At 66.0% G+C, this 53,379-nt stretch carries 46 protein-coding genes, 22 tRNA genes and 2 pseudogenes; 50 read left to right on the top strand and 20 right to left on the bottom strand.

Translation table 11 applies throughout. The features are described from left to right. The 30 genes and pseudogenes from AC1DYI_RS02605 to AC1DYI_RS02460 form a co-directional block, all read left to right on the top strand. Positions 1-475: pseudogene (locus tag AC1DYI_RS02605) on the top strand (sigma 54-dependent transcriptional regulator); the annotation flags it as partial. Positions 476-614: 139 nt separating this feature from the next. Beyond that, positions 615-800, top strand: a complete 186-nt coding sequence (locus AC1DYI_RS02600; RefSeq protein ID WP_477202501.1) for a hypothetical protein — start codon at positions 615-617, stop codon at positions 798-800. A gap of 222 nt (positions 801-1,022) precedes the next feature. Then, a tRNA-Gly gene (locus tag AC1DYI_RS02595) sits at positions 1,023-1,098 on the top strand. Between the two features lie 259 nt (positions 1,099-1,357). After that, positions 1,358-1,433, top strand: a tRNA-Ala gene (locus AC1DYI_RS02590). Positions 1,434-1,437: 4 nt separating this feature from the next. Then, a tRNA-Asp gene (locus AC1DYI_RS02585) sits at positions 1,438-1,580 on the top strand. Positions 1,581-1,587: 7 nt separating this feature from the next. Continuing rightward, positions 1,588-1,665, top strand: a tRNA-Arg gene (locus tag AC1DYI_RS02580). A 34-nt stretch (positions 1,666-1,699) separates the two neighbouring features. Beyond that, positions 1,700-1,933: a hypothetical protein gene (locus tag AC1DYI_RS02575; protein ID WP_477202500.1), complete on the top strand. Its 234-nt coding sequence runs from the start codon at positions 1,700-1,702 to the stop codon at positions 1,931-1,933. Positions 1,934-1,950: 17 nt separating this feature from the next. Further along, a tRNA-Tyr gene (locus tag AC1DYI_RS02570) sits at positions 1,951-2,092 on the top strand. Between the two features lie 6 nt (positions 2,093-2,098). Further along, positions 2,099-2,173 (top strand) — tRNA-Gly (locus AC1DYI_RS02565). Between the two features lie 14 nt (positions 2,174-2,187). Then, a tRNA-Trp gene (locus tag AC1DYI_RS02560) sits at positions 2,188-2,263 on the top strand. Between the two features lie 9 nt (positions 2,264-2,272). Next, positions 2,273-2,358, top strand: a tRNA-Cys gene (locus AC1DYI_RS02555). 8 nt (positions 2,359-2,366) lie between these two features. After that, positions 2,367-2,443 (top strand) — tRNA-Asn (locus tag AC1DYI_RS02550). 12 nt (positions 2,444-2,455) lie between these two features. Next, positions 2,456-2,530, top strand: a tRNA-Ile gene (locus tag AC1DYI_RS02545). A 9-nt stretch (positions 2,531-2,539) separates the two neighbouring features. Continuing rightward, positions 2,540-2,615, top strand: a tRNA-Pro gene (locus AC1DYI_RS02540). 27 nt (positions 2,616-2,642) lie between these two features. Further along, positions 2,643-2,713: transfer RNA gene (locus AC1DYI_RS02535), tRNA-His, on the top strand. Between the two features lie 24 nt (positions 2,714-2,737). Continuing rightward, positions 2,738-2,822, top strand: a tRNA-Leu gene (locus AC1DYI_RS02530). 16 nt (positions 2,823-2,838) lie between these two features. Then, positions 2,839-2,928 (top strand) — tRNA-Ser (locus AC1DYI_RS02525). Positions 2,929-2,948: 20 nt separating this feature from the next. Continuing rightward, a tRNA-Phe gene (locus AC1DYI_RS02520) sits at positions 2,949-3,023 on the top strand. Positions 3,024-3,038: 15 nt separating this feature from the next. After that, positions 3,039-3,116: transfer RNA gene (locus AC1DYI_RS02515), tRNA-Arg, on the top strand. A 318-nt stretch (positions 3,117-3,434) separates the two neighbouring features. Continuing rightward, positions 3,435-3,509 (top strand) — tRNA-Met (locus tag AC1DYI_RS02510). Positions 3,510-3,545: 36 nt separating this feature from the next. Then, positions 3,546-3,620: transfer RNA gene (locus AC1DYI_RS02505), tRNA-Glu, on the top strand. Between the two features lie 5 nt (positions 3,621-3,625). Then, a tRNA-Lys gene (locus tag AC1DYI_RS02500) sits at positions 3,626-3,762 on the top strand. 12 nt (positions 3,763-3,774) lie between these two features. Next, positions 3,775-3,850: transfer RNA gene (locus tag AC1DYI_RS02495), tRNA-Gln, on the top strand. 6 nt (positions 3,851-3,856) lie between these two features. Next, positions 3,857-3,931, top strand: a tRNA-Val gene (locus tag AC1DYI_RS02490). 51 nt (positions 3,932-3,982) lie between these two features. After that, positions 3,983-5,185 carry an RtcB family protein gene (locus AC1DYI_RS02485; protein ID WP_477202499.1) on the top strand — a complete coding sequence of 401 codons (1,203 nt, stop codon included), beginning with the start codon at positions 3,983-3,985 and terminating at the stop codon, positions 5,183-5,185. 58 nt (positions 5,186-5,243) lie between these two features. After that, a complete protein-coding gene (locus tag AC1DYI_RS02480) occupies positions 5,244-5,819 on the top strand; it encodes an HNH endonuclease (protein WP_477202498.1) in 576 nt (191 codons plus the stop codon). A 194-nt stretch (positions 5,820-6,013) separates the two neighbouring features. Continuing rightward, positions 6,014-6,079: transfer RNA gene (locus AC1DYI_RS02475), tRNA-Asp, on the top strand. Between the two features lie 282 nt (positions 6,080-6,361). Next, complete coding sequence (locus AC1DYI_RS02470) at positions 6,362-7,498, top strand: slipin family protein (protein ID WP_477202504.1); 1,137 nt, start codon at positions 6,362-6,364, stop codon at positions 7,496-7,498. 93 nt (positions 7,499-7,591) lie between these two features. Then, entirely contained in the window at positions 7,592-8,398 is an 807-nt protein-coding gene (locus AC1DYI_RS02465) for a nucleotidyltransferase domain-containing protein (protein WP_477202497.1), read from the top strand. Between the two features lie 212 nt (positions 8,399-8,610). After that, positions 8,611-9,897 carry a right-handed parallel beta-helix repeat-containing protein gene (locus AC1DYI_RS02460; protein WP_477202496.1) on the top strand — a complete coding sequence of 429 codons (1,287 nt, stop codon included), beginning with the start codon at positions 8,611-8,613 and terminating at the stop codon, positions 9,895-9,897. A 36-nt stretch (positions 9,898-9,933) separates the two neighbouring features. Here the strand turns inward: AC1DYI_RS02460 and AC1DYI_RS02455 are convergent, their stop codons facing one another. Together AC1DYI_RS02455 and AC1DYI_RS02450 are read right to left on the bottom strand one after the other, a co-directional pair. Further along, positions 9,934-10,731 (bottom strand): sulfite exporter TauE/SafE family protein, encoded by a 798-nt coding sequence (locus tag AC1DYI_RS02455; RefSeq protein ID WP_477202495.1) that lies wholly within the window; start codon positions 10,729-10,731, stop codon positions 9,934-9,936. Positions 10,732-10,778: 47 nt separating this feature from the next. Next, on the bottom strand, positions 10,779-13,091 hold the full coding sequence (locus AC1DYI_RS02450; RefSeq protein ID WP_477202494.1) for an aminotransferase class V-fold PLP-dependent enzyme: 2,313 nt from the start codon (positions 13,089-13,091) through the stop codon (positions 10,779-10,781). A gap of 134 nt (positions 13,092-13,225) precedes the next feature. Here AC1DYI_RS02450 and AC1DYI_RS02445 point away from each other — a divergent pair, with 134 nt between their 5' ends. The 3 genes from AC1DYI_RS02445 (at position 13,226) to AC1DYI_RS02435 (ending at position 16,172) form a co-directional block, all read left to right on the top strand. Next, positions 13,226-13,687, top strand: coding sequence for an Lrp/AsnC family transcriptional regulator (locus AC1DYI_RS02445; RefSeq protein ID WP_477202503.1), 462 nt, complete (start codon positions 13,226-13,228; stop codon positions 13,685-13,687). A 10-nt stretch (positions 13,688-13,697) separates the two neighbouring features. Further along, the gene (locus tag AC1DYI_RS02440) at positions 13,698-15,347 is read left to right on the top strand and encodes a hypothetical protein (RefSeq protein ID WP_477202493.1); all 1,650 of its coding nucleotides are present in this window, start codon (positions 13,698-13,700) and stop codon (positions 15,345-15,347) included. A 195-nt stretch (positions 15,348-15,542) separates the two neighbouring features. Then, positions 15,543-16,172, top strand: a complete 630-nt coding sequence (locus tag AC1DYI_RS02435; protein ID WP_477202492.1) for an FMN-binding negative transcriptional regulator — start codon at positions 15,543-15,545, stop codon at positions 16,170-16,172. Positions 16,173-16,331: 159 nt separating this feature from the next. On the opposite strand, the gene AC1DYI_RS02430 is transcribed toward AC1DYI_RS02435, so the two are convergent. Then, the gene (locus AC1DYI_RS02430) at positions 16,332-16,661 is read right to left on the bottom strand and encodes a hypothetical protein (protein ID WP_477202491.1); all 330 of its coding nucleotides are present in this window, start codon (positions 16,659-16,661) and stop codon (positions 16,332-16,334) included. 176 nt (positions 16,662-16,837) lie between these two features. On the opposite strand from AC1DYI_RS02430, the gene AC1DYI_RS02425 reads away from it, so the two are divergent. Continuing rightward, on the top strand, positions 16,838-17,230 hold the full coding sequence (locus AC1DYI_RS02425) for a GFA family protein (RefSeq protein WP_477202490.1): 393 nt from the start codon (positions 16,838-16,840) through the stop codon (positions 17,228-17,230). A gap of 25 nt (positions 17,231-17,255) precedes the next feature. Here AC1DYI_RS02425 and AC1DYI_RS02420 read toward each other — a convergent pair whose 3' ends face one another. Beyond that, positions 17,256-18,152, bottom strand: a complete 897-nt coding sequence (locus AC1DYI_RS02420) for a LysR family transcriptional regulator (RefSeq protein ID WP_477202489.1) — start codon at positions 18,150-18,152, stop codon at positions 17,256-17,258. Between the two features lie 96 nt (positions 18,153-18,248). On the opposite strand from AC1DYI_RS02420, the gene AC1DYI_RS02415 reads away from it, so the two are divergent. After that, on the top strand, positions 18,249-19,232 hold the full coding sequence (locus tag AC1DYI_RS02415; protein ID WP_477202488.1) for a zinc-binding dehydrogenase: 984 nt from the start codon (positions 18,249-18,251) through the stop codon (positions 19,230-19,232). 101 nt (positions 19,233-19,333) lie between these two features. Here AC1DYI_RS02415 and AC1DYI_RS02410 read toward each other — a convergent pair whose 3' ends face one another. Together AC1DYI_RS02410 and glmS are read right to left on the bottom strand one after the other, a co-directional pair. Beyond that, positions 19,334-21,304, bottom strand: coding sequence for a PhoX family protein (locus AC1DYI_RS02410; protein ID WP_477202487.1), 1,971 nt, complete (start codon positions 21,302-21,304; stop codon positions 19,334-19,336). Between the two features lie 607 nt (positions 21,305-21,911). After that, on the bottom strand, positions 21,912-23,747 hold the full coding sequence (gene glmS, locus AC1DYI_RS02405) for a glutamine--fructose-6-phosphate transaminase (isomerizing) (protein WP_477202486.1): 1,836 nt from the start codon (positions 23,745-23,747) through the stop codon (positions 21,912-21,914). 137 nt (positions 23,748-23,884) lie between these two features. Here glmS and AC1DYI_RS02400 point away from each other — a divergent pair, with 137 nt between their 5' ends. After that, positions 23,885-24,370: an Lrp/AsnC family transcriptional regulator gene (locus AC1DYI_RS02400; protein ID WP_477202485.1), complete on the top strand. Its 486-nt coding sequence runs from the start codon at positions 23,885-23,887 to the stop codon at positions 24,368-24,370. Between the two features lie 22 nt (positions 24,371-24,392). On the opposite strand, the gene AC1DYI_RS02395 is transcribed toward AC1DYI_RS02400, so the two are convergent. The 4 genes from AC1DYI_RS02395 to AC1DYI_RS02380 form a co-directional block, all read right to left on the bottom strand. Then, positions 24,393-25,160 (bottom strand): ATPase, encoded by a 768-nt coding sequence (locus AC1DYI_RS02395; RefSeq protein WP_477202484.1) that lies wholly within the window; start codon positions 25,158-25,160, stop codon positions 24,393-24,395. Beyond that, positions 25,150-25,398 carry a hypothetical protein gene (locus tag AC1DYI_RS02390; protein WP_477202483.1) on the bottom strand — a complete coding sequence of 83 codons (249 nt, stop codon included), beginning with the start codon at positions 25,396-25,398 and terminating at the stop codon, positions 25,150-25,152. The genes AC1DYI_RS02395 and AC1DYI_RS02390 overlap by 11 nt, the downstream gene beginning before the upstream one ends. A gap of 98 nt (positions 25,399-25,496) precedes the next feature. Beyond that, entirely contained in the window at positions 25,497-27,608 is a 2,112-nt protein-coding gene (locus AC1DYI_RS02385) for a sensor histidine kinase (protein ID WP_477202482.1), read from the bottom strand. Next, positions 27,608-28,300, bottom strand: coding sequence for a response regulator transcription factor (locus tag AC1DYI_RS02380; RefSeq protein ID WP_477202481.1), 693 nt, complete (start codon positions 28,298-28,300; stop codon positions 27,608-27,610). The genes AC1DYI_RS02385 and AC1DYI_RS02380 overlap by 1 nt, the downstream gene beginning before the upstream one ends. A gap of 308 nt (positions 28,301-28,608) precedes the next feature. On the opposite strand from AC1DYI_RS02380, the gene AC1DYI_RS02375 reads away from it, so the two are divergent. Both AC1DYI_RS02375 and AC1DYI_RS02370 read left to right on the top strand, forming a co-directional pair. Next, entirely contained in the window at positions 28,609-29,820 is a 1,212-nt protein-coding gene (locus AC1DYI_RS02375) for a prohibitin family protein (protein WP_477202502.1), read from the top strand. 7 nt (positions 29,821-29,827) lie between these two features. Further along, a complete protein-coding gene (locus tag AC1DYI_RS02370; protein ID WP_477202480.1) occupies positions 29,828-31,288 on the top strand; it encodes an SH3 domain-containing protein in 1,461 nt (486 codons plus the stop codon). A gap of 65 nt (positions 31,289-31,353) precedes the next feature. Here the strand turns inward: AC1DYI_RS02370 and cfa are convergent, their stop codons facing one another. From cfa to AC1DYI_RS02340, 6 genes and pseudogenes are all read right to left on the bottom strand, one after another. Continuing rightward, positions 31,354-32,565, bottom strand: a complete 1,212-nt coding sequence (gene cfa / locus AC1DYI_RS02365) for a cyclopropane fatty acyl phospholipid synthase (protein ID WP_477202479.1) — start codon at positions 32,563-32,565, stop codon at positions 31,354-31,356. A 303-nt stretch (positions 32,566-32,868) separates the two neighbouring features. Then, entirely contained in the window at positions 32,869-34,062 is a 1,194-nt protein-coding gene (locus AC1DYI_RS02360; protein ID WP_477202478.1) for a class I SAM-dependent rRNA methyltransferase, read from the bottom strand. 42 nt (positions 34,063-34,104) lie between these two features. Further along, on the bottom strand, positions 34,105-35,145 hold the full coding sequence (locus AC1DYI_RS02355) for an alpha/beta fold hydrolase (RefSeq protein WP_477202477.1): 1,041 nt from the start codon (positions 35,143-35,145) through the stop codon (positions 34,105-34,107). Between the two features lie 5 nt (positions 35,146-35,150). Then, a pseudogene (locus AC1DYI_RS02350) lies at positions 35,151-36,092 on the bottom strand (thioredoxin family protein); the annotation flags it as partial. Positions 36,093-36,234: 142 nt separating this feature from the next. Beyond that, positions 36,235-36,990, bottom strand: a complete 756-nt coding sequence (locus tag AC1DYI_RS02345; RefSeq protein ID WP_477202476.1) for an alpha/beta fold hydrolase — start codon at positions 36,988-36,990, stop codon at positions 36,235-36,237. A 34-nt stretch (positions 36,991-37,024) separates the two neighbouring features. Next, entirely contained in the window at positions 37,025-37,444 is a 420-nt protein-coding gene (locus AC1DYI_RS02340; RefSeq protein ID WP_477202475.1) for an organic hydroperoxide resistance protein, read from the bottom strand. Positions 37,445-37,572: 128 nt separating this feature from the next. On the opposite strand from AC1DYI_RS02340, the gene AC1DYI_RS02335 reads away from it, so the two are divergent. From AC1DYI_RS02335 to AC1DYI_RS02280, 12 genes are all read left to right on the top strand, one after another. After that, positions 37,573-38,031, top strand: coding sequence for a MarR family winged helix-turn-helix transcriptional regulator (locus tag AC1DYI_RS02335; RefSeq protein ID WP_477202474.1), 459 nt, complete (start codon positions 37,573-37,575; stop codon positions 38,029-38,031). 31 nt (positions 38,032-38,062) lie between these two features. After that, positions 38,063-38,893, top strand: a complete 831-nt coding sequence (locus AC1DYI_RS02330; RefSeq protein WP_477202473.1) for a tetratricopeptide repeat protein — start codon at positions 38,063-38,065, stop codon at positions 38,891-38,893. Between the two features lie 328 nt (positions 38,894-39,221). Next, complete coding sequence (locus tag AC1DYI_RS02325; RefSeq protein ID WP_477202472.1) at positions 39,222-40,538, top strand: ABC transporter substrate-binding protein; 1,317 nt, start codon at positions 39,222-39,224, stop codon at positions 40,536-40,538. A gap of 131 nt (positions 40,539-40,669) precedes the next feature. After that, complete coding sequence (locus tag AC1DYI_RS02320) at positions 40,670-41,527, top strand: carbohydrate ABC transporter permease (RefSeq protein WP_477202471.1); 858 nt, start codon at positions 40,670-40,672, stop codon at positions 41,525-41,527. A gap of 5 nt (positions 41,528-41,532) precedes the next feature. Then, positions 41,533-42,363, top strand: a complete 831-nt coding sequence (locus tag AC1DYI_RS02315) for a carbohydrate ABC transporter permease (protein WP_477202470.1) — start codon at positions 41,533-41,535, stop codon at positions 42,361-42,363. Positions 42,364-42,380: 17 nt separating this feature from the next. Then, a complete protein-coding gene (locus AC1DYI_RS02310; protein ID WP_477202469.1) occupies positions 42,381-43,445 on the top strand; it encodes an ABC transporter ATP-binding protein in 1,065 nt (354 codons plus the stop codon). Between the two features lie 32 nt (positions 43,446-43,477). Then, positions 43,478-44,863, top strand: coding sequence for a D-arabinitol 4-dehydrogenase (gene dalD / locus AC1DYI_RS02305; RefSeq protein WP_477202468.1), 1,386 nt, complete (start codon positions 43,478-43,480; stop codon positions 44,861-44,863). An 87-nt stretch (positions 44,864-44,950) separates the two neighbouring features. Next, positions 44,951-45,895, top strand: a complete 945-nt coding sequence (locus tag AC1DYI_RS02300; RefSeq protein WP_477202467.1) for a helix-turn-helix domain-containing protein — start codon at positions 44,951-44,953, stop codon at positions 45,893-45,895. Positions 45,896-46,310: 415 nt separating this feature from the next. Then, entirely contained in the window at positions 46,311-47,216 is a 906-nt protein-coding gene (locus AC1DYI_RS02295; RefSeq protein ID WP_477202466.1) for a porin, read from the top strand. Positions 47,217-47,312: 96 nt separating this feature from the next. Next, on the top strand, positions 47,313-48,617 hold the full coding sequence (locus tag AC1DYI_RS02290) for an ABC transporter substrate-binding protein (RefSeq protein ID WP_477202465.1): 1,305 nt from the start codon (positions 47,313-47,315) through the stop codon (positions 48,615-48,617). A 157-nt stretch (positions 48,618-48,774) separates the two neighbouring features. Continuing rightward, the gene (locus AC1DYI_RS02285) at positions 48,775-49,560 is read left to right on the top strand and encodes an L-iditol 2-dehydrogenase (protein ID WP_477202464.1); all 786 of its coding nucleotides are present in this window, start codon (positions 48,775-48,777) and stop codon (positions 49,558-49,560) included. Between the two features lie 42 nt (positions 49,561-49,602). After that, positions 49,603-50,553, top strand: coding sequence for an AraC family transcriptional regulator (locus AC1DYI_RS02280; RefSeq protein WP_477202463.1), 951 nt, complete (start codon positions 49,603-49,605; stop codon positions 50,551-50,553). 10 nt (positions 50,554-50,563) lie between these two features. Here the strand turns inward: AC1DYI_RS02280 and AC1DYI_RS02275 are convergent, their stop codons facing one another. The 4 genes from AC1DYI_RS02275 to AC1DYI_RS02260 form a co-directional block, all read right to left on the bottom strand. Continuing rightward, positions 50,564-51,451 carry a hypothetical protein gene (locus tag AC1DYI_RS02275; RefSeq protein WP_477202462.1) on the bottom strand — a complete coding sequence of 296 codons (888 nt, stop codon included), beginning with the start codon at positions 51,449-51,451 and terminating at the stop codon, positions 50,564-50,566. Positions 51,452-51,471: 20 nt separating this feature from the next. Beyond that, a complete protein-coding gene (locus tag AC1DYI_RS02270) occupies positions 51,472-52,353 on the bottom strand; it encodes an ABC transporter ATP-binding protein (RefSeq protein WP_477202461.1) in 882 nt (293 codons plus the stop codon). Between the two features lie 11 nt (positions 52,354-52,364). Beyond that, positions 52,365-52,715 (bottom strand): GntR family transcriptional regulator, encoded by a 351-nt coding sequence (locus tag AC1DYI_RS02265; protein WP_374567529.1) that lies wholly within the window; start codon positions 52,713-52,715, stop codon positions 52,365-52,367. A 212-nt stretch (positions 52,716-52,927) separates the two neighbouring features. After that, positions 52,928-53,379: outer membrane protein assembly factor BamB family protein (locus AC1DYI_RS02260; protein ID WP_477202460.1), on the bottom strand; the 452-nt coding region annotated here is incomplete at its 5' end.

Below are 53,379 nucleotides of genomic sequence, written 5' to 3'. Positions count from 1 at the left end.
CGCGGCTGCCGAGTCAGGGCGCGCAGTGCGCTTCAGTGCCGAGGCCAAGGCGCAGTACCTGCGCTTTGCGCAGTCGAGCGAGGCCACGTGGCCCGGCAACTTTCGCGACCTGTCGGCCAGTGTGACGCGGCTGGCCACATTGGCTGACGGCGGGCGCATCTCTAGCGCGCTGGTCGAGGCCGAGCTGCAACGGCTGCGCTGGCATTGGCAACACGCCGGCTCGAGCGGCGCGCCCGATGGCGTTCAACTGCAGACGCTGATTGGCGAAGAGGCGCTCGACGCGCTGGACCTGTTCGATCGCCTGCAGCTCGAAGCCGTGGTCGGCGTGTGCCGCGAATCGAAAACGCTGTCCGATGCCGGGCGCAAACTCTTTCACCGCTCGCGCACCCAGCGCAGCGTCGTCAACGACGCGGACCGCCTGCGCAAGTACCTGCAGAAGCACGGGTTGAGCTGGGACGCGGTGCGCACGAACTGATGAATCGTCAGCGTCGATACAACATTTCGTTGTTCGAGCGCTTGACGCTGTAGTGAAGAGTCTTTACAGTTCGAACTTCGTTGCAGCCACACCGGCCGCAACCCACCAAATACAAACCCACATTTCCAGAGCTTTCATCGTGACATTCCTCGGCCACATCACCCACCACGCACTGACCCTGTCGGGCCAGTGTGCGTTCGTGCGTGTCGGTTTTGGCAAGTCGGTCGTCGCGATGAAGCAGCAGCAAGCCAACCCAAGTCTGCGAGCCATTAATGGGTCGTTGGGTTATGAGGATTGGTTGCCACCGGGCGAGGGAGGCGCGTAGGCGCACACCTTCAAATCTCGAATTCATGTCGAGGCCCGGATTCCACAAGGATCCGGGCCTTTTTGTTTGTCTTTTCATTTCCGGGCTGGTCGTTGGACCTTCCTCTTGTGCCCCACCGGGGCGCACCGAAGCGCATCGCAAGTCGACGAGCCTCGGACTGCTCTTTAACAAGTTGCCGCGAGACGCACGTGCCTATTGGTGCACGGTGCGTCTTGCATCCAAGCGGATRTAGCTCAGYKGGCAGAGCGCGACCACGCCATGGTCGAGGCCTCGGGTTCGAACCCCGGTATCCGCTCCAAACAAATCTCATGGCGGGTGTGCTTCGGCACAACGGCTGAGCGACGCCTCTTGAAGCGAAGAGGTGGCCGGGATGTGCGCTGCGGGGACGCCCGCATCGTGCAGCGAGACAGCGCTTTGGCGGACGACCGCCCTCGCGCTGGAGCACAACCGCGATGAGATTCTCAGGATCAAAGAACCTTCGTCGAGCTCACGCTTCGAAGGTGGAAATCGGCCGCAACGATTGGGCGGCACCGGAACCCGTCACCGGAAACCTCAATGGGGGTGTAGCTCAACTGGAAGAGCAGCTGTTTTGCACGCAGCAGGTTGCGGGTTCGATGCCTGTCACCTCCACCATTTCGCTCCGTTAACTCAGTGGCCAGAGTGCCGGCCTGTCTAGTCGGAAGCCGCGGGTTGCTCGCGCTACGCGCTCGGCCTTCGGCCCGTCGCAAAGCGACGTCCTGCTGGGCAAGCCCAGCAGAGCGAATCCCGCACGGGGCGCCAATTTCATGTCTCCTTAGCTCAGTGGATTCAGAGCACTGGTCTACGAAACCAGGGGTCGCACGTTCGAATCGTGCAGGAGGCACCAATTCTTCAACCTGCAGCACACCAAGGAGGTCAACATGCTGTCGCTGAATGACATGGTCAAGGACAACAAGCAAGTCACCTTCTTGCGCTTCAAGGAAGGTGCGCTGTGGTACCGCACCGAGGACGGGTTTGATTTCCCCGTGCCGGTGGCGGACGTTGGCAATGCAACGATGCTGGCGCGAGACAAGGCGCTGCTCTTCATGAGCCACATCCGCAGGCAGATCGACTTGCTGAATCGGGCTCGCATCGAGAGCCGCATACTGGTGTAAGTCGATGTCAATACATTGGGTGTGTGGCAGAGCGGTTGATTGCACCTGGCTGTAAACCAGACCCTCTATAGGCGCGGTGGTTCGCTCAACGCGCAGCGTTGAACGCGGCGACAGCCGCGGGCCGAAGGCCGAGCGCAGCGAGCAATCCATCCACACCCACTAATTGCGGGCGTAGCTCAGCGGTAGAGCTTCTGTCTTCCAAGCAGCATGTCGCGCGTTCGATTCGCGCCGCCCGCTCCAACTTTTTATCTCACGAGTGCGTAGCTCAATTGGCAGAGCATCGGATTCCAAATCCGACGGTTCGCGGTTCGACTCCGTGCGTGCTCGCCACCCGTTCATCTCGGAATAGCCAAGCGGTCGAAGGCGGTGGATTGCAAATCCGCTGGCGCAAGCCCTCGCTGGTTCAACTCCAGCTTCCGAGTCCAATTTCCAATTCCCGATAGCTCAGTTGGTAGTAGCGCCTGGCTGTTAACCAGGAGGTCCGCAGTTCGAGGCTGCGTCGGGGAGCCAACTTTCAAACAACCTCGCGTAGCTCAGTGGTAGAGCACCGTCTTGATAAGGCGGGGGTCGGTGGATCATTCCCACCCGCGGGGACCAAGTCATTGTCTCGGTGTAGCGCAGCAGGCAGCGCGCATGTTTCGGGAGCATGAGGTCGCAGGTTCGAAACCTGCCGCCGAGACCAATCCCTTCACCAAAGGTGCGCTCAGGTGTGGCCGTAGCTCAATGGCAGAGCCGTGGGTTGTGGGTCCGCTGATGTCGGTTCGACTCCGACCGGTCACCCCTGAGCGCATCGATTCAATCAACCCCCTCGTGGCGGAAATGGCAGACGCAACGGTCTCAGAAGCCGTGGCCGAGAGGCATGCCCGTTCGACCCGGGCCGAGGGGACCAATTCAACCAACCACACGGAGAGCTGCCCGATCGGTAAGGGGTCGGCTTGCTAAGCCGAAGCCGGTGTGAAAACGCTGAACAGGTTCGATTCCTGTGCTCTCCGCCACCCATCGCAAGACCTTTTACGCCGCGGTAGCTCAGTCGGTAGAGCGCCGGTTTGAAGCACTGGGAGCGGGGGTTCGAGGCCCTCCTGCGGCACCAATGAAACAACCAAATGTCTCCTTAGCTCAGCTGGATCAGAGCATCGGCTTCCGAAGCCGAGGGCCGCACGTTCGAATCGTGCAGGAGACGCCAGTTCACTACAGCCAACGTTCACTCATGACGAAGGAGAACATCATGAAGAAGCACACCACCAAGAAACGCGACCGCCATCAATCGTTCTGCTTTTGAGGTCACCAGCAAGCGTCGAAACGGATTCCCATCCGAGACCCGCGTCAAGCGAGGTCAACGTGTCGTGCATGGTGACAAGGAACTGCTCGAGAAACTCGGGCGCGACGATCCTTGTCCCTGCGGCTCCACGCTCAGCTTTCAAGCGCTGCTGCCTGAGCAGCGGCTGCTTTTGACGGGTCACTGCGCGATGACTACTTCCGCGAGTAGTCCCGCCGTCAATCTGGTCCGATAGCTCAGTGGAAGAGCAGAGCCCTCATAAGGCTCAGGTCGGTGGATCGTGCCCACCTCGGACTACCAATCGATGCGAAGCCTTGTACTTCGCTCCTTCTCAACGTCTCGTTCGTCTAACGGTCAGGACACGACGCTTTCAATGTCGGAATACGGGTTCGATCCCCGTACGAGATACCAACCACGCGGGTGTAGCTCAATGGTAGAGCCGCCGGCTTTTAACCGGCAGGCCAGGGCTGCTCGGGCTCACGCCCTCGGCCTTCGGCCCGCGCCAGAGGCGCGTCCAACGCTTCGCGTTGAGCGATCCCCTGCGCCCGCACCAATCAACAACAACCGGGGTGTAGTCGAGTGGCCTCAGACAGCTGGCTTTGAACCAGTGAATGCAGGTTCGAATCCTGCCGCCCCTGCCATCCACCAGCCCCCTAGCTCAGAGGCAGAGCAGCGCCCTTACAAGGCGACGGTCGGGATTTCGAAATTCCCGGGGGCTACCAGATCCCTTGCGTCCCGAACGCACCATTCGAACAACAACAAGGAGAACAGCCATGGAGCTGATGAAGAACGTCCAGGGATGGACCGAGGGCGTCGAGGTTGACCACCAGGCGCTTTCTCAAATCCGAAACATCGCTGGCTTGCCGATCGTCGCAGGCCACGTGGCCATCATGCCGGACGTGCACCTGGGCAAGGGCGCGACCGTGGGGTCGGTGATCCCGACCCGCGGCGCAATCATCCCGGCGGCTGTCGGCGTCGACATCGGCTGCGGCATGTGCGCGGTGCGAACCGACATGACGGCGAACGACCTGCCGGCCAGCCTGGCCGCGGTGCGTTCGGCGATCGAGGCGCTGGTGCCGGTGGGCTTTGCGGCCCACGACAAGGAAGTGAACCCGACGCACGAAGCAGCGCACGGCAAGGTGCTGAAGCAGCGCATGGACGCACTGTTCGTTCGTTTTGAGAAGCTTTCGATCCTGCAAGTGCTCGGCTCGCTCGACGCACGTCGCATCTGGAAGCAGATCGGCACGCTGGGCGGCGGCAACCACTTCATCGAGCTGTGCCTGGACGAGGCCGGCGCGGTGTGGGTGATGCTGCACTCGGGCTCTCGCAACATCGGCAAGACGATCGGCGAAGCGGCTGTGGGCATGGCGCGCGAGGCCTGCGTAAAAGCGGGTGTCGGGCTGCCTGACCGCGACCTGGCCTGGTTGAACGAAGGCACGCCCGAGTTCCACCAGTACGTCGAGGCTCTGCAGTGGGCGCAGGACTACGCGGCGCTGAACCGCGACCTGATGTTGTTCCGCGTGATGCGAGCCCTGCGCGAAACGTTGGGCCGCGAGATCGGCTCGACCAAGGAAGCGATCAACTGCCACCACAACTACGCGACCGTTGAAGAACACTTCGGCGCGAAGGTGTGGATCACCCGCAAGGGGGCGGTGAGCGCACGCGAAGGGCAGCTCGGGATCATCCCCGGCTCGATGGGCGCCAAGAGCTATATCGTCCGCGGAAAGGGCAACCCATTGGCGTATTGCTCGTGCTCGCACGGTGCCGGTCGCCGCCACTCGCGTGGTGCGGCCAAGCGCTTGTTCGACCTGGACGCGCTGGCGGCGCAGACCGCCGGCGTCGAGTGCCGCAAGGACGAAGGTGTGCTGGACGAGATACCCGGTGCCTACAAGGACATCGACGCGGTGATGGCCGCGCAAGCGGACCTGGTGAGCGTGGAACACACGCTCAAGCAGGTCATGTGTGTGAAAGGCTGACGGGGTCGCTGGTGCGCTCCTTCAGCCTCTACAAGGATTGAAGGAGAGGAGAACACCGATGCACCTGCCCACTCTGCAGCACGTGCTGCAACTGGACATTCAAGGCACGCCGCAGCGTTGGATCACGCTCGAGCACGCCGCTCTGCATTACGCGACCGACACGGTGGCGTGGACCGATGGCGACAGGCCGCTGACCACGCTGCGCGGCGGCATGAACGCGGCCACCGGCCGCCAATCGCTGATCGAAGTGCACCCGATCATCGCGCTGCGTGGTGCGCCGCGCATCAACCTGTTCGACGTGACGCCGTCGTTCGCGAAGCTGAAGCTGTTTCGCCGCGACCGGTTCACCTGCGCGTACTGCGGTCAACACTTTCACGAACGGGATCTGCAATGCGAACACATCGTGCCCGAATCACGTGGGGGCGGCTGGACCTGGATGAACCTGGTCACTGCGTGCGGCGCGTGCAATGGTCGCAAGGCCAACCGCACGCCGGACGAAGCCGGCATGCCGCTGATGTACCTGCCGTACGTGCCGAGCCGCTTCGAGGATTTTTTGCTCGAAGGCAGGCATATCCGTGCCGACGTGCATGACTGGCTGGCCTCGCGCCTGCCGAAAGGATCGCGCCTGAGCTGAGCTCGGGCGCCAACGAGTCTGCCGTGAAAGGCAAACGCTCACAGGTTGGGGGTACCACCCCGCCGGTGTGTGGTGGCCGGGCCCGATATTGAAGGGCCCGTCGCTGCCGCACATGCCGCGTTGCTGGAATCGGCCGATACCGGTGATGAGGTTGACTCATCCACCCGGGTTCAACTCCCGGATCACCGACCACTGGATAGCTCAGTCGGGTAGAGCAGCGCATTGTCAATGCGTAGGTCGCAGGTTCGACTCCTGTTCCACAAAAGCTGGCCTGAAAAACCAGTGTCCAAAACGGTCGCAAGACCACGCCGAACGTGGGCCCCGCGTCGATCGCCGAAAGGCGAAAGGTGCGGGGTTCATCAGCGCGGCCGCCCGAGCGTCGGGCAAGCGGGGCTTCGCGCCCACGGTCCACCACCTTCGGCTGACAGAGGAGGCAGACGAAGGTGGTACGCCGTGGTGTCCGGGCCTTGGCATCCGGCGTCCACGGCCGTGCTGTAACGGCACCTATTCCACATTGAATGAAAAGAGGAGGGGCACCGATGATGTACACGCGTGTCACTGTGAAGAAGAACGAGCGCGGCCTGCTGCTGCGCAATGGCGATTTCGAGCGCGTGCTGCATCCCGGTGAGCACCGCTTCTCCAGCTGGAAGGACCAGCTGCGCATCGAGACCTTCGCGCTCGAACAACCGGCCTTCAGCCACGGCCTGGCCGACTACCTGATGGCCAAGGAGCCCGAGGTGGTCGAGGCCGAATTCATTCGCGTCGAACTGGGCGAGCACCAGGTCGGCCTGCGCACCGACAACGGTGTGCTGGTCGAGGTGCTGCCGCCGGCCACGCGGCGCCTGTACTGGAAGAACGGCCTGGTCGACGTGAAGGTCGGGGTGATCGACATCGGCGCGTCGGCCGAGGTGCCGGCAGCACTCGCTGCGCGTCTGGTGCAGACGCAGCTGCGCTCGCGCGCGGTCGCGGGCCTGGCAGGTGTACTGCAGGTGCAGGTGCCCGAACACGGTGCCGGCATCCTGTGGATCGACGGTCACATCGAGCGGCTGCTGGTACCGGGCTCTTACGCATTCTGGAAGTTCAACCGCAACGTGTCGGTCGAGCTCATCGACCTGCGGCTGCAGGCGCTCGAAGTCACGGGCCAGGAGATCCTGACCCGCGACAAGGTCGCGCTGCGGCTGAACCTGTCGGCCACCTGGCGCTTCACCGATGTGCTGCGGGCCTACACCCAGCTGCAAAAGCCCGCGGACCACCTGTACCGCGAGCTGCAGTTCGGCCTGCGCGCTGCGGTGGGCACCCGCTCGCTCGACGAGCTGCTGGAGAACAAGACCGTGATCGACGAGGTTGTCACCGCCCACGTGGCCGACAAGCTCGCTGCCTTCGGCATGGTGCTGGACGGCGTCGGCGTGAAGGACATCGTGCTGCCAGGCGAGATGAAGACCATCCTGGCCCAGGTGGTCGAGGCCGAGAAGTCGGCCGAGGCCAACGTGATCCGCCGCCGCGAGGAAACCGCGGCGACGCGCTCACTGCTCAACACCGCGAAGGTGATGGAGGGCAACCCCGTCGCGCTGCGCATGAAGGAGCTGGAGACGCTGGAACGCGTGGCCGAACGGATCGACAAGATCTCGGTCTTCGGTGGCCTGGACCAGGTGCTCAACGGCTTGGTCAAGCTGCGCTGACAACAGCGCAGCCGCAACCCTTCAAGCATTTACAGGGCGCCTTCGGGCGCCCTTTTTTTTGGCGACTCAGACAATCATTCGAAGGAGGAATCCATGAACACCTTGATGCCCGATAACGCGTCGCACCCGATCGATCCGACGATCCGCACCGAGATCCTGCGCAAGCTCGCCACGGTCGAAACCGAGCATGATGTACGCGTGCTGTATGCCTGCGAGTCGGGCAGCCGCGGCTGGGGCTTTGCGTCGCCCGACTCGGACTACGACGTGCGCTTCATCTTCGTGCGGCCGGTGCGCGAGTACCTGCGCATCACGCCGGTGCGTGACGTGATCGAAGAAGTGCCCGGCCCGGTGTTCGACGTCAACGGCTGGGATCTGCGCAAGGCGCTGCAGCTGCTGGCCAAGGGCAACGCGACGCTGATCGAGTGGCTCAGCTCGCCGGTGGTCTACCGGCAGGACGACGTCTTCGTGCAGCGCTTGCGTGAAGCGGCGGCCGCGGTGTACCAACCGGTCCGCTCGTTCCACCACTACGCAGCGATGGGCCGCGGCAACTTCCGCGAGTACCTGCAGGGCGACCAGGTGCGGGCGAAGAAGTACCTCTACGTGTTGCGGCCACTGCTGGGCGCGAAGTGGGTGCTCAACCGTGACGACGCACCGCCGATGGCCTTCGAGCAATTGGTACAGGCGCTGGTGACCGACGCGGCTGTGCAGCGCGACATCGACGAGCTGCTGGCACTGAAGCGCCGCAGCGGCGAGCAGGAATGGCTGCCGGCGCGGCCGGTGCTCAACGCCTACCTCGAGCAGCTGATGGCCGAGCTGGCCGAAGCCCGGCCGGCGATCGGCCAGCCCGACATGCAGGCGCTGGACGACCTGCTGGCCGACACAGTGCTGTCGGGCTGTTGAGAAAGCCGCAAAAGAAGGGGAGCCAGGGCTAGCCTGGCTCCCCCGAATGCCTGATGGCAACTGCCGGCAAATGATACTGTAATTTCATACAGTCTTTGGCACTGACGGATCCGCTACCGGGGGTTACCGATGCGCCATCCGGCCCATTGGCACGTCATTGGTTCGCCGGAAGAATAGCCGCTTTCGCCCGCCCGCCACAGCAAGGGATGCCGATGCCTGACCTCCACTTGAACCTTGCGCGCCGCCGTACGACTTGGCTGCTCGGCACCGTGATGTGCCTAACGTTCGCGTTGAGTGCACCGGCGAATGCGGGTGCCGCACCGGCCCCCGTCTTGCAGCTGAGCGGCTGCAGCCGCGACGAAGTGCAGCAGGCTCTGACGACAGCACCCGACGGTGCCACCGTGGTCATCGGCGCTGGCGTCTGCCAATGGGGCAGCCAACCCAGCGTCAAGCGCGCGGCCGGCATCACGCTGCGCGGCGCCGGGCGAGACAAGACCGTGATCTGGCGCGACGCCAAAGTGCCGGACAGCCTGGGTGCGGATGCGTTCCTGTTCGAGTTCGACTGCGCCAACGGCAAGACAGTCGACATCTCGGGCCTGACGCTGCGTGGCAACGACATGTTCTTCGCCAACGACGATGAGAAGGCGACGGACTACGACAGCGGCCTGGCGCTGCGTCACGGCTGCCAAGGCTTCCGCATTCACGACGCGCGCTTCTCGCAGTTCTCGTACTACGGCGTCCTCGTCAGCGGAACGAAGGCGCGTGGCGTGATCGACAGCAACCGCTTCTTCAACAACTGGAAGTGCCAGAACCCGAACGTCAACTGCCTCGGCTACAGCGTCGGCGTACTGGGTGACCACGACTGGCCGGCGTGGTCACTCGGCAGCGCGCAAGCCGTGTTCATCGAAGACAACCACTTCGAAGATGGCCGCCATGAGGTGGCGTCGAACTACGGTTCACGCTACGTGTTCCGTCACAACACCGTGCTGCGTACCGGCAACCCGTCGGATGTGAAAGCACCCTACCGATGGCAGTCGCCGGTGGATGCACACGGCCCGCAAACGGAAGGGGACACCGGGTCGCGCGGCTGGGAGGTCTACGACAACAAGTTCGTTCTCGGCGCCGGCAAGACGGGTGTGCCGCCTGATGGCGACAACTACCAGACCGGTGGTATCCGCGGCGGCGACGGCGTGTTCTTCTGCAACCACCACGACGCGGGCGACAGCAGCTACCACTGGTACGTGCCGATCCAGACCTACGAGAACGACAAGTGCGTGGCCGGCCAGGTCTACCCCTACCAGACGACCCGCGGCTACTACTGGGCCAACAGCGGCGACCTGGTGTCCGGCTTCCCGCACAAGGTCGACATCCGCGCCGCCTGCGTGGTGGCCGGCAAGCATGTGTTCTTCGCGCCGCCGGACGACTATGTGCCCTACACCTACCCGCACCCGCTGCGTGGGCTGCCGAGCCAGCCGCCGACCGCTTGCAAGACTCGCTAGCGCCTTGCGCGCGTTGAGCCCAGGCAGGCGCCGGGCTTATGCGCTCATCGCCACCACGCCACGAACCAGCAGCATCAACGCCACCACGGCGCTCAACACCGCAAAGCAGCGCTGCAATGTGGGCCCACTGAAGCGGCCGGCCAGGCGGCGACCTGCCAGCAGCGCCACCATCGCCCCCACGGCGAACGGCCAGGCGATGGGCCAGGGCATGCTGCCGTGCAGCGTGGCCGACGCGACACCCGAAATCGACACCAATGCGATCACCGCCAGCGAGGTGCTGACGACGCTATCGGCCGCGAGGTCGGAGTAGCGTGTCAGCGCCGGCACGATGACAAAGCCACCGCCGACGCCGAGCAGCCCGCTCAGCATGCCGGACACCACGCCGGTGGACGCCATCACCATGCTGCAAGGCCGCGTCCAGATGAAGCGCCCGGTGCAGGGGTTGCGCACACACGGCGGCTGCGCCAGCCGCGTCACCTGGGCCGATTTGACCGCGCGGCTGCGCAGGTACATGCCCCAGGCCGACCAGCCCAGCACCACTGCGAATACCAGCGTCAACGGCCCGTTGGGCACCCGCTGCGCCAGCCAGACACCGAACGGAGCCAGCAGCATGCCAGCCCCGCCGATGACCATCGCCGCGCGGTAGCGGACCCGCCCTTCCCTCAAGCCGAGCGCCGCGCCGACGGCCGAAGCCAGGCCGACCGCGAGCAGCCCGACCGGCGCCGATTCGGCCAGGCCCAGGTGCAGTGAAAACACCAGCAGCGGCACCGCGAGGATGCCGCCACCGGCACCGGTCAACGCGAGCGTGAGACCGACGAGAGCACCCAAAGACATCGCGGCGATCAGCATCGCCGCCCAACCACGTCCAAACAACTCATCCGTTATATCGCCAGGTCAATATCGAGCATGCCCGGCATGGTCTTCGGCCACAACGCCAGGCCACCGGCCAGGCTCCAGGCCTGCGCGTGGCCCAGGCGCCGCAGCGCCTGCGCCGTCTGCGCGCTGCGGTTGCCGCTGCGGCAGAAGAACAGCACCGGCGTCTCGGCCGGCAGCGCCAGCCAGCTGGGCAGCGCATTGAGCAGGCGCGACATCGGCACCGCCTGGTAGCGCACGTTCGGCCCCAGGTCGGGCGTGGTGCTCAGGCGCTGCTCGTACGGCTCACGCACGTCCACGAGCACCAGACCGCCAGGGCCTTGCAGCAGGTCATGCAGCGCGGCCGGCTCCAGCTCATGCGGCGTGGCTTCGACAGCGGTCGCAACGCGCGCGCCGCAAGCCAGCGTCTGGTACTCGGTCAGGCCCAGATCTTGTTCGAGCGCGCTCTTCGCGGTGGCGAAGGCCGCCGCTTCCATTGCACCGCGCAGCACGCGCGACAGTAGCGGCTGCATGGCGCACTCGGTGCTCAAGGTGGTGGCCACGCGCTTCTCGTAGTCGTGCCTGGGGGCCAACAAGCCGTGCGGCCCGACGGCCTCTTCGAGCCGGCGCAGCGAGGGGCCGAAGGCCAGCGGCGCACTTTGCGCAAAGTCGCTGCGGCCCAAAGCGCCTGGCATCACCGTGTCGCCGACGAAGGCCATGCGCATGCCTTGCGCGTCGCGCAGCAAATAGGCGGTCGAGTCTTCGGTGTGGCCTGGCAAGGCCAACCGGGTCAGGCTCAGCGCGCCGAGTGAAATGTGCTCGGTGCCGCGCGGCCAGCCCAGCGGGTCGAGCGAGGTCGCACCGCCGCCTTCGAGCAGGTCACGCGCCGCGGTACGCAACTCGGGCGCCGACGAGGTGTGGTCGCCATGGCTGTGGGTGTCCAGCACCGCAGCCAAGGTGTGGCCCTGGCAGCGGATGTGCTGCACCAGACGCTCGGTCAGCTCGGGCAGCGGATCGATCACGACACAGCGCCGGCTCTGCGCGTCGGCCACCAGGTAACAACACGCGGCATCGACGACGAAGCGCGTCACGCCCTCGGCCGGCAGCGCACGGCCCGGTGTCGAACCCAGACAGCARTCGCGCAGGCTTTCGCCACAAGCGCGGATGCGGGCGCAGGCCTCGTCGATGAAGTCGGCATCCGTCGCAGGGCCGAACGACAGGCGCACGGCGGAGGCCGTCTGCCAAGCCGGCAGGCCCATCGCTTCGAGCACGTAGCTCGGCTTGGCTTGCGCGGCACTGCAGGCCGAGCCGCCGCTGACACGCACGTCGGCGGCATCGAAGAGGTCGAGCAGCAACTTCGAGCTCAGGCCCGGCACCGAAAAGTTCAGCGTCGTCGGCAGACACAGGTCGAGCGGCGCGTTGAAGACCAAGCCCGGGAAAGCGTCCTGCAAGGCGTTGACCAGCCGAGTGCGGAAGTCCGTCAGCGTGGCGTGGTTCTTGAAGCCATTGCCCACTTGCAAAGACGCCAGCACCGCACCGAGCGCGGCAATGCCGGACATGTTCTCGGTGCCCGAGCGCTGCGCGCCTTCTTGCCCACCGCCGGCCAGCAGCGGCGTGAACGGGGCGCCCTCGCGCACATAGAGCATGCCGATGCCCTTGGGCGCATAAAGCTTGTGGCCCGAGAACGGCGCGTAATCGATCCGGCGTTGCACCAGATGCAGCGGCAACTTGCCCAGCGCCTGCACGCTGTCGACCATCCACAGTGCGCGGCCACCTTCCAGCGCGGCGGCGATGCCGTCCAGGTCGCTGATGACGCCGGTCTCGTTGTTGGCCGCCATCGTGCAGACCAGGCCGGCGCGCGGCGCATGGTCGCGCAGCCAGCCCAGGTCGTGCCGACCATCGGGGCCAACCGGGATCGCCACCACCTCCAGGCCCAGGCCGAGCAGCGCATTCCAGTGTTTCAGCGCCTCGGGCACTGCCTTGTGCTCGGTGGCGCCGTACAACAGCAGCTCCGGCGCGCCGGGCTCACCGCAGCGCTCACGCAAGGCACTGAGCGCCGACAACACGGCGGTCTGGATGCCTTCGGTCGCGCCGCTGACGAACAGCAGCTGCCCCGTGGGCGCGCCCAGCACGCGGCGGGCTCGGCCGCGCACCGCGTCCATCAGCGCGCGGGCTTTCAGGCCGGTGCTGTGGATGCTGCTGGGGTTGCCGTAGTCCTCGGCCATCGTGGCCAGCGCCGCGGCGCGGGCTTGGGCCAGTACGGGCGTGGTGGCGTTTGCGTCGAGATAGATTTCCATGGAAGGGTGTTCCTGCTTTCCTGACAGCTCAGGAATGAGGTTCATGGTATCCACCATCGTTCGAACTTTGCTACTCAGATTAGCATTCAACGTAGAACGAAATTCCTCTAGTCGCCTGTTTTGCCGGCCTCGGCGCAAACGGCTTGCTTTGCCCCTTTTGCCCTTGTGACCATATGAAACTGGACGCCATCGACATGAAGCTGCTGGCGCTGCTGCAGGACAACGCCGAACTGCAGATCAGCGAGCTCGCCGATCGGGTGGGCCTGTCGACCACGCCATGCTGGCGCCGGGTGCAGCGCCTGAAGGAGACCGGGGTGATCACCAAGCAGGTCTCGCTGGTCGACCGCAAGGCGGTCAACGTGGCGGTCACCGTGTTCGTCGGCATCCGCACCAGCCACCACAACCAGAAGTGGTTCGACAACTTCCGCGCGACTGTCGAGGCGATCCCGGAGGTGGTCGAGTTCTACCGCATGAGCGGCGAGGTCGACTACATGCTGCGCGTCGTCGTGCCCGACATCGCCGCCTACGACGCCGTCTACAAGCGGCTCACCGCCAGCATCGAGTTGGCCGACGTCAGCTCGAGCTTTGCGATGGAAGAGTTGAAGTACACGACCGCGCTGCCGTTGGGCTACGCCGCATAGGCGCTGCCCCATGCAAAGATGGCTTGCCTCCCTGGTGCTCTGCGCGGCCGCAGGGCTGGCCCCGCCCGTGCAGGCCACCCCGGTGTGCAACGCCGACAAGCTGGCGGTGCTGCGCTCGCCGCCGCAGCCTGGCGACGGTGCGGCGCTGATCGACTGCCACCTCACGCTCAAGCCCAACGACGTGATCACCCGGTCGCTCTACTTCAACCACGGCGCCGTGTCGAACGGCGTGAAGGTGGACTGCAAAGGCGCAACGCTGTCGTACACCAGCGTCAACGCCGACCTGCCACGCATCTACGTGCAGTCGTACCAATACCAGAAGCCTGACGGCACGACGGCCTGGGAGCGAACGCGCGACATCACGATCAAGAACTGCGTCGTCAAGGGCAACATCAATGTGACCGGCATGGGCGGCCAAGACTCACCGGCAGTGAAAGAGTCTTCGCGCACCGACCCGCACCACACAACCGTGCTCAGAAAGCGGGCGCCGACGAACATCACCTTCGACGCATTGACGATCGACCCGCCAGACAAGATTGCCGTCTACCTGTCGATGGGGGTGACGGGCGTGACGATCCGCGACTCGACCTTTCTCGGTACCTCGCCCTCGGCAGTGATCTACCTCGACGCCGAAGGCGGCCTGCACAAGATCCTGAACAACCGGTTCAAGACCGTGCCAGCGCGCGAGGTCATTGCGGTGGATGGTTCGTCGGAGAACCTGATCCAGGGCAACGTCTTCAGCACCAGCCCGCACGGCGGCATCTTCATCTACCGCAACTGCGGCGAAGGCGGCACCGCGCGGCACAACGAGCCGTCGAAGAACGACCTGCTCGACAACCAATTCCTTGACCCGACTGGCCCCGACGACAAGCAGCCGCATATCTGGGTCGCTTCACGCAACGGCAACCGCCCCTACTGCGACGACGACGCCGGCTTCCCTTATGGCAGCAGCGTGAACGACCGCGATGAGGCACACCGGACGGCGATCAAAGGCAACTATTTCAACGCCAAGGCGACAGCGGTCTCGATGGGCGATGGGCCGAACTACGTGATCGACAACGTGACCACGGTCGCCAGCGCCATCCCCAGCGCCGATGCATTCGGGAGCACCTTCGTCGGCAACCGGGCCGGTCAAGGGCCGGTCCCTTCCACCTCTTGCTTCTGGCGCGACAAGCAGCCGATGCTCCTGCGCGACGGCGAATCGCTCGATCTCGACTTGTCGAACCCGAAGGAAGTGAGCTGCGCCAAACACCGCCTGGTGTGTGACGGCGGCAGCTTGGAAAAGCGCGCGGGCCGCTGCGAGGGCAAGCACCTCAAGCAGCGCCACTTCAAATGCTCGGTCAAGGGCAGCAACGAAGGCTGCGAGAAGAAGCTGTCATGCGGCAGCCACAAGCGTCTGCAGGCGCTGAAAGCCCGCTGCAACCTGGAGTTCGGCTCCATCGACCGAGACGCGCTGGCCGACGCGCCGTGGAACTCGCTCGCGGTGGACCGCGCCTCCGACGTGGTCAGCGATGGGCACTGCGCAGTCGGCGCGTATGAGATCGCGTCGAGCAACACGCAACTGCTGGGGTTTCTGTCGAACCCGGCGAAGGCTCAGTGCCAAGAGCACGATGCCGACGGCGGCGAGTGCCAGATCGAGGGCGAGTACGTGTGCTACTGAGTGTCGAGGTAGAACTGCCTCGTGCGGCGCAGCCGCCCTTGAGCGAAGAGCAGATCCTGAACGACGAACTTACGTAGTCGATCGAGCCAGCGGTGAAGCTGGTTCCTATCATCCGGGCCTCTTCATCCGCGGCGAGCCTGCACCGACATTCGGCGTGGCGCTGCGCCCGAATCATCTCTGCGAGCAGCTCAGTTCATGAACACCCCGGAAATCTTCCGTCCGACATCCGACAGCGAAATCGACCGCATGGTCGCGGCTTACCCCCTGGCGCTCGTCATCAGCACCGTCGACGGCGACACGCAAGCGTCGCCCCTGCCTCTCGTTCTGCAACGCGATTCAGAAGGACGGGGCACGCTGATCGGCCACTTCTCGCGCTTCAACCCGCAGGTCGAGCTGGTCAAGCGCGAGCGCCGAGCCCTGGTCGCCTTCTCTGGCGCGCAAGGCTACATCTCGTCGTCATGGTTGCGCGAGCGAAAGTACGCCCCCACCTGGAACTACCAGGCCGTCCACTTCAAGGTCGACATCGAGCTGGACGAACGCCCCGGCGCCGCACGCAAAGCGCTGGAGACGCTGATCCACCACGTCGACGCGCCCTACCCGAACCCATGGAGCGTCGAAGAAATGGGACCGCGCTTCGAGCAAATCGCCACCGCCATCGTCCCCTTCCGCGCCACCATCCTGGACACGCAGGTGCAGTTCAAGCTCGGGCAAGGGGACCCGGCCAGCGTGCTCGAGGACGGCATCGCAGGGCTGACGAGGTACGGAAACCTGGAGCTGGCCACGGCGATGATGCGGCACCATGCATTGGCGCAGACGGGGAAGTGATCGGCCTGGGGTGTGCTAGTCCATGGCCGGCCGTCAAGCCGTGACCTTGGGCCAGGCGCCGGCTTCGATCCACCTCTACTCATCACGCCACTTGGTGTCTCGCCAATCTGCTTGGTGAGCCCCTTACGTGCGATTCGGACAAGGTCCGCCGCACCCTTCTTAGACGGCCTTTGCCTCCATAGCCGATGCAGGAATGGCGCGAGTATTCAAGTCTTGGGAGGGCCAGCGGTCAAACGCGAAGCACTCCCCGTATTCGACCGCCTGATCGAACCAATCAAGCCATTCCGCGTCGTCCAGAAACTCCTCCCGCTCGACGAACGATGGCTGTCGAGTGATAGTGATCACTTCCCAATGGTTTTCTTCGAATTGGCGAGAAGCCACCGTGATGGCCTGAGATTCAAGCGAGGTTGCAACAAAGCAGTTGGCAACGACGTCTTGGATGACAGGGTGGTGTTCATTGATGGGCTTTGCCAACAGTCGATACTGCACGAAATGCACTTGCAAACAGCGCAGCGCGCTGCCTATTTTTGGGAAAGCCTACGATTCTGCCCGCAGGCCTCGTAGAACGGCGACGATGCGTCTACCGACATAGGCAACCGGTGAAATAGATCACCGCTCCACCACGAGCGAGCGAACCTCTTGCATGTGAATTGAGGAGACACCGCATGGACCGATTCACCGGCGGCTGCCTGTGCGGCAGTGTCCGACTCATGGCGACGGGGCGCCCCTACCGGGTCGGCCTTTGCCACTGTCTCGACTGCCGCAAGCATCACGGCGCGCTCTTTCACGCCTCCGCAATCTTTCCGCAGGAGGCGGTGACGATCGATGGCGAAACACGCGATTACGCCGGACGGTTTTTCTGCCCCCGCTGCGGCTCGTCGGTCTTCTCACGCAGCGCAGACGAGATCGAAGTGAACCTGGGATCGTTGGATGCGCCTGACCAACTGAAGCCTACCTACGAACTGTGGACGATTCGCCGCGAGGCCTGGTTGCCGCCATTTCCGCTCGCCAAACGGTATGAGCGCGATCGTGAAGGCACGGGTCGCAATGAGGAGTAGGTTGCACGAACGGCGCCCGCTTCGCTCACTCGCCGACAGCAGCCACGAGCGAGTCCCATAACCGCGCGGCGACGGGCCCCACGTGGCGGCCACGCAGACGTGCGGCGACGATGTCGAGCCGCGATCGCTTGAAGTGCCGCCCCTCGATGGACAGCAGGCGGCCACTGCGCAACTCCTTGTCGACGAGGTGCAGCGGCATGTGGCCCCAACCCATGCCGCGCAAGATCAGCTCTTTCTTGGTCTGCTGGTCGGCGACTGTCCAGCTGCGCGCACCCTCGATGACGTGGTAGTCGCGGCTGGGCTCGCGCGCCGAGTCGCGCAGGATGCACTGCACCTGGTCCTGCATCACCGCAGGCGTCAAGCTGCGCGTGATCGGGACGGGCAGGAAGCCCGGCGCGACGACCGGCACGAGGGTGACGGACAGCAGCTTCACCCACTCCAGGCGCGGGTCCGCCGAGTCGACATGGTGCAGCACGAGATCGGCCTCGCCGGCGAACAGGCGTTCGCAAGGGCCGCCGAGCGATTCGAAGTGCAGGTGCAGCCGTGTCGTCGTGCATTGGTCGAAGAAGCGCTTCAGCTGCCGCAACACCGGGGCGGTGGGCGTGAGATCGCCGATGACGACACGCAGATCGGTCTCCTCGCCCGCGCTCAACTGACCCGCCAGCGCGTGCAGCGCGCCCGCCTCGGCAAGCACCGCCTTCGCCCGCGCATGGAAGGCCTTGCCCGGCTCGGTGAGGACGACGCGGTAGCCCGATCGGTCAAGCAGCGCGACGCCTGTTCGCGACTCGAGTTGGTGGATCGCCGCGAAGACGGCGGAGTGCGTGCGGTGCAACTTCGTGGCCGCGGCCTGGAAACCGCCCTCGCTCACGACGGCGTCGAGGCACGCCAGTGACTGCAATGAGAGGCCAGCGAGGTTTGTCATCATCTTGAACAAAGTCTGGCGAAATCTTTCGATTTGATTATCAGCGGTGGCCTCCTAACGTCCAGCCCTTCCCACAACTTTGAATGAAGGACGGACATGCGAGCCATCGTGAGACGGCAATACGGCGGACCGGAACAGCTGGAGATCCGCGAGGTCCCGACGCCACGCCCGGCGCCGGGCCAGGTGCTGGTGCGCGTGCGGGCGTTCGGGCTGAACCGCGCCGAGCAGTACTTTCGCACCGGGGCCTGGGGCGAGGTGGCGGCGATCTCGGGCATCGAGTGCGTGGGCGAGGTGATCGAAGATCCGGCGCGCCGCCTCGAGCCGGGTCAGCGCGTGATTGCGCTGATGGGCGGCCTCGGCCGCAGCCTGCCCGGGAGCTATGCCGAGGCGGTTTGTGTGCCGGCGGCTAACGTTGTAGCCGTGAGCACCTCCTTGGGCTGGGAACGGCTGGCCGCCTTGCCCGAGTCCTACGCGACAGCGTGGAGTTGCCTGCACGACAACCTGCGGCTCGAGCCCGGCCAGCGCCTGGCGGTGCGCGGTGCGAACTCGGCGCTCGGCCAGGCAGCGCTCGACCTGGCGCGTCACCACGGGGCAGAGGTGATGGCCACGGTGCGCGACCTCGCGCGCGCCGACACGCCGCGGGCGCTGGGCGCGCGCCTCGTCCTCGAAGAGGGGCCTTCGCTGCATGCGCATCTGCTCGAGGTCGCGCCGTCGGGCGTCGACGCAGTGCTGGACCTGGTCGGCACGTCGACGGTGCTCGACTCGCTGCGCGCAGTGCGCCGCGGGGGACGCGTCTGCATCGCCGGCTTCCTGGGCGGCGGCGCGCCGATCGAGCGCTTCGACCCGATGGCGCAACTGCCCAGCGGGCGCCAGCTGAGTTTCTTCGCCAGCGCCTTCGTCTATGGGACGCCCGAGTACCCGCTGTCGGACGTGCCGTTCCAACAGCTGATCGAGCTGGCCGAAGCCGGGACGCTGCGCGCATCGCCGAGCCGCGTCTTCCGCTTCGAAGAAATTCGGGACGCCCACCGCGCCCTCGACGCCCAGGAGGGGCACGGGAAGATGGTCGTCGTGGTCGACTAGGTGAGCTCCCGCCCTAGTCGACGCTTACTTACGTGTCCAGAAGCCTCGTGCCTCACGGCGCCGGGCCGCAGGCGCGCCCCAGGGAAGTGAGGCGTTCGGGCTCAGGCTTCCAGCTTGATCTGCGTGTCCGTGGAGGTGACGTAGCCCACGGYGGCGCCAAAGCGGTCCTTGTAGTTGGCGCGGATCAACGGGTCCAGCGTCGGCTTGACCACATCGTGCAGCGGCGACTCCCAATCACCAGGGTGTTGGAAGTTGCTCATGATGTAGGTCCAGCCGTTGATGGAATCGACCGCCTGGAGCCCGGTGGACTCGGCACCGGACGGGCAGCTGAGGATGCGGCTCAGTTGCTTGGTGTCGACGTTGTAGGCCCACAGGAAGTTGTTGACGTGCATGCCGCTGTCCTCTCCGATGAACAGGGTGCGCATCTCTTCGGAGAACTTCAGGTTGTCCGGGTTGCCGAGCTTGTCCGGGTTGGCCAAGTTGCCCAGCGAGTCAGCGGTCACGAGGTCCTCGCCCAGCAGGATGAATTGCGAGCTGGCCGGCACCCATTCGCTGTCGATGGCATTGCCGTCGCTGTCCTTCACTGCTGCAGTCAGCGTGTGCTCCAGCACGCCGCCTGAGTAGACAGCCGCGGGGAACACCACGTTGTTGGCGGCAACGAAGCCCGAGCCCCCGCTCACCATCGAATCCTTGATCGCCGAGATGGCCGAGTAGGCCTTCTTGTCCTTGATGTTGACCGTCGTGCCTTCCATCTTGGTGAAAGCCGTGCTGGCGCCCTTGAGCGCGGCGTAGCGGTGCGTTTCCAGGTAGGCCGCAGCCTTCTCCTGGCCGGCCTTGACGCGCACCCACAGCGTCTTCTTGTTCAGGACGATCTGGGTGTAGCTCGGGTCCAGCGGGTCGACGTTGACCGAGTCCATGATGTCGGTCGCGACGATGCCACCATCCACCAAGGCCTTGACCTGCGCGCTGGTGGCCTGGCCCAGCTTGATCCAGCTGATGCTGGCACTCGACGTGGCATTCAACTCGGTGGTGTATTTGGCGACGTACAGCGTGCCGGCAGACAGGTCCCGCTCCTGGTCGGCGACGAACATGAACAGCGCGCCGTTGGTGGCGTCGTCGCCCATCAGCGCAGTGCGGTTGTCCGGCATCACCTGGATCAGCTCGTGCGAAATGCGGCCCAGGCAGTAGTGCTTCTTGATCGTGCCGGTGCCGTCGGTGTTGACGGTGACTTCGGGCAGGTGGCCGTAGTCATAGGGGTTGGCCGTCGCGGCGTCACCGAACAGGCTCTGGCTGTAGCCGGCCAGCACCGCCAGTGACTGGCCGTTGGCGCCCTGGTCGAAGGCATCCGGTTCGTATTCTTCCGACGAAAGGTGCGTGCCCCAGGGCGACAGGCTCGCGCCGCAGGTGATCCACAGGCCGTTCACGCCCGAGGTGTCGACGTTGTGGTACTTCACCAGGCTGAGCTTGCCGGTGTCCTTGTCCTGGTCCAGCGTCAGCACGGCGATCGGCGACGGCAGCATGCCGTACATCGAGGCGAGCGCCTGGTTGCGGCTGGTGTACTCGAACTGCACCACGGCAAAGACGGTGTTGCCCTTGACGCCGGCGACGTTCGCGCCGTCGACAGTGAGCAGCGACGTACCGTCCGGCGCGTCCGAGAAGAACTGGCGCTCCGAGCCGGGCACCGAGCTGTCGACGATCGGCTGGTTGTCGATGTCGTAGTAGCCGCCGGCGATCACCGTGCCGCCGGCACCGTTGGAGACGGCCGTGCCAGTGACGAAGAACGGCTGATAGCCGAGCGTGAAGGTCTGCGTGCTGTTGTCGTCGAAGGTCGCGACCAGACTTGAACCCATCGTGGTGGTCGCCATCGCGCCGGCGTTCGTCAGCGCCGGCGCAGCCATCGCGCTGAAGCTGACGCCGGTCAATTGGGCATCGGACTTGTCGTCATCGCCACCGAAGTCGCAAGCCGTCAGCAGGCCGGCGGAGGTCAAAGCGCCGCTGAGGGGCAACAGCGGCATGCCCGCGAACATCTTGACGAGGCTGCGGCGGGAAGTCTGGAACTTGGAAGAAGACATGAGGCTCTGGCGATGGCGGGAGGAAAGTAAAGCGCCGGCGGCTGACCACTCCCCAAGGGGTAGCCAGYGACCGACGCCACGACAACAGGCCCGCAATGTAGAAAGCGAAAATGTCAAACAGATGAAATCTGTCAAATCGCGCTATTCGCCAACAGTTCTTGGTAACAGCTGGTGCCAATGCCGCGGAACTTGCGGGTAAGGCGACGCCAGGCCGGACGATTGCCGGCAGGGGTGGACTCGGAGGAGTTGGCTTTTCAACTCTGCATCAAGACGAAAGCGCGTCACGCCTTTCGACGGTGGCGCTCTTGGCGAGGTTTCTGGGTTGTGGCAGCCGCCCGGCGCTCCCGCGCCTTCACTTCGCCAAGGCGATGTGAGCGTCAGCCGCAAGTTGCGCGGCTTGTGGTTTCTGCCCGCCCCTTCGCGGCTTCACGTCGGCGAAGCCGACATGAGCCTGCACCGCAAGTCAGGCGGTTTCTGGGTTGTGGCAGCAGCCCGGCGCTGCCGCGCCTTCACATCGCCCGAGGCGATGTGAGCGTCAGCCGCAAGCCGCGCAACTTGCGCGCCGAAGGCGCGGGCACGGCATGCCGTGCCGCCGAGAGCGCGACCGTCATTCGACGGTCACGCTCTTGGCCAAGTTGCGCGGCTTGTCAACATCCGTCCCTCTTGCGCAGGCCGTGTGATACGCCAGCAACTGCAGCGGCACCACATGCAGGATCGGTGACAGCGCGCCGTAGTGCTCGGGCATGCGGATGACATGCACGCCTTCGTCGGCAGTGATGCGGCTGTCGGCATCTGCAAAGACGAACAACTCGCCCTTGCGCGCCCGCACTTCCTGCATGTTGCTCTTGAGCTTTTCGAGCAGCGCGTCGTGCGGGGCCACGGTGACGACCGGCATCTCAGCGGTCACCAAGGCAAGCGGGCCGTGCTTCAGTTCGCCGGCGGGGTAGGCCTCGGCGTGGATGTAGCTGATCTCCTTGAGCTTCAGCGCGCCTTCGAGTGCGATCGGGTAGTGCAGGCCGCGACCGAGGAAGAGCGCGTTTTCCTTGCGAGCAAAGGCCTCGGCCCAGCTGACAACCTGGGGCTCCAGCGCGAGCACGGCTTGCAACGCGACAGGCAAGTGGCGCATCGCCTTCAGGTGCGCGGCTTCTTCTTCATCGGTCAGGTGGCCGCGCACTTGCGCGAGTGAAAGAGTCAGCAAGAACAGCGCGGCCAGCTGTGTGGTGAAGGCCTTGGTGCTGGCCACGCCGACTTCGACGCCCGCGCGCGTCACGTAGGCCAGCGAGCATTCACGCACCATCGCGCTGGTCGCGACGTTGCAGATCGTCAGCGTGTGATGCATGCCCAGTGAGCGTGCGTGCTTCAGCGCGGCCAGCGTGTCGGCCGTCTCGCCGCTTTGGCTGATGGTGACGACCAGCGTGCGCGGGTCAGGGACGCTGTCGCGGTAGCGATACTCGCTGGCGATCTCGACGTCGGTCTTGATCTTGGCGATGCTCTCCAGCCAGTACTTGGCGGTCGAGCCGGAGTAGTAGCTGGTGCCACAGGCGAGGATCAGCACGCGGTCGACCTCCTTGAACACGCGGTAGGCGCCGTCGCCGAACAGCTCAGGCGTGATGCCGTGCACGCCTTCGAGCGTGTCGGCGATCGCGCGCGGCTGCTCGAAGATTTCTTTCTGCATGTAGTGGCGGTAGGGGCCGAGCTCGGCGGCGCCACTGGCCACGTGCACCGTCTTCACTTCGCGCGTCACCGGGCGGAACTGGCCGCTAGCGTCACGCGCAGTGACCCAGTGCTTGCCCAGCTGCAGGTCGACCACATCGCCTTCTTCGAGGTAGGCGATGCGGTCGGTCACACCGGCCAGCGCCATCGCGTCGGACGCGAGGTAGCGCGCACCGCTGACCTCGTCGACACCCAACACCAGTGGTGAGCCTTCGCGCGCACCGACCACGCGGTGTGGCTCGTCGCGGCAGAAGACGGCGATCGCAAAAGCGCCCTTCAGCAGCTGTACGGTGCGCTGCACCGCGTCGAACAGGTCACCGTCGTAGTGGTGGTGCACCAGGTGCGCGATGACCTCGGTGTCGGTCTGGCTCTCGAAGACGTAGCCCTTGGCCTTCAGCTCGTCGCGCAGCTCGTCGTGGTTCTCGATGATGCCGTTGTGGACCAGTGCGATGCGGTCGCGCGAGAAGTGTGGGTGCGCGTTGTGCACCGCCGGCGCGCCGTGCGTGGCCCAGCGGGTGTGGGCGATGCCGGTGCCGCTGGCGACACCGTCGTGCTGCACTTGGGCCAGCAGGTCGGCCACGCGCTCGGTCGAGCGGCTGCGGCGCAGTGTGCCGTCTTGATGGACCGCCACGCCGCAAGAGTCGTAGCCGCGGTATTCGAGCCGCTGCAGGCCTTGGACGAGGATGGGGACGATGTTCTGAGCGCTGACCGCGCCGACGATGCCGCACATGGTGGGGTGTCCTGACGATAGGCCGCTGTGCGGCGATGACGGGATCGTAGGCCTCACGGCGAGAACGATGCTTTCAAATTTGAATCGGCAATGAAAGCTTTTGCCTCGCCACGGTCGTAGTGGAATAATTCATCACCATGGCTGAAGAATTGAATGAATCATTCGCTTTGGACACCATCGACTGGCGTCTGCTGGACCTTTTGCAGGCCGATGCCAGCCTGACCAATCACGCGCTGGCGCAGGCGGCGCATGTGTCGCCCGCCACTGCGCTGCGCCGCGTCAAGCGGCTGCGCGATGCCGGCGTGATCCAGCGCTTCACCGCCCTGCTCGCGCCACGCTTTGCCGAGCGAGGCCTGAGCGCGGTATGCGAGATCACGCTGGACCGGCAGGGCGACGAGCACCAAGCCGCCTTCGAGCAGCGCGCCGTGGCCGACGCATCCGTGCAGCAGTGCTGGCGCGTGTCGCCCGGGCCGGATTTCGTGCTGATCGCCTGGGCCGCCGACATGCCGGCCTTCCACGCGTTCACGCAGCGCCTGTTCACGCAGGACGCGAACGTGCGCAACGTGAAGACCTATTTCGCGCTGAAGCGGGCGAAGTTCGACCCGCGGGTGGCAGCGCCGTGACGCCGCCCGTCTGCGCTGGGTCTCAGTCCTGAAACGACCGCCACAGCGACGTGGCGACGAACCAAGCCGGCATCGCTGCCGTGCGCACCTCGAGCGATTCACCGTTGGTGACCTCGGCGATCAGTTCGTGCGCCGCGCCGGAGTTGTCGAAGATGTAGGCCCGGTTGGCCGCACCGCAGGCCTCGTCAAGCAGTTCGATCGACCGGTGGTAGCGCTGAACCACCTTGTCATCGGGCACTGCATGGCCCCCTTCGCTGACACGCAGCTGCACTCGCTCGATATTGATCGTCGGATCACCGGTCGCCACGAAGTACAGGTACGTCCGGTAGCCCTGTGCCTGAGCCTCACGCATGAAAGCCACTTTGTCCGGCGACGACATGACCGTTTCGAAGGTGAACGAGGCTCCTTGGCTCAGCAGTTCGCGGCGAATGAAGTCCGCCGTCACCGAAGCGAGGTACGAGTTGACGTCGGCATGCGGGACCTGCAGTGCGCCGCCCTTCCAGGCAACACGATCGGCCACGCTGGCCAACCCCGCACTCTTCAACAACCCCGACGACTGCACGATCGCCGCAAATCTACGCTGCAGAGCGCTATCGGCGCCATCCAGCTCGAAATCGGCCAATTCAAGCTGGCCGCGCACCGCAAGCGCCTTCTCGATGTCGTCTGCATTCACATAGACGCCAATCCACTCCGGACGCAATTCGGTGTGGATCGTGCTCTTGCCCGAGCCGTTCGGCCCGGCGAACACACGAAGCCGCGCCTGAGAGCGCAGCGGCGAATCAGCGGTCACTGCGGACCGGCGCCGCCTTCTTGCGCTTGAGCACCAGCCCCGGCTGCACTGGTGTGTCAGCGGGCAGCGCCTTGATCACGTGCTCCGAGCCGTCCGCGCGCAACTCGACCAACTGACTGCTCGACGCGCGCCCGGCTTTCTTCATCACGACGCGGCCGGTGTTCTTCAACGCCCGCTCATGGGCCGCGCGACCGGCCCGCGCCGCCAGTTCGGGGAACCGGGCCTCGGCATCGAGCATGCGGTCTTCACTGATCGGGGGAATGCGGCTCATGGGGCTGGACACGGGTAGGAAAGGGGATTTTGCATCCATTCCGCCGCGCCTGCCGGCCAGGGCCGTCAAGCCCGCGCCAGGCGCAACACGAAACTCACGCCGCCTGCAGGCTCGTTGCGAGCCTCCACCGTGCCACCCATCTTGGCCATGTAGGTGCGCACGACGAACAGGCCCTGGCCGCGGTGGGCGGGGTCGGCGCCCGGCTCGCCGGCCGCGTCAGACACGCCGTATTCGAAGATCCGGCCGACCAGTGAGTCGGGGATCGGCGGGCCCTGGTTGTGAATGGTGACTTCGACACCCGCGTCGACCGTTGCGAGCGTCAGCTGGACCGGCGTACCCGCGGGGCGGTAGCGCTCGGCGTTGCGCAGCACGTGGGTCACCACGTCTTCCAGCGCATAGGCGTCGCCACGCACCAGGCAAGGCGCGCCGGCGCTGGTGTAGCGCACGTCGTTGATGCCGGCGTGTGGCGCGTTGTCGGCCACGTGGCGCAGGAATTCGTCGATGTCCAGCGCCTGCACCGGCAGCGTGGTGGCTTCGAAAGCCTCGGTCGGCGAGGCTTGGCCATAGAGCACACGCACCGCCTGCTGCATGCGGCGCAGGTAGCGGTGGCTCGGGTCCGAATCGCCCGGGTGCAGCGCCAGCAGGCTTTGCAGCGGCGACATGATCTCGTGGCCCACCGCGTGCCATTGCTCGCGCTCTTGCGCGGTGCGGATCTGCTCGCGCCGCACGTCGTCGTTGACACGCTCCAGCAGCTCGGCCAGCGTGCCGGCCAACAAGCCCAGCTCGTCGCTGCCGCGCAGGTCGGCCACGTCGAGGCGGACTTCATCGTCCGCCCCACCCTTCAGGCTTTGCACACCATGGCGCACCGCGGCGGCGCGTTTGGTCAGCAGCGTGATGCGGCGGACGATGCGCAGCTCGATCGCGGCCCAGGCCAGCACGATCGCGGCGAGCATCGCGACGACGATCCAGCCGACGCGTGCGGCCACGCGGCCGAGCGTGCGGTTGACGCTGCGCACGTCGCCGGTCAGCGTCAACTCGTAGCGGCCGAGCGGCGTGGCGATCGTGTCTTGCGCGACCAGCGCCTGTTCGTAGCCATCGACCTCCAGACGGCGGATCAGTTGCGCAGTGAAGCGGTCCCACCAAGAGGGCTCAGCCACGCCGGGCACTTCGTTGCCCTGCAGCAGCGCGAGTTCGGTTTCGCCCTGCGCGCCGGCCTTGGCCAGGCGCAGCGTCTCGCCGGGCAGCAGCAGCGGCTGCAGGTCGGCCAGGCCGAACGGCGGTGTCGCGTCGGGCTGGTTGCTGTCGAACAGCGTCGCGCCGCTGGGCGCCAGCACCTGCAAGTGCACGAGGATGCGGTTCAGGTCGGCCGGCGGCCAGACGAGCTGACTGCGCTTGGCCTGCAGCTCGTCGCGAAAGAGCTCGATCGGCAGGCGCACCGAGTAGAACGCGCGGCGGGGGCAGTCGTCGCCGGTCTGACCGTCGACGCAGCGTGCGTCTTGCCAAAGCCAACCGCGGAAGTCACGCACGGGCTTCAGCGCCAGCGTGCCATCGACCTCTTCGGCAAAACCTGTCAAGCGGCCGCGCTGGGCGCCGGTGATGTCGGGCCCGCCTTCATATGGAGCAAGCCAGCGCCAGGTCTGGCCGCGCATCGCGACTTCGACGCGCACGCGGTGCGCGGTGCCCAGGTCGCGCACGCCAGGCGGTTTGGGCACCAGCTCGCCAGTGGCAAAGCCGCCCACGGCGTAGATGAAGCCGCCCGCCAACGGGTTGCTGCCGATCGCCACGCACAGCGTCGCGCCGTCGCCGTACTGCACGCCGCAGCCGGCCATCTCGATCGCCTGCTGCACCTTGGCCTTGTCGTCGAAGTCGATCGCCGAGAACGGCAGCACGACAGGGTGCAGCGGCGTCACCGCCGCGCCGCGCGTGTCGGGATTCAGCAGCGCCAACTGGCCGGTGGGGTGGCGCAGGCGGGCGACGATCTGTTCCTTGGTCTTGCCGAAGCCTTCGCGGTAGGCGCGCAGGCCCAGCTCCTTTTCCTCACGCAAGACAAAGCCCGCCAGCGCAACGGTGGCCAGCGCCAGCAGTACGAACACGCCGCGGAAGAAGACCCGCAGCCGCAGCGGGATGCGGGTGGGCAGCAGCGCCTGCACGTCGGGCAGGCCTGAAGTCCAGCGCATCAGGGCTCCCAGCGGAAGCCGCGCATCGGCACGTTGGCAATGCCGTCGAAGGTCGGGTCGATGTCGCGGAAGGCGTCGCGGATGGTGCTGACGTGCTTGCGGATGTTGTCGCGGTTGCGGCCGCTCTTGACGACTTGGTAGAGGTCTTCGTAGCTGACGACCTCGCCACGGCGCTGGTACAGCGCGCTGAGGATGCGCTGCGCGGTCAGCGGCAGGTTCACGCGCTGGCCGCGCCAGATGGCAGCACCCTGGCGCAACGGGTCGACCAGCAGTTCATCGCGCGGCGCCGCGGGCTCGGGCGTAGGCGCCTTGTCTTTGGTGGCGCGCAGGATGTCGAGAAAGGTTTCGACGAAGTCGGCCTCGTCGAAGGTGGTCTTCTGCAGGTAGTCCCAGGCGTCGAGCGCCTTCATGATGCTGCGGTAGATGGCGGCCGGCATCGCTGAGACCACCAGCACCGGTGTGCCGGCATGGCGCTTGTTGATCGCGTTGATGATGGCCACGCCGGCGTTGCGCTCACGGCCGAGCTCGATGTCGAGCACCACCAGGTCGTAGCGCTCGCGAGCGATTGCGGCCTCGGCCTCGTCGCGGGTGAACCAGGTGTCGACCTGGATGCCCGGCCGCGCCGCCGCGATCCAGCCACACAGCTGCTGACTGGTCGGCTGGTCGTCTTCGATCACGGCCACTTTCACCATGGGTTCGCTCCGGTTTGAACTGCTGCGGGCGATTATCCCGAGCCCCTGAGGCAGCCGGTGTGAAGGTTTCTTCCGGACCCCGGCGCGTGCCTTCACGAACGCGTGCGAACTGGGTGTGCGCGGCTCTCGCTTGCTCTGCGGTGGATTCGAAGAATGAGGGCCATGCCGAAGCGAAGAACGCGACGGCCCTCACAGAGACACCACGACAGGACGACACCATGAACGACGACGACACCCCCAGCAGCTTCGAACAGCCGGAACCGGCCTCTTCGTCACGCCAACCCGGCTGGAAGACCCGGCTGAACCGGATGGCCCGCGCCACCAACGTCACCTTTCGCCGCGGCGCCACCACCCTGCACTCTTCACGGGTGGTGCTGCTGGTCGCCGGCCTGGCGGTCGCCTCGGCCTACGTGTTGTGGAAGAACCCGCCGCTGGCCAGCATCGAGCACGGTGAAGTCGGCGTGCGCTCGAACCGCTTGACCGGCAGCAGCACCGAGTTGCACGAAGGCAGCGCGCTCGTGCTGCCCGGCCTGCACACGCTGCGCACGCTGCCGCTGCGTGACCAGGTCTACCGCCCGCTCGGCAGCCTGCGCGCCGACGGTGAATCGCCGTACCAGTCGGTCGAAGGCCTGTCGCTCGGCGTCGACCTGTCGGTACGTTACGCGCTGGACCCGACCCGCGTCGCAGCGATGGCTGGCAGCCTGCCGAACGACCTGGGTGCCGACATCGTGCAGCCGGCGGTCAACGGCGTGATCTACAAGGTGATGGCGCGCTACACGGTGCGCGAGATCTTCTCCAGCAAGCGCGCCGAGCTGCAGCAGGCGATCGAGACCGAGCTGAAGCCGCGCCTGGCCGCCGATGGCGTGCTGCTCAAGGGCGTGACGCTGGGCAAGATCGACCTGCCGGAAGACTACCGCCGCGGCATGGACCGCCTGCTGGCCGAAGAGCTGGCGGCCGAGAAGATGCGCTACACGCTGGTGCTGAAGGAAAAGCAGGTCGAGCAGACCGCGCTCGAAGCGCAAGCCGACGGCGTGCGGCGCGAGAAGCAGGCTGAAGCGGCGGCGCGCGAACAGATCATCGCGGCCAAGGCACAGGAAGAAGCGATGAAGCACGTGCTGCCGTTCAAGCAGAAGCAGATCGAGCAGCGCCAGTTGGAAGCGGAAGCCGAGAAGCAGGCCCGCGTGAAGGGCGCCGAGGCCAGCGCACAAGCGCGCCGCATCGAAGCGCAAGGTGAAGCCGATTCACGCCAGAAGCTGGCCGATGCCGAGGCCTACCGCCTGCAGAAGGTCGGCCTGGCCAACAGCGAGCAGATGGCACGTGAAGGCGCACTGATCACCCGCCACCCGCTGCTGATCCAGAAGACGCTGGCCGACAAGCTGTCGGACAAGGTGCAAGTGATCATCGCGCCGCCGCCGGCCGATGGTGGCTTCATCGGCTCGACGCTGCTGGGCACCCAGGCCAAGGCGACCACCACGCGCGCCGTGGGTGAAGTGCAGGCCGAAGAAGAAAACACCCAGTAAGGAGCCGATGATGATCGCGACCACTGTTGCCGCTGCCGCCCTGTCCAGCCTCGCGCTGGTGACGCAAGACGCCACCGCGCTGCGCGCTTCGCCCAGCGACAGCGCACCCGCCCAAGCCCAGCTGTGGCAAGGCGACGCGCTCGAAGTGCGCGGCGAGCGCTTGGGCTACCTGCAGGTCTGGGACCACAAGCGTGAGCGTGGCGGCTATGTGAAGGCTGCCCAGGTGCGCGGTACCGATGCAAAAGAGGCCGACGCGCCCGAGCTGCTCGCAGTGCTGCGCTTCGTCAAGGACACGCCGGGGTCGGAGGCCCTCGGCATCGCCTACGCTGCGGCCTACCTGAAGGCTGCATCGGCGCGCGACATCGGGCCAGAACCCTTCGACGCGATCGGCACGATGGCCGAGCGGCTGGCGCGCCGGGCTTCTTCGCGCAACACCACACCGAGCACCACCCTCTCGGCCCACCTGGATGGCGTCGGCGCTTATGGCGTGCGCTGGGTGAACTTCGAGCGCGACGGTGCGGTGCAGCTCTGCTACGACGGCGAGGCCTACGGCCGTGTGTTGGCGATGCCGCAGGCCACGCCCGAGCAACAGGCCCGCGCCGTGCTGGGCCTGACGCGGCACGACTGCGTCGACCCAGGCCTGAAGCCGACCGACCGTGAAGCGCGCGACAAATGGCGTGCCGAAGTACTGGACAGGCTGAGCCCCAACGCGATGGCGACGCTGCCCGAGTGGACGAAGAACAAGCTGCGGCTGCGCCGCGCGGGCGTCTGGTCGTCGCTGGCGTTTGCGCAAGCCCGCCGCGGCGAGGCAGCGCAGGCTGCAGGCCAGCGCGCCACGGACGAACTGGCTGGTGTGCGCGCTACCGAGCTGGCAGAAGAAGACCAGGCCGAATACAACGACGCAGCAATCCGCGTCGGTGCGTCGCGCTGGGCTGCGGCGCCAGCGCCGATCGGCACACCGGACATCATGCGTCGGCCGACGCTGGTCACCCAGACCGGTGAACCGGGCGAAACCTGCCTGCTACTGGTGGACGCGCAACACGATGCGAAGCAGCCGCTGCTGCGCCGCTGCACCTGGGGCGTGGTGTGGCTGAACTCGGCCACCGTCGACCCGGGCGCCACGCTGCTGACAGTCGCCGTGCAACCGCTGGCCACCTGGCGCGAGCTTTGGGTGCTGCGCAAGGACGCGCAGCAAGGCTGGACGCTGGACGTGCTGCCGCCCGCCCCCGGCAACCCGCTCGGCGCCGATGCAGGCTATGTCGAATACGCCGGCTTTGCGCCCGGTGCCGAGCCGAAGCTGCTGCTGGCCCGCGAAGCCCGCACCGAAGGCCGCTGGAGCCGCCGCTTCGAAGTCGCCAAGCTGCCGACGCTGACGACCGACAAGTTCGCCAGCACGCCGCAGATCCTGGCCGCCTTCCAGCGCTTTCAGGATGCGGGCTGGAAGCGAGGCACCGTCAGCCTGCGCTGACAACACCGAACGATTGACGCTGTCGTGAGAGGGAGAGAGAAGGAGAGGAAGAAGACCCCAAGAGGTCAGGCCGGGCGGTGATAGCCGCCCGGCACACCGCGTGGTGACAGTACCCACTGCCAGAGCTGAATGTCGCGGGCGCGGAAGGCCCCGGCGCACGACAGCAGGTAGTAGGTCCACATGCGACGGAAGCGCTCACCCAGCGCCTCGGCAAAGCGCGGCCATGCAGCTTCGACATTGGCGTACCAGCTCATCAGCGTGCGGTCGTAGTCGGCGCCGAAGTTGTGCAGGTCTTCGACGACGAAGCGCCGTTCGCAGACGCGGCCGATGCGAGCGATGGTCGGCAACTCGCCGTTGGGGAAGATGTACTTGTCGATCCACGGGTCGGTGCCGTTGCCATGCTCGTTGCGGCCGATCGTGTGCAACAGGAACAGCCCGTCGGGCTTCAGCGTGGCCTCGGCCACCCGCATGAACGCGGTGTAGTTCTTGTGGCCCACGTGCTCGAACATGCCCAGGCTGACGACGCGATCGAAGCGGCCGCCCAACTCGTCGACCTTGTCGATCAGCCCGCGGTAATCCTGCAGCCTGAACTCGACCGGAAGACCCGTGCACAGCTCGCGCCCGAGCGCCACCTGCTCGGCCGATACCGTGACGCCAACGCACTGCACGCCAAAGCGTTCGGCGGCGTATTTCATCAGGCTGCCCCAGCCGCAACCGATGTCCAGCACACGCATGCCAGGCCGCAGCATCAGCTTGCGGCAGACCAACTCGAGCTTGGCTTCTTGCGCTTCGCTCAAGGTCTGCGCCCCACCGCCCCAGTAGGCGCAGGTGTAGGTCATGCGCGGGTCCAGCATCGCGGCGTAGAAATCGTTGCCCAGGTCGTAGTGCTGTTGGCCGACCTGCCAGGCGCGCGACTGGGTCTGCAGGTTCAGCAAGCGGGTCTTGAGCAAGTGCCACAGCGGCGGCTTGGCCGCCAAGGCGATCGGCCGGCCGCCGCGCGCCATCTGCGCGCTTACCAGCTTGTCGAAGAACTGGTCGAGCCGCTCGGCGGCCCAGTGACCGTCCATGTAGCTTTCGCCCAGGCCCAGCGTGCCTTGCGCCAGCACGCGCTCGGGCACGTCGGGGTCCAGCAGCTGGATGTCCCAGGGCCGCTCGCCACCGACGCGGATGTCGGCGCGCCCCAGCAGGCGCTCGAACCAACCGCGCGCGCCGTCATCGGGCAAGCTGCCGTGCGTGCCCCGTTTGCCGCCTGTTGCATTGACCAGTTCAACGTCCATGCACCGCTCCAACAGCCCGGTTGCCCACCCTGTGCATTTGTCTGGGCCTGGTGCGCCGGGCCTGCCCGTGTCGTTCAGCAGCGGCGCCGCCTTGTCCGGCACTTTGCGTGAACGGGCACGCGCGGGTCAAGCCCTGCCGGAGGGGCTTACCGCAGGCGGGCAATTCGCGCGCCCGGGCTGCTGGCCGCGTACAAGCGTGCTAAGCAGCCAGGTCGCTGAGGCGGTTGGCCGGCACGATTTGTTGCCGGCGTTGCAAACGTTCGCGGATGCAAGGCCGGATGGCCCGGCCCGTCGCGGCTGGCGCTATTGCTTCAGCACCGCCAGCCCCTTCAGGTACTCACCCTCGGGGAACATCAGCGTGGTCGGGTGGTCGGGCGCTCCTTCGAGCCGCGCGAGGATCGCGCCATCGACCTGCGCATCCATCGCCGCGCCGGCGACGATCTTGTGGAACAGCTCGGCGCCGATGCCGCCCGAGCAGCTGAAGGTCAGCAGCAGGCCGCCCGGCGCGAGCAGCTTCAGGCCGAGGCGGTTGATGTCCTTGTAGGCACGGGCGGCGCGCTCGGCGTGCGCCGCGGTGGGCGCGAACTTGGGCGGGTCCAGCACGATTGCGTCGAACTTCTCGCCACTCTTCAGCGCTTCGCGCAGGTAGCCGTTCACGTCGGCATCGAGCGCCTGGTGGCGCGCCGGGTCGTGGCCGTTCAGCGCGACGTGGGCGGTGGCGCGCGCCAGCGCCGGGGCCGAAGAATCAACGCTGACGACCTGCTCGGCGCCACCCGCCAAGGCTGCGACGCTGAAGCCGCCGGTGTAGCTGTAGCAGTTCAGCACCCGCTTGCAGCCGAAGCGGCGGACCCAGTCGGCCAGGCGAGCGCGGTTGTCGCGCTGATCGAGGTAGAAGCCGGTCTTGTGACCCTCGGCGACATCGACGGTCAGCTTCCAGCCGTGCTCGCGGATCGTCACCTCGGTGGCGCCCCCTTGCTCGTCAGCCCCGCGCAACCAACCGGTCACCGGCTCCAGCCCTTCGAGCGCACGCACACCCGAATCTGAGCGTTCGTACAGCCGCGTGCAGCCGGTGGCTTGCAGCAGCGCGTCCGCGATCGTGCTCTTGAAACGCTCGGTACCGGCGGACAGGAACTGCGCGCTGAGCAGGTCGCCGTAGCGGTCGACCACCAGGCCCGGCAGACCATCGGCCTCGCCGTGGATCAGGCGCACGCCGTCGCTTTCCACCGCCATACGCTGGCGCAGTGCCACGGCAGCGCCGATGCGGCGCTTGAAGAGCGCGGCGTCGACGCGCTCGTTCTCATCGAAGGTCCAGGCCCGCACGCGAATCTGCGAGCTGGGGCTGAAGGCGGCCCAGGCGAGGAACTTTCCGTCGTCGCTCTCGACGCGCACGGTCTCGCCGGCATCGGCCTGGCCCTTGGCGATGCTGCCGGCGAAGACCCAGGGGTGGTGGCGCAGCAGCGAGCGTTCTTTGCCTTCACGCAGGCGAATGACTTTCATGGGCCGGATTGTCGCCTGACGCCCGGCCCGCGGGCCGCGCGGTTAGGTCCGGTCGACGTCGATCACGGCCTGCGCGAAAGCCTGCGGTGCCTCCTGCGGCAGGTTGTGGCCGACGCCACCGGTGAGCTGGCGGTGTTCGTAGCGGCCGGTGAACTTGCTGGCATAGGCCGCCGGATCCGGGTGCGGCGCGCCGTTCGCGTCACCTTCGAGGGTGATCGTCGGCAAGGAGACGCTCGGCGCCTTGGCCAGCCTCGCCTCGATCTCGTCGTACTTCGCCTCGCCCGGCGCGAGGCCGAGGCGCCAGCGGTAGTTGTGCACGGCGATGGCGACCTGGTCGGGGTTATCCAACGCGCGGGCCGATCGTCCGAACGTTGCCTCGTCGAAGCGCCATTGCGGCGAGGCGAGCTGCCAGATGAGTTTGGCGAAGGCATGCGTGTTCTTCGCGTAGCCGAGGCGGCCACGCTCGGTGGCCAGGTAGTACTGGTACCACCACTGCAGCTCCGCCTGCGGCGGCAGAGGCTGCTGGCCGGCCTGCACGTTTGTCACCAGGTAGCCGCTGACCGAGACCAGCCCCTTGAAGCGCTGCGGCCACAGCGCCGCGAGGATGCAGGCCGTGCGCGCGCCCCAGTCACAACCGGCGACGATGGCGCGATCGATGTGCAGCGCGTCCATCAGCGCGATCACGTCGGCGGCCTGCGCAGCCTGCTGCCCGTTGCGCGGCGTGTCGTTCGAGAGGAACCGCGTGCTGCCGTAGCCGCGCACGTATGGCACGATCACGCGGTAGCCGGCTGACGCGAGCAAGGGTGCGACATCGACATAACAGTGGATGTCGTAGGGCCAACCGTGCAGGCACAGCACGGGCGGGCCGTCGGCCGGGCCGGCCTCGGCGTAGCCCACGTCGAGCACACCGGCAGACACCTGCTTCAGCGAGGCAAATGACGTATGGGTGCCGGGCTGCAGGGCCGGCAGCGTGGACGCCGACTTCACGCTCTGCGCTCGCGCTGACGATGTCAGCATGCCGAGTGGGAGCACGGCGGCACTGCCCAAAAGGCGACGGCGCAGCGAATCGATTTCTGGGTTCATGGCATTCATCCGAAAGTGAAGGCGTAGGCGCGGGCGCCGGTATCGAGGAACTCGATCTCGAAGGTCCTCTCTGCGGCGCCCGACGACTGCCGAACGAGTTGATAGAGGCGCTGCGCGCCGACAGTGCCGAGGCCATCAGCATCGGTGTCCGCGCCATGGTCGGCGCCTGGTGGCCGGCCGTCGATGCGGACGCGAAACCGCACCGGCTGCCCGCTCTCGCTGCCGAGCACCAGGTGCAGGTCGCGTGCGCGGAAGCGGTAGGCGATGCGCCCGCCCGCCTGCCGCAGCAGTGCGGACTCTTCGTCCACGCGCCAGGTGCCGGTGAGCGTCCACTGGTTGGTGCGCAGCGTCGGGATGCCGGCATAGGCGTGGTCGCGACCATGGCGCAATCCACCATCGCTGGAGACGAACCCGCTGACGCGCTCGAAGCCGAGATAGGTTTCTTCGGACATCGACGCCACCGGCCCGGTGGCGGCTTGCGTGCCTTGGCCCTGCGGCGTGACGACGCCGGTGGGCACGGCGCCGCGCCCCGCCTCCTTCAGCAGTTGCTGGATCAACCGCTCGGCTTCGTCATACCGGCCCTCGCCGTACTGCTGGTGACGGATGCGGCCCTGGGCGTCGACGAAGTACAGCGCCGGCCAGCCGCGGTTGCCGAAGGCGCGCCAGATCGCGTAGCCGCTGTCCAGCGCGACGGGGTAGTCGATCTGCAGGTCGCGCACCGCACGCTGCACGTTCGCTGCCTCGCCCTCGAACGCGAACTCGGGCGTGTGCACGCCGATGACAACCAGCCCCGCGGCGCGGTACTTCTGCGCCCAGGCCCGCACATACGGCAAGGTGCGCAGGCAGTTGATGCAGGAATAGGTCCAGAAGTCGACCAGCACCACCTTGCCACGCAGGCTCTCGCCCGTCAGCGCGGGCGAGTTGAGCCAGCCGGTGGCGCCGTCGAGCGGCAGGGTCGCCATCGTCGTGGCCTGGGTCGGTGCGGCCCACGGCGAGGCTTCGGAGCCCGGCGCGAACAGCGCGCAGTTCACGCCCAGGCCGATGGCCGCGAGGCCACCGACGAGGCCGGTGAGCAGTCTCTTCATCGCCTTACTTCGCCGCCGCCAGGATGGCCGCCGCCACATCCTTGGGCGCCACGAGCATCGGCACGTGGCTGGTCGGCAGCGCCGTCGTGTGCGCGCCGATTCGCTTGGCCATCGCCTGTTGCAGCTCGGGCTGGATCATCCGGTCCTTGGTGGCGGCGATGAACCAGGAGGGCTTGGTTTTCCACGCGGCGGCGGAGACCTTGTCCTCGAAGTTCTTGCCGCGAACCGCACCCTGCGAGGCGGCCATCAGCGCCGTCTTCGAAGCCGGCACGTCGGGCGCGAAGTTCTTCGCCAGCTCCGGCGCCGTCATGGTCAGGAAGCCTTCGGCATCCGACACCAGGTTCGCGATGCCGGGCGGCGTCGGGTAGTCCTTGGCAAGTTCGGCGACAGACTGGCCTTCGGACGGTGCGAAGGCGGCCACATAGACCAGCGACTTGACCTTTTCGTCCACGCCGGCCTCCGTGATGACCACGCCACCCCACGAATGGCCGACCAGCACCACGGGCCCTTCAATGTTCTTCAGTGCGCGCTTCGTGAATGCCACGTCGTCGGCCAGCGAGGTCAGCGGGTTTTGCACAGCGACGACCTTCAGACCCTTGGCTTGCAGCAGTGGCACGACGGCGTCCCAGCTCGATCCGTCGGCGAACGCGCCGTGGACGAGGACGACTGATTTCGCGGGCGGCGTGGCCGCTGTTTCTGCAGCAGCCGAGAACGACAGCGTGACAGCGAGTGCGACGAAGAGCATCTTGAAGGAGTTCATGGGTGGATATCTCGATGGAAGGCGTGGAGGGGTGTCAGGCGGCGACGGCGATCTGCACGTCGATGTTTCCGCGCGTCGATTTGGAATACGGGCAGATCTGGTGCGCCGCATCGGCCAGCGCCTGCGTCGTTTCACGGTCCAGGCCGGGCACGTTGACCCACAGACGCGCCTGCAGGAAGAACTCGTCGCCGCCGCTGCCGAGATCCACCTCGGCGTCGACCGATGCATCCGGCGGCAGGCGCAGGCTCATCTTCTGCGCCGCGCGCGCCATCGCGCCGAGGAAGCAGGCCGACCAGCCGGCCGCAAACAACTGCTCGGGGTTGGTGCCTGCGCCAGGGCCGCCGGGCCGCGATAACTTGATGTCCAGGCGGCCATCGTCGCTGCGTGCGCTGCCGTCACGGCCGGCAATGGTGTGGGTGCGGCCCGTGTAGAGGACCTGGTCGATCTGGCTCATGTGTTGTCCTTTCGATGGCTGAAGTGTATTTAAGTCGAATCCGATTTAATCGGATGCGATGCAGTTTAGCCACCATCACCACCTTGTCAAGCGGATTCGATTCAATCGCATGCGATGTAGACTGCCGCATGAGCGCCAAACCATCGACCAAAGCGCCGGAGCGCAAGCTCTCGGACTTCCTCTGCTTCGCCGTCTACTCGGCCAACCTCGCCTTCGGCAAGGCCTACCGGCCGATCCTCGACGAGCTGGGCCTGACCTACACCCAGTACATCACCCTGATCTGCCTGGCCGAACGCGACCAGCAGACGGTGCGCGAGCTCGGGCAAAACCTGTTTCTCGAATCGAACACGCTGACGCCGATCCTCAAGAAGCTCGAGGAAATGGGCTACGTGAACCGCGCCCGCGGCCTGGCGGACGAACGGCAGGTGGTGGTCAGCCTCACCGACGACGGGCGCAAGTTGCGCGAGAAGGCGGCGAGTGGCGGCAACCTGATGGGCGCCACCGGCCTGACGCCGGAGGAGTTCCGCACGCTGCAGAAGGCGGTGGTGCGCCTGCGTGACAACCTGGTCGGGTCGATGAAGGGGTAAGGTCGGGGTGCAACGAGCACGAGGAGTCCCCATGCGCACTGCCGCTATCGCTCTTCTCGCTGGCCAAGCGCTCCTGTGGCCCGGCTTCGCCGCTGCCGCACCGCCGGCTCTTTCGCCCGAGTACGATCAGGCGGTCCGCGCCTATCAGCAAGGAGACTACGATCGCGCTGCCAAGCTAATGGCGGCACTGGAGAAGGCCGGCGACTTGAACGCCAGGGCCGCCCTCAGCCTGATGTACTTCCAGGGACGAGGCGTCTCGAAGGACATCCAGGCGGCAGAACGCCTTAGCAGGTCCGCTGCACTCGAAAGCGTTCCCATGGCACAGCATGTGCAGGGACTCCTGAACAGCGAAGCCGAAGGCAGACCTCCCGACGACAAGGCTGCTTTCAAATGGTTCAAGCTCGCCGCGGAGCAGGGATACGCTGAGTCTCAGGTGAATCTGGGCGTCTTCTACTTTCAAGGCCGTGGGATCACGCAAGACCCGCAGCTCGGCTTCTTCTGGACACAGAAAGCGGCTACCCAAGGGCTCGCTTTTGCCCAGGACAACCTCGGGAAGGCGTATCTAGAAGGCGCTGGAACAGCTGTCGACCATGAGAAAGCGATTTACTGGTATGGCCAATCCGCGCAACAGGGCTACGCCAAAGCTCTGAACGCAATCGGCATCATGTACGTCAAAGGGACCGGGGTCAGCAAGAGCAAGCTTCTTGCCTATGCGTATTTCGACATGGCTGGCAAGCGGGGCGACGAGCGTGCGCGGATGAACCAGGCGCGGCTTCAGCCAGACCTAACACCTGAAGAGCTGAGCAAGGCTCTGAAGCTGTCTTCGAACTGGAAGCCCGGAAGCCCTCTGCCTCACGAATAGCGTCGCGCGCGGTGCTGTCAAAGGGCGTCGGCGCTTTCTCACCTCGGGGATTTGCGGCTCATCGCGGGCTACGGCTTCGCCGCTGATGCCAGACGGCTCAAGTTGCTCGTCGAAACAGGGGCGCCCAGTCGTTGAGCGCCCCATCTGTACGAATTTCCACCGAATTGGGGAAAACCACGACCAAACGATGCAATGAGGTACAGGTCAAGACTGCCCGCGTATCGGCGCGGGCCGCCCACGGGCCGGAAGATGCAACCCGTCAGTGGACGAGTTGGGAACCCACCCGCCGCCACCTTCACCGCCCCTTCAGCCCCTCAGGAGACAACTGATGAAGTTCACCGCCACCTGGGCCGCCAGCGCGGCCGCCGTCTTGGGCCTGGCCAGCTTTGGTGCCCAGGCCGCCACCGAACTGGTGATCGCCACCGTCAACAACGGCCACATGATCGAGATGCAAAAGCTCGGCAAGTTCTTCGAGCAGGCCAACCCCGACATCAAGCTGAAGTGGGTCACGCTCGAAGAAGGCACGCTGCGCCAGCGCGTGACGACCGATATCGCCACCAAGGGCGGCCAGTTCGACGTGATGACGATCGGCATGTACGAGACGCCGATCTGGGGCAAGAAGGGCTGGTTGACCGAGCTGAAGCCCGACGCCAACTACGACATCGACGACATCCTGCCGGCGATCCGCAACGGCCTGTCGTCAGAGGGCAAGCTCTACGCCGCGCCGTTCTACGGTGAGAGCTCGATGCTGATGTACCGCAGCGACCTGGCGCAAAAGGCCGGCATCAAGTTCGCCGAGCGGCCGACCTGGGACCAGGTGCGCGACGCCGCCGCGAAGATGAACGACCCGGCCAACGGCGTCTACGGCATCTGTCTGCGCGGCAAGCCCGGCTGGGGCGACAACATGGCCTTCATCACGACGATGGTCAACGCCCACGGTGGCCAGTGGTTCGACATGGGCTGGAAGCCGCAGCTCGAGACCAAGCCGTGGAAGGAAGCGATCACGCTGTATGTGGACCTGCTGAAGAAGTACGGCCCGCCCGGATCGTCGGCCAACAGCTTCAATGAGATCCTCGCGCTGTACAACGAAGGCAAGTGCGCGATGTGGATCGACGCGACGATCGCCGCCTCGTTCATCAGCGACCCGAAGCAGAGCAAGGTCGCCGACAAGGTCGACTTCGCGCAAGCGCCGTCGGCCGTGACCGACAAGGGTGCGAACTGGCTGTGGGCCTGGGCGCTGGCGATCCCCGCCGCGTCGAAGAACCCGGACGCGGCGCAGAAGTTCATCAACTGGGCCACGTCGAAGGACTACATCAAGCTGGTCGCCAAGGAGGAAGGCTGGGCCAGCGTGCCGACAGGCACCCGCAAGTCGACCTACCTGACGCGTGAGTTCCGCGCTGCCGCCAAGTTCGGCGCCTCCGAGCAGAAGGCCATGCTGTCGGCCAACCCGAACGACTCGACGCTGCCCAAGAGCCCGTATGTCGGCGTGCAGTTCGCTGCCATCCCCGAGTTCCAGGCCATCGGTATCGCAGTGGGCCAGCAGATGAGCGCCGCGCTGGCGGGCAAGTCGACAGTCGACGAGGCCTTGAAGGCTTCGCAGACGGCCGCCGACCGCGAGATGCGCAAAGCCGGCTACTACAAATAGGCATTCATTCGGCTACTGCGCACCCCGATCTGACGCCGGAGTTCCTCGCCCTACGGGAGTAGGGCTGCGGTACTGCGGCGCCACCTCGGGRCGCTCGCTACGCCGCCTGAACGCTATTTGGACCCACACTGATGAATAGATTCCTGCCCCGCGCCTTGATGGCGCCAGCGGTTGCCACGCTGTTCCTGTGGATGATCGTGCCGCTGGTGATGACGCTGTACTTCAGCGTCATCCGCTACAACCTGATGCAGCCGGAAGCAACCGGCTTCATCGGGTTGGAGAACTTCGAGTACTTCGTCACCGACCCGTCGTTCGGCGCCGCGGTGGGCAACACCTTGCTGCTGCTGGGCAGCGTGATCGTGATCACCGTCGGCCTGGGCACGGGCCTGGCGCTGCTGATCGATGCGCCCTTCCCTGGCCGCGGCATCGTGCGGCTGCTGCTGATCTCGCCCTTCTTCGTGATGCCCACGGTCAATGCGCTGCTGTGGAAGCACATGATGATGAATCCCATCTACGGCGTGCTGGCACAGGTGTGGAAGTTCTTCGGCGCGACGCCGGTGGACTGGTTGACCGACTTCCCGCTCGGCTCCGTGATCATCATGGTCGCGTGGCAATGGCTGCCGTTCGCGACGCTGATCCTGATGACCGCGCTGCAGTCGCTGAACCGCGAGCAGCTCGAAGCCGCGCGCATGGACGGTGCCACCTACCTGCAGCAGCTGCGCTACATGGTGTTGCCGCACCTCGCCCGCTCGATGGCGGTCGTCGTGATGATCGAGATGATCTTCCTGCTCTCGGTCTTCGCCGAGATCTACACCACCACTGGCGGCGGCCCCGGCGACGCGAGCACCAACGTTGCCTTCCTGATCTTCAAGCAGGCGCTGCTGAACTTCGATGCCGGAGTGGCCTCGGCCGGAGCGCTGTTCGCGGTGCTGCTGGCCAACATCGCCGCGGTGTTCCTGATTCGCCTGATCGGCAAGAACCTCGACTGAACGCCATGGCGCGCCCCACCCCTTTTCCCTACGCCTTGATCGTTCGCACCATCGCGGCCTGGGCTGTCACGCTGCTGCTGTTCTTCCCGCTCGGCTGGTTGATTCTGACGGCGTTCAAGACCGAGATGCAGGCGATCCACGTGCCGCCGCAGTTCATCTTCACGCCGACATTGGAGAACTTCCGCGAGGTGCAGGTGCGCAGCGACTACCTGCTGTACGCGAAGAACTCGGTCATCACCAGCGTGTTGTCGACGCTGCTGGGCTTGCTGCTCGCTGCCCCGGCGGCGTACTCGATGGCCTTCTTTCGCAGCAAGCGCACGCGCGACATCCTGATGTGGATGCTGTCGACCAAGATGATGCCGGCTGTCGGTGCGCTGGTGCCGATCTACGTGCTGGCGCAGAAGTCCTCGCTGCTGGACACGCAGCTCGCGCTGATCATCGTCTTCACGCTCAGCAACCTGCCGATCATGGTCTGGATGCTGTATTCGCACTTCAAGGACATCCCGCCCGAGATCCTCGAAGCCGCGCGCATGGACGGTGCCACGCTGTGGCAAGAGGCGCGGCTGGTGCTGCTGCCGCTCGGCATGGGCGGGCTCGCCTCCACCGGCCTGCTGTGCCTGGTGCTGTCGTGGAACGAGGYCTTCTGGTCGCTCAACCTCAGCTCGGCCAAGGCCGGCACGCTGGCCACGCTGATCGCTTCGTATTCCAGTCCCGAAGGCCTGTTCTGGGCCAAGTTGTCGGCGGCCTCGCTGATGGCCATCGCCCCCATCGTCGTCTTCGGCTGGTTCAGCCAGAAGCAGCTGGTGCAGGGCCTGACCTTCGGCGCGGTCAAGTAATTCAAAGGGAGACGGCCATGGCCTACCTCGAACTCCAAGGCATCCACAAGCACTTCGGTGCGGTGCACACCATCCGCGGCATCGACCTGGCGATCCAACAGGGCGAGTTCGTTGTCTTCGTCGGGCCCTCGGGCTGCGGCAAGTCGACGCTGCTGCGCCTGATCGCCGGGCTGGAGACGATCACCGACGGCAGCCTGACGCTGGACGGCCGCGACATCACCGACGCGCCCTCGTCCAAGCGCGACCTGGCGATGGTGTTCCAGAGCTACGCGCTGTACCCGCACATGAGCGTGTACGACAACATGAGCTTTGCACTGCGGCTGGCCAAGGCCGACCCGACGGTGATCCGCGAGAAGGTCGAGCGGGCGGCGAAGATCCTGAACCTGACGCCCTACCTGCAGCGCACGCCGAAAGAGTTGTCCGGCGGGCAGCGCCAGCGCGTCGCGATCGGCCGCGCGATCGTGCGCTCGCCCAAGGTCTTCTTGTTCGACGAGCCGTTGTCGAACCTTGACGCGGCATTGCGCGGCCAGACCCGCGTCGAGATCGCGCGCCTGCACCGCGAGCTGGGCGCGACCACCATCTACGTGACGCACGACCAGGTCGAGGCGATGACGCTGGCCGACCGTGTCGTCGTGTTGCGCGACGGCGTGATCGAGCAGGTCGGCACGCCGCTGGAGCTGTACGACCGGCCAGCGAACCAGTTCGTCGCGCAGTTCATCGGCACGCCGCAGATGAACGTGGTCGCGGCCGCCCAAGTGCCGCAGCTGGAAGACGTTTGCGGCCTGCCGGTGCCCGCCGGCGGCTATGTCGGCTTGCGGCCCGAGAGCCTGACCTTGACCGCCGTCGGCCATGGCCAGTTCAGCGGCAAGGTCGAGCTGATCGAAGCGCTGGGCGCCGAGACGCTGGTCTACGTKAGCACCGACGGCGGCGCGCAGCTGGTTGCACGGCAAAGCACTCGCACGAGCTTGCAGGCCGGGCACACCGTTGGTGTTGCGGTCGACGCCGATGCCGCGCACTTGTTCGACGCGCAAGGCCGCGTTACCCGCAGCGGCGCGTCGGCCGCATTGGCAGGCGCAGCATGAGGGGAGCCTCACCATCCGCATCGCCGCTGGTCATGCTGCACCTGGGCCTCGGTTCATTCCATCGCGCCCACCAGGCGGTCTATCTGCATGCGTTGCACCAGCGTGGCGACACCTCCTGGGTCCTCGCGGGTGGCAACCTGCGCAACGACATGCCCGAGCTGATCGCCACGCTGCAAGCGCAAGGCGGCGCCTTCACGCTGGAAACCGTGTCGCCTGCAGGCGACACGCGCTACGAGCGCATCACCTCGATTCGTCAGGCGTATTCCTACGAGCCGTCGCTCGCCGCACTGATCGACGCGGCAGCCGACCCGGCCACGCGCATCATCTCGTTCACCGTCACCGAGGCCGGCTACTACCTCGACGCGAAGAACCAGCTCGACTTCGGCTTTGCCGATCTGGCGGCCGACCTGGACGCCGCGAAAGCGCAGCGTCCCGGCGCCACGATCTACGGCGCGTTGACCGCGATGCTGCGCGCTCGCATGCAACGCGGCAGTGGCCAGGTCACGCTGCTGAACTGCGACAACCTGCGCCACAACGGGGACCGCTCGCGCAGCGGTCTGCTGCAGTTCATCGAGCGCGTCGGCGAGCCGGACCTGTTGGCATGGGTCGAAACGAACACGACCAGCCCGAACGCGATGGTCGACCGGATCACGCCGCGGCCTACACCTGCGGTGCGCGAGCGCGTACGCGCTGCAACCGGCGTCGACGACCCGGCCGCGCTGATGGGCGAAAGCTTCATCCAGTGGGTGATCGAAGACCGTTTCGCCGCCGGCCGCCCGGCGTGGGAACAGGTCGGCGTCGAGATGGTCGACTCGGTCGCGCCGTATGAAGAAGCCAAGATCCGGCTGCTGAACGCGACGCACAGCTGCATCGCCTGGGCCGGCACGCTGCGCGGCTACGACTTCATCGACGAAGGCACACGCGACCTGGTGATCCGCCAGATGGCTTTCGACTACGTCACCGACGACGTGATCCCGGTGCTCAATCCGCCTGATCGGCCCAGCCCGATCGATCTCGCGGCCTACCGCGACGTGGTGCTCGACCGTTTCTCGAACCCGGCGATCCAGGACACCAACCAACGCGTCGCGATGGACGGCTTCTCGAAGATCCCCGGCTTCATCGCGCCAACGATCCGCGAGCGGCTGGCGCGCCATGAATCGATAGCCAGCGTCGCGATGCTGCCGGCGCTGTTCCTCGCCTTCCTGCAGCGCTGGCGTCGGGGCGCGTTGGGCTACACCTACCAGGACCAGGCGATGGACCCGGCCGTGGCCACCGCGATCTGTGACGCCCCCGATCCGGTGGCTGCCCTCGCCTCGCAAGCGGTGCTGTGGGGCCCCGAGGCCGACGACCCACGGCTGGTGGCGGCGCTGCGCGAAGCCACCAAACGCGTTGCAGCCTTCGTCAACGAAATGTCGTGAGGCAGGCTGCCTTGACCACCAACCTACCCAGCGCGGAACGACCGACAACTTCATAACAACGCCGCGCCATGAGCAGAGGGATCCACCATGGCCAACCACTTCCTTCCCCGCCAACGCAAGCCGGAAATCGAACACGAGTTTGCGCGCAGCCCGTCGCTGGGCTACGAGGCCACGGACGATGTCGGCCTGATCCGTTGCCTGGCCCACGGCTTTCCGACCCCGCTGGCGCGGTGGCACCACCACGACGAATACGAACTGCACCTGATCGTCGCGACCTCGGGCAAAGCCTTCATTGGTGACTGGATCGGAACGTTCGAACCGGGCCACCTGGTGCTCGTCGGCCCGCACCTGCCCCACAACTGGGTCTCGACCGACATGCCCGAGACGGGCGTCGCCCTGCGCGACCTGGTGATCCAGTTCCCGCTGGGGCTGCTGGAGGCAGCCGCGCAGCAATTGCCGGCACTGGCTGAATTGACGCCGCTGCTGGAACGGTCACGCCACGGCATCGAGTTCTTTGGCCTGGGCGACCTGGCCGAGCGCCAGTGGCACACGATCAAGAACAGCCGTGGGCTGGCGCGGCTGACCGCCTTCATCGCGATGCTGGGCGAGATGGCCTGTTGCACCGACTACCGTCTGCTGTCCAGCGTCCAGATGCGCGGTGAAGGGGATGACCGGCAGTTCGACCAGATCAATGCCATCGTCCACCGCATCATGAGCGACTTCGCCCAGCCGCTGTCGGCCGCAGACTTCGCCACGGATCTGGGCATGAGCGAGAGCCGGTTCTCACGGTCCTTTCGCCGTGCCACCGGCAACACCTTCACCGACTTCGTCAATCGCATCCGCGTCCAGCAGGCGTGTCACCTGCTGATGGCCACCGACCGCCTGGTCACCCACATTTGTTATGAAGTGGGCTTCAACAACGTGGCGAACTTCAACCGGCGTTTCCTCGAAATCAAAGGCATGACACCGACGCAGTTTCGGCGGCAGGCCTTCGGCCGATTTGGCGGCGCGCCGACCCCCATAGCCGCGTGATCAGCGGCCCATGGCGTATTCACCGGCCCGTGGCCGTTGAACCTGTATTGCAGCGGCCCATACCCCATTTCAGCAGGTCGGGAAAGTCCGAACGCGCCGCATACCCACCACCATTGGCGCGCGCATCGCAGTACCAAATGCGAAGAAGGCCCCCTCCTATGCTCACCCTCGACGGCACATCCGCACGCCGTCGATCCAATAAGCAAGGAGACTTCATTCGACACACCGTGCCGGTGGTGCCGATGCCATCGGTGCCACCTGTTGGCTAGTTAGTCACTGACTGCGATCGTCGCCAGCCCGAAGGGCGACGATCTCCACCAACGTTCCATTTTCGTTTTCCGCCTCATGAATGCGAGGTGGGTCACGCCGCTGCATGGCCGTCTCGGGGCATTGCAGCCGACACAAGGAAACTCTCATGAATTCGCATCGCTTTCTATTCGCTTGCCTGGCCTGCGCCTCGAGCTTCACTTCCGTCCACGCACAGTCCAGCGTCGAACTCTACGGCCGCGTCGATCTGGGCTATCGCAACGACTCTGGTGGAGACCGCAACCAGATTGCCAACAACTCGATGAACGCGCTTGGTTTCCGCGGAACCGAGGATCTGGGCAACGACATGAAGGCCTTCTTCCAACTCGAGCACCGCTTCGATGCCGATACCGGCCAGTCGCGCGCACCGTTCTGGGACGAAATCTCGATCGTCGGATTGCGGGGCGCGTTTGGCGAAGTGCGCCTGGGCCGCCAAGGGGGTCCGTTCGGCGTCGCGCCGGACCCCGATGCATTCGGTGGTGACACCGTGGCCGGCGCCGGCGAGCGCAAGGGTGGCGCGGACGACAAATACAACAACAGCGTCGTTTACTGGACACCTGCGGTCGGTGGCTTCAGCGCCGCGGTGGGTGTCTCGGCCGGCGAGGGCATCCAACGCCGCGGCGCCAGCGTGCTGGCACGCTACGCGGTGGGCCCGCTGCTTGCAGCGGTGTCTTATGCCGATCGCAGCAATGGTGACCACGCCTGGGCTCTGGGTGGTGTCTACGACTTTGGGGCCGCGAAGGCGATTCTCGTCGCGGCCCACAACGACGGCGATGCCACCGGGCTCGAGCGCACCACCGTGGATCTCGGGGCCATCGTGCCTTTGGGCCATGGCTCACTGCGCGCCAAAGTCAACCATGACGACAACGCAGGCGTGCGCAAGCGCAACCTGGGTGTCGGTTATTGGTACGACCTGAGTGCACGCACCATGCTCTACGGCGACGTCGGTTTCGAGAAAACCGAAGGCATGGACAACGTGCACCGGTTCGACCTCGGTATCCGGCACAACTTTTGAGCCCATGCGGTAACCCGTTACGAGTGCGCTCACTGGCTTGCCTGCCTTGGGCGCCCGCTGTGCTGCCTCTTCTTCCTCAGCGTTGGAGCATCGGCCATGGTCTTCCGTCCGTTCATCGCGGCGGCGCTGTCGCTGGCAACGACATTCGCCGCCGCGGCCACTGAATTGGTCATCGCCACGGTCGACAACGACCAGATGATCGAAATGCAGCGCCTGTCCAGGCACTTCGAACTGGCGAATCCCGACATCAAGCTGCAATGGTTGACCTTGCCGGAGGGCGTCTTGCGCCAGCGTCTGACGACGGACATCACCACCAAGGGCGGCCAGTTCGACGTGATGACGATCGGGCTGTACGAAACGCCCATCTGGGGCCGTCGCGGCTGGTTGAAACCTCTCGATCCGCCCGCCGACTATGCGGTGGACGACCTGATGCCGTTCATCCGAGAGGGCCTGTCCATCGACGGTCGACTCCATGCCGCGCCGTTCTACGGCGAGAGTTCGATGCTGATGTACCGCCGTGACCTCGTCACGGCAGCGGGCCTGGACATGCCGAACCGGCCGACCTGGGCCCACGTGCGACAGCTGGCCCAGCGCCTGCACGACCCTGCCCGCGGCGTGTACGGCATCTGCCTGCGCGGCAAGCCGGGTTGGGGCGACAACATGGCGCTGGTCACCACGATGGTCAACAGCTACGAGGGGCAGTGGTTCGACATGGCCTGGCGCCCGCGGCTGGACAGTGAGCCTTGGCGGCAGGCCCTGGCGATGTATCTCGATTTGCTGCGCCACTTCGGGCCGACCGACCCGCACTCACTCAGCTTCAACGAGCTGCAGGCCCTGTTTGCCGCCGGTCACTGCGCCATGTGGGTCGATGCCACGATCGGTGCGGCCGCGATCACCGATCCCAAACGAAGCGTGGTCAGCCGCAAGGTGGGTTTCGCGCAAGCCCCGAGCGGAACCACCTCGACGGGAGCGAATTGGCTGTGGGCCTGGTCGCTCGCCGTTCCCGCCACGTCGCGCCAGCCCGAGGCAGCCCGCCGCTTCGTCTTATGGGCGACGTCCAAGGCGTACGTCCAACTCGTGGCCCGGGAGTCGGGTTGGGGGCGTGTTCCGACAGGCACGCGCCAGTCGACCTATGCCTCGCTCGACTTTCTCGCCGCATCGCCGGCCGCTGCGATCGAACTGCAGGCCTTGCACTCTGCCAACTTCAAAGCCCCCACCCGGCCACCGTCGCCGTACAGCGGCATTCAGTTCGTGGCCATTCCCGAGTTCCAGACCATTGGCAATGAAGTGGGCAGCTTGATCGCAGATGCACTGCAGGGTCAACGCACGCTGGACCAGGCGCTGGTGGCCGGACAAGCGGCGACGGTGCGCACCATGGCCACGAAACGGCCTGGTACGTAATTTCTCCAGACTGGTGAAAACGATCAACCAGCGATGCAATGAAGTATGTCTTTCGGCCGCTGGCGTACCGATCAGCACGACAGCTTGTTGGAAGATCGGCTGCAGGCCCTTCCAACAACCGGGACGACACGATGCCATCCAGTGAGAGGGCCACGCCATGAGCGGGCGCCTGAACGACAAGCACGCATTGCTGACCGGCGCCGGTGGTGGCATCGGGTTGGCAGTGGCCGCGGCCTTTGCGCGCGAAGGCGCCCGTTGCACGGTGGCCGATCTGCCGGCCGAGCCGTCGGCGGCGTTTCGTGAGGCCAGTGCCGCACACGGTGGCCGGCTGCATTACTGCAGCGCAGACGTGACGCAGCCGACGCAGGTCGACGCGCTGATCGCGCTGGCCGAAGCCCAGCATGGGCCGATCGACGCGCTGTTCAACAACGCCGCGATCTTCGACATGGCCCCGCTGCTGGCGAGCGACGAGGCGATGTTCGACCGCCTGTTCGAGGTCAACGTCAAGGCGATGTTCTTCGTGATGCAGAAGGTGCTCGCGCGCATGGTGCAAGCCGAGCGCCCGGGCAGCGTGATCAACCTCAGCTCGCAGGCCGGGCGGCGCGGCGAGGCGCTGGTGTCGCACTACTGCGCGACCAAGGCGGCGGTGATCAGCTACACCCAGAGCGCCGCGCTGGCGATGGCGCCGCACGGCATCCGCGTCAATGCGATCGCGCCGGGTGTGGTCGACACGCCGATGTGGCAGCACGTGGATGCTCTCTTCGCCCGCTACGAGAACCTGCCCCTGGGCGAAAAGAAACGCCGCGTCGGCGAGGCGGTGCCGCTGGGCCGCATGGGCCGGCCGGACGACGTCGCCGGCGCCGCGGTCTTCCTGGCCAGCGACGAAGCGGCATACATCACCGCCCAGACGCTGAACATCGACGGCGGCGCGGTCATGAGTTGAGTGGTTTTGCGCTTCAATCGGATGCTTCGGCGTGCCACCATCGTGACCATGCCCTCACGCCAACTGCCCCGCCAGCGCCAGCCCGAGCTGGAGCGCGACTTCACGCGCAGCCCGGCGCTGGGCTACGAGGCGCCGGAAGACGTGGGCCTGATCCGCTGCCTGGCGCACGGCTTCCCGACGCCGTTGGCGCGCTGGCACCACCACGACGAGTACGAACTGCACCTGATCGTCGCGACCTCGGGCAAGGCCTTCGTCGGCGACTGGATCGGGCCTTTCGAGCCCGGCCACCTGGTGCTAGCCGGCCCCCGCTTGCCGCACAACTGGGTCTCGACCGATGTGCCCGAGGGCGGCGTCGCGTTGCGCGACCTGGTGATCCAGTTCCCGCACGGGCCGATCGCGCATGCGGCCGAGCATTTGCCCGAGCTGGCCGAGGTGCTGCCGATGCTGGAGCGGGCGCGCCACGGCATCGAGTTCTTCGGCCTGGGGGGCTTGGCCGAGCGCCAGTGGCATGCGATCAAGGACAGCCGCGGCCTGAAGCGATTGGCCGCTTTCGCGGCCTTGCTGGCGGAGATGGCGCAGTGCACCGACTACCGGATGCTGTCGAGCGTGCAGATGCAAAGCGCCGACGACGACCAGCAGCTCGACCAGATCAACGCAGTGGTCCAGCGCATCATGGCCGACGTGGCGCAGCCCTTGGCCGCCTCGGAAATTGCCGCCAGCCTGGGCATGAGCGAAAGCCGCTTCTCGCGCTTCTTCCGCCGCGCCACTGGCAACACCTTCACCGATTTCGTCAACCGCGTGCGGGTGCAGCGCGCCTGCCAGCTGCTGATGGATTCGGACCGACTGGTCACCCACATCTGCTACGAAGTCGGCTTCAACAACGTCGCCAACTTCAACCGGCGGTTCCTCGAGATCAAAGGAATGACGCCGACGGAGTTTCGGCGTCAGTCTGACAAACGATTCGGCGGGGCGCCGGAACGGCGCCCCGCCTGAACCCTGCGGTTCAGGTGCGGGCTCGGCGCAGCACCATCAGGCCGAAGCAGCCGGCGGCAACAGCCAGCGAGATGATGAAGCGCGGGGTGGCCAGGTCACCGAGTGCGAGCGCGGTGTCGTGTGCTATCCAGTTGCCGAAGTTGGCCACCACGCCACTGAGCGAGCCGAGGCTTTCATTGGAGTCCACCGTGCCCTGCAGGGTCGGCAGGAAGGCCCAGCCGGCATGCTTTAGCTGCTGCTCCAGCTGCGTCAGCAACCAGGGCAGGTGGTAGACCTTGTCCAGGATCTGGCTGCCGATCAACAGCACGCCGGCCACCACCACCACGCCCCAGCGCTTGAGCCAGGCCGAGGCCGCCATCGCACCGAGTGCAAATGGCGCGAGCCACAGCGTGCCAAGCACCATTCCCAGCGCCGACCGGCCGGCGCCCATCAACAGCATCGCTGCCAGCGTGCCCCAGGGCATCTGCGTCAATCCGTCGATGCCGTGGGTACGCAGCACTGCGATCAGCGCGCTGACCACGCCGCCAGCCGCAACCATGCCAAAGGCCATCAGCGGCAGCAGCCACAGGTTCATCAGCACGGTCGCACCGACGCTGGCGGTGTGGCTGTTCGGCAGCGACAGCCAGAACTCGATCGAGCGGTCCTGCCGATCACGCCGCGCCAAGCCGGGCGCCTGGAAAGCCACCGAGGCCCCGATCAACACCATCAGAAAGAAGGTGTAGCCGGCGAAGAACATCACCGCCACTTGCTCCGGCGGCGGCATCCCATGGTCGCCCATGTCGACCGTCCCAAAGCTCAGCAAGGGCACCATGATCGCCAGCGGAATGCCGCCCATCAGCAGCCAGCCGAAACGGTGCTGCATCCACTCGCGCAACAACAGGGTCTTGAAGGTTTGCATCTTGCGTCTCCTCTGCGCGTTCAGCGTTGCGGGTTGATCTCGGGCGCGCGGGTCAGCGCCACGAACAGGTCGACCAGGCTGGGCCGCATGCGCCGGCCGAGCGAGGCCACGTGGGCCGGCGGCGCGCCGTCGAACAACGCAGCCGATTCGCCCTGCTGGCGATAGCGCAGGATCGGGTGCGCCGCGGCGATCGCCTCGGCCGCCTGCGGGTCGTGCTTCAGCGCGACGAAGCGGTCATCGATCTGGTCGAGCGGGATGTTGAGCACCAGCTTGCCTTCGTTGAGCATCATCACGTCGGACAGCAGGCCCTCGATCTCCTCGACCTGGTGGGTCGAGATCAGCACGCTGCGCTCGCCATCGCACCACTCGTCGATCAGCATCTCGTAGAAGGCCTTGCGGCTGAGCACATCCAACCCCAGCGTCGGCTCGTCGAGGATCATCAGCTTGGCGTCGACCGCGGCGATCAGCGCCAGGTGCGTCTGCACCACCATGCCCTTGGACAGCGACTTGACCTTGTCGGTCGGCTTGACGCTGGTGCGCTTGAGCAGCGTGCGAGCGCGCTCGGCCGAGAACTTCGGGTGCAGCCCGCTCATCAGCTCGATCAGCTGCTCGACCCGGGCCCAGCGCGGCAGGATCGCCACGTCGGGGATGTAGGTCACCTCTTGCAGCAGCTTGACGCGCTCGCGCCGCGGCTCGAAGCCCAGCACGTCGAGCCGACCTTCGTGGTCGTGCAGGCCGACCATCGCCTTCATCAGCGAGGTCTTGCCAGCGCCGTTGTGGCCCAGCAGGCCGACCACGCGACCCTTGGCGATGCTGAAGTCCAGCCGGTCCAGCGCCAGCTTCTTGCCGTAGTGCAAGGACAGGCCTTCGGCCCGGATCAAGGTGTTGTTGGTGTCGTTCATCGTCGGCTCCCTCAGGCTTGTTCCCACTGCAATTCGTCCATCTGCAGACCCAGCCGGCGCAACTTCTGGCGCAACTGCGGCCACTCCTGTTCGAGGAAGCGCTGGCGCTCCAGGGCGCGCAGCTTGTCGCGGGCGCCGGCCCGTACGAAAAGGCCCAAGCCGCGCCGGCTGTCGAGCAGGCCGTCGTCCGTCAGCGCCTGCAGCGCACGGCCGACGGTCAGCGGATTCAGCATGTACTGCGCTGCGAGCGAGCGCACCGACGGCATCGGGTCGCCCTCGGGTGGGTCGCCGTCGAGCAGCGCGCCGGCCAGACGGTCGGCCAGTTGCCGGTAGATCGGCTGGCGGTCATCCCAGGTTGGCATTGCCTTCCCCTTCTTGGCTGGACCCGGGCGCCAGAGGCACACGGGTGTGTTACTGATGTAGAACACTGTAGGCCAGGGCCCGCGCGGCGTCGCCGGCGATGCGACAGGCTGCACGACCGGGGGATGAAATGCACAGCGGCCGGAAGGGCCCGGGGCGATCCCGGACCCACCGGCCGCTTGGGGCTGGGGTGGTAGCGTCTCGCTCGCGAGACTCAGAGGCCCAACGCCGTCAACTGGCCTTCGCTGCTGAGGTAGACCTGGCCGTCGATGACGGTCAGCTTGGTGAAACTGCCGCGGATCGACAACGGCACCTGCGCCACCGGTTTGCCGCTGCGGGCGTTCAGCACCAGCAGCTGCTTGGCGGTGTTGAAGTCCTGCGTCGTCATGTACAGCGCACCGTTGGCCCAGGCCATGTTGGAGGCGACCTGATGGGTGCCCGCCAACGCACGCGTCCACAGCAGTTCGCCCGTGCGTACGTCCATCGCCTGCACCTGGCGGTTGCCGCTGACGGCGTAGACGACCTTGCCTTTGCCGACCAGCGGTGCCGAGACATAGCCCGTGAGCGGCTGGCTCCACAGCAGCTTGCCGCTGCCGGCCGCATAGGCATGCACGGCGCCACTGTCGCTGCCGACGATCACCCGGGTGCCCAGCGCCAGCGCTGGGT

The sequence above is a fragment of the Ideonella sp. P3_A4 genome, assembly GCF_056403075.1.
Note: the sequence above shows the minus strand (reverse complement) of the source record. Positions and strands in the feature narration are given on the sequence as shown.

Bases quoted from the DNA above. Each gene is read 5' to 3' on its own strand.
- AC1DYI_RS02575 (WP_477202500.1), top strand. From the start codon at position 1,700: ATGCTGTCGCTGAATGACATGGTCAAGGACAACAAGCAAGTCACCTTC.
- AC1DYI_RS02485 (WP_477202499.1), top strand. From the start codon at position 3,983: ATGGAGCTGATGAAGAACGTCCAGGGATGGACCGAGGGCGTCGAGGTT.
- AC1DYI_RS02480 (WP_477202498.1), top strand. From the start codon at position 5,244: ATGCACCTGCCCACTCTGCAGCACGTGCTGCAACTGGACATTCAAGGC.
- AC1DYI_RS02470 (WP_477202504.1), top strand. From the start codon at position 6,362: ATGTACACGCGTGTCACTGTGAAGAAGAACGAGCGCGGCCTGCTGCTG.
- AC1DYI_RS02465 (WP_477202497.1), top strand. From the start codon at position 7,592: ATGAACACCTTGATGCCCGATAACGCGTCGCACCCGATCGATCCGACG.
- AC1DYI_RS02460 (WP_477202496.1), top strand. From the start codon at position 8,611: ATGCCTGACCTCCACTTGAACCTTGCGCGCCGCCGTACGACTTGGCTG.
- AC1DYI_RS02455 (WP_477202495.1), bottom strand. From the start codon at position 10,731: ATGTCTTTGGGTGCTCTCGTCGGTCTCACGCTCGCGTTGACCGGTGCC.
- AC1DYI_RS02440 (WP_477202493.1), top strand. From the start codon at position 13,698: ATGCAAAGATGGCTTGCCTCCCTGGTGCTCTGCGCGGCCGCAGGGCTG.
- AC1DYI_RS02435 (WP_477202492.1), top strand. From the start codon at position 15,543: ATGAACACCCCGGAAATCTTCCGTCCGACATCCGACAGCGAAATCGAC.
- AC1DYI_RS02425 (WP_477202490.1), top strand. From the start codon at position 16,838: ATGGACCGATTCACCGGCGGCTGCCTGTGCGGCAGTGTCCGACTCATG.
- AC1DYI_RS02420 (WP_477202489.1), bottom strand. From the start codon at position 18,152: ATGACAAACCTCGCTGGCCTCTCATTGCAGTCACTGGCGTGCCTCGAC.
- AC1DYI_RS02415 (WP_477202488.1), top strand. From the start codon at position 18,249: ATGCGAGCCATCGTGAGACGGCAATACGGCGGACCGGAACAGCTGGAG.
- glmS (WP_477202486.1), bottom strand. From the start codon at position 23,747: ATGTGCGGCATCGTCGGCGCGGTCAGCGCTCAGAACATCGTCCCCATC.
- AC1DYI_RS02400 (WP_477202485.1), top strand. From the start codon at position 23,885: ATGGCTGAAGAATTGAATGAATCATTCGCTTTGGACACCATCGACTGG.
- AC1DYI_RS02390 (WP_477202483.1), bottom strand. From the start codon at position 25,398: ATGCTCGATGCCGAGGCCCGGTTCCCCGAACTGGCGGCGCGGGCCGGT.
- AC1DYI_RS02385 (WP_477202482.1), bottom strand. From the start codon at position 27,608: ATGCGCTGGACTTCAGGCCTGCCCGACGTGCAGGCGCTGCTGCCCACC.
- AC1DYI_RS02380 (WP_477202481.1), bottom strand. From the start codon at position 28,300: ATGGTGAAAGTGGCCGTGATCGAAGACGACCAGCCGACCAGTCAGCAG.
- AC1DYI_RS02375 (WP_477202502.1), top strand. From the start codon at position 28,609: ATGGCCCGCGCCACCAACGTCACCTTTCGCCGCGGCGCCACCACCCTG.
- AC1DYI_RS02370 (WP_477202480.1), top strand. From the start codon at position 29,828: ATGATGATCGCGACCACTGTTGCCGCTGCCGCCCTGTCCAGCCTCGCG.
- cfa (WP_477202479.1), bottom strand. From the start codon at position 32,565: ATGGACGTTGAACTGGTCAATGCAACAGGCGGCAAACGGGGCACGCAC.
- AC1DYI_RS02360 (WP_477202478.1), bottom strand. From the start codon at position 34,062: ATGAAAGTCATTCGCCTGCGTGAAGGCAAAGAACGCTCGCTGCTGCGC.
- AC1DYI_RS02355 (WP_477202477.1), bottom strand. From the start codon at position 35,145: ATGAACCCAGAAATCGATTCGCTGCGCCGTCGCCTTTTGGGCAGTGCC.
- AC1DYI_RS02345 (WP_477202476.1), bottom strand. From the start codon at position 36,990: ATGAACTCCTTCAAGATGCTCTTCGTCGCACTCGCTGTCACGCTGTCG.
- AC1DYI_RS02340 (WP_477202475.1), bottom strand. From the start codon at position 37,444: ATGAGCCAGATCGACCAGGTCCTCTACACGGGCCGCACCCACACCATT.
- AC1DYI_RS02335 (WP_477202474.1), top strand. From the start codon at position 37,573: ATGAGCGCCAAACCATCGACCAAAGCGCCGGAGCGCAAGCTCTCGGAC.
- AC1DYI_RS02330 (WP_477202473.1), top strand. From the start codon at position 38,063: ATGCGCACTGCCGCTATCGCTCTTCTCGCTGGCCAAGCGCTCCTGTGG.
- AC1DYI_RS02325 (WP_477202472.1), top strand. From the start codon at position 39,222: ATGAAGTTCACCGCCACCTGGGCCGCCAGCGCGGCCGCCGTCTTGGGC.
- AC1DYI_RS02320 (WP_477202471.1), top strand. From the start codon at position 40,670: ATGAATAGATTCCTGCCCCGCGCCTTGATGGCGCCAGCGGTTGCCACG.
- dalD (WP_477202468.1), top strand. From the start codon at position 43,478: ATGCTGCACCTGGGCCTCGGTTCATTCCATCGCGCCCACCAGGCGGTC.
- AC1DYI_RS02300 (WP_477202467.1), top strand. From the start codon at position 44,951: ATGGCCAACCACTTCCTTCCCCGCCAACGCAAGCCGGAAATCGAACAC.
- AC1DYI_RS02295 (WP_477202466.1), top strand. From the start codon at position 46,311: ATGAATTCGCATCGCTTTCTATTCGCTTGCCTGGCCTGCGCCTCGAGC.
- AC1DYI_RS02290 (WP_477202465.1), top strand. From the start codon at position 47,313: ATGGTCTTCCGTCCGTTCATCGCGGCGGCGCTGTCGCTGGCAACGACA.
- AC1DYI_RS02285 (WP_477202464.1), top strand. From the start codon at position 48,775: ATGAGCGGGCGCCTGAACGACAAGCACGCATTGCTGACCGGCGCCGGT.
- AC1DYI_RS02275 (WP_477202462.1), bottom strand. From the start codon at position 51,451: ATGCAAACCTTCAAGACCCTGTTGTTGCGCGAGTGGATGCAGCACCGT.
- AC1DYI_RS02270 (WP_477202461.1), bottom strand. From the start codon at position 52,353: ATGAACGACACCAACAACACCTTGATCCGGGCCGAAGGCCTGTCCTTG.
- AC1DYI_RS02265 (WP_374567529.1), bottom strand. From the start codon at position 52,715: ATGCCAACCTGGGATGACCGCCAGCCGATCTACCGGCAACTGGCCGAC.